General features: G+C 65.7%; 54 protein-coding genes and 1 tRNA gene (1 of these 55 running past the window's edge). 37 read left to right on the top strand and 18 right to left on the bottom strand.

The features are described 5' to 3' along the window. The 4 genes from Q9R30_RS15945 to Q9R30_RS15930 form a co-directional block, all read left to right on the top strand. Positions 1-511: the 3' portion of an SURF1 family protein gene (locus Q9R30_RS15945; protein WP_311218208.1), read on the top strand. It extends 326 nt beyond the left edge of the window; only the last 511 of its 837 coding nucleotides appear in the window; the start codon falls outside the window, past its left edge; it ends in the stop codon at positions 509-511. Next, complete coding sequence (locus Q9R30_RS15940) at positions 508-1050, top strand: DUF3817 domain-containing protein (protein ID WP_311218207.1); 543 nt, start codon at positions 508-510, stop codon at positions 1048-1050. Before Q9R30_RS15945 ends, Q9R30_RS15940 begins: the two co-directional genes overlap by 4 nt. Before the next feature lie 114 nt (positions 1051-1164). Then, positions 1165-2754 carry a glutamine-hydrolyzing GMP synthase gene (gene guaA, locus Q9R30_RS15935; RefSeq protein ID WP_311218206.1) on the top strand — a complete coding sequence of 530 codons (1590 nt, stop codon included), beginning with the start codon at positions 1165-1167 and terminating at the stop codon, positions 2752-2754. A gap of 130 nt (positions 2755-2884) precedes the next feature. Then, positions 2885-6973, top strand: a complete 4089-nt coding sequence (locus Q9R30_RS15930; protein ID WP_311218205.1) for a DUF4011 domain-containing protein — start codon at positions 2885-2887, stop codon at positions 6971-6973. An 86-nt stretch (positions 6974-7059) separates the two neighbouring features. On the opposite strand, the gene Q9R30_RS15925 is transcribed toward Q9R30_RS15930, so the two are convergent. The 3 genes from Q9R30_RS15925 to Q9R30_RS15915 all read right to left on the bottom strand — a co-directional run bounded on the left by Q9R30_RS15925 (position 7060) and on the right by Q9R30_RS15915 (position 8956). Then, the gene (locus Q9R30_RS15925; RefSeq protein WP_311218204.1) at positions 7060-7827 is read right to left on the bottom strand and encodes an RcpC/CpaB family pilus assembly protein; all 768 of its coding nucleotides are present in this window, start codon (positions 7825-7827) and stop codon (positions 7060-7062) included. A 105-nt stretch (positions 7828-7932) separates the two neighbouring features. Next, positions 7933-8205, bottom strand: coding sequence for an FmdB family zinc ribbon protein (locus Q9R30_RS15920; RefSeq protein WP_104998567.1), 273 nt, complete (start codon positions 8203-8205; stop codon positions 7933-7935). Positions 8206-8332: 127 nt separating this feature from the next. Then, a complete protein-coding gene (locus tag Q9R30_RS15915; protein WP_311218203.1) occupies positions 8333-8956 on the bottom strand; it encodes a 5-formyltetrahydrofolate cyclo-ligase in 624 nt (207 codons plus the stop codon). A gap of 136 nt (positions 8957-9092) precedes the next feature. On the opposite strand from Q9R30_RS15915, the gene galU reads away from it, so the two are divergent. The 9 genes from galU (at position 9093) to Q9R30_RS15870 (ending at position 15302) form a co-directional block, all read left to right on the top strand. Next, positions 9093-9998 (top strand): UTP--glucose-1-phosphate uridylyltransferase GalU, encoded by a 906-nt coding sequence (galU, locus tag Q9R30_RS15910; protein WP_104998565.1) that lies wholly within the window; start codon positions 9093-9095, stop codon positions 9996-9998. A gap of 4 nt (positions 9999-10002) precedes the next feature. Beyond that, entirely contained in the window at positions 10003-10623 is a 621-nt protein-coding gene (locus tag Q9R30_RS15905) for a GNAT family N-acetyltransferase (RefSeq protein WP_104998564.1), read from the top strand. A gap of 105 nt (positions 10624-10728) precedes the next feature. Continuing rightward, complete coding sequence (locus tag Q9R30_RS15900; RefSeq protein WP_311218211.1) at positions 10729-11649, top strand: hypothetical protein; 921 nt, start codon at positions 10729-10731, stop codon at positions 11647-11649. A gap of 127 nt (positions 11650-11776) precedes the next feature. Beyond that, positions 11777-11849, top strand: a tRNA-Ala gene (locus Q9R30_RS15895). A 354-nt stretch (positions 11850-12203) separates the two neighbouring features. Next, a complete protein-coding gene (locus Q9R30_RS15890) occupies positions 12204-12764 on the top strand; it encodes a hypothetical protein (RefSeq protein WP_311218202.1) in 561 nt (186 codons plus the stop codon). After that, positions 12764-12997: a helix-turn-helix transcriptional regulator gene (locus tag Q9R30_RS15885; protein ID WP_104998562.1), complete on the top strand. Its 234-nt coding sequence runs from the start codon at positions 12764-12766 to the stop codon at positions 12995-12997. Before Q9R30_RS15890 ends, Q9R30_RS15885 begins: the two co-directional genes overlap by 1 nt. Before the next feature lie 171 nt (positions 12998-13168). Beyond that, a complete protein-coding gene (locus tag Q9R30_RS15880) occupies positions 13169-13972 on the top strand; it encodes a hypothetical protein (RefSeq protein ID WP_311218201.1) in 804 nt (267 codons plus the stop codon). Continuing rightward, positions 13953-14873, top strand: a complete 921-nt coding sequence (locus Q9R30_RS15875) for a hypothetical protein (RefSeq protein WP_311218200.1) — start codon at positions 13953-13955, stop codon at positions 14871-14873. The genes Q9R30_RS15880 and Q9R30_RS15875 overlap by 20 nt, the downstream gene beginning before the upstream one ends. 30 nt (positions 14874-14903) lie before the next feature. Then, positions 14904-15302: a DUF4259 domain-containing protein gene (locus tag Q9R30_RS15870; RefSeq protein ID WP_104998559.1), complete on the top strand. Its 399-nt coding sequence runs from the start codon at positions 14904-14906 to the stop codon at positions 15300-15302. A 165-nt stretch (positions 15303-15467) separates the two neighbouring features. Here Q9R30_RS15870 and Q9R30_RS15865 read toward each other — a convergent pair whose 3' ends face one another. Genes Q9R30_RS15865 through Q9R30_RS15850 form a run of 4 tightly spaced genes read right to left on the bottom strand, consistent with a single transcriptional unit; the run spans position 15468 to position 17965 of the window. Continuing rightward, a complete protein-coding gene (locus Q9R30_RS15865; RefSeq protein ID WP_311218199.1) occupies positions 15468-15992 on the bottom strand; it encodes a hypothetical protein in 525 nt (174 codons plus the stop codon). Positions 15993-15995: 3 nt separating this feature from the next. Next, entirely contained in the window at positions 15996-16991 is a 996-nt protein-coding gene (gene corA, locus Q9R30_RS15860; RefSeq protein WP_104998557.1) for a magnesium/cobalt transporter CorA, read from the bottom strand. 37 nt (positions 16992-17028) lie between these two features. Beyond that, entirely contained in the window at positions 17029-17454 is a 426-nt protein-coding gene (locus tag Q9R30_RS15855; protein WP_311218198.1) for a DUF1761 domain-containing protein, read from the bottom strand. A gap of 31 nt (positions 17455-17485) precedes the next feature. Then, entirely contained in the window at positions 17486-17965 is a 480-nt protein-coding gene (locus Q9R30_RS15850) for an Lrp/AsnC family transcriptional regulator (RefSeq protein WP_104998555.1), read from the bottom strand. 173 nt (positions 17966-18138) lie between these two features. Here Q9R30_RS15850 and Q9R30_RS15845 point away from each other — a divergent pair, with 173 nt between their 5' ends. After that, positions 18139-19392: an MFS transporter gene (locus Q9R30_RS15845; protein ID WP_311218197.1), complete on the top strand. Its 1254-nt coding sequence runs from the start codon at positions 18139-18141 to the stop codon at positions 19390-19392. A 17-nt stretch (positions 19393-19409) separates the two neighbouring features. On the opposite strand, the gene Q9R30_RS15840 is transcribed toward Q9R30_RS15845, so the two are convergent. Continuing rightward, positions 19410-19913 carry an Lrp/AsnC family transcriptional regulator gene (locus tag Q9R30_RS15840; RefSeq protein ID WP_104998553.1) on the bottom strand — a complete coding sequence of 168 codons (504 nt, stop codon included), beginning with the start codon at positions 19911-19913 and terminating at the stop codon, positions 19410-19412. A 130-nt stretch (positions 19914-20043) separates the two neighbouring features. Continuing rightward, positions 20044-21282 (bottom strand): MFS transporter, encoded by a 1239-nt coding sequence (locus tag Q9R30_RS15835; protein WP_311218196.1) that lies wholly within the window; start codon positions 21280-21282, stop codon positions 20044-20046. A gap of 173 nt (positions 21283-21455) precedes the next feature. Here Q9R30_RS15835 and Q9R30_RS15830 point away from each other — a divergent pair, with 173 nt between their 5' ends. Then, a complete protein-coding gene (locus Q9R30_RS15830) occupies positions 21456-22430 on the top strand; it encodes a LysR family transcriptional regulator (RefSeq protein ID WP_311218195.1) in 975 nt (324 codons plus the stop codon). A gap of 65 nt (positions 22431-22495) precedes the next feature. Continuing rightward, positions 22496-23425, top strand: a complete 930-nt coding sequence (locus tag Q9R30_RS15825; RefSeq protein ID WP_311218194.1) for a BadF/BadG/BcrA/BcrD ATPase family protein — start codon at positions 22496-22498, stop codon at positions 23423-23425. Between the two features lie 5 nt (positions 23426-23430). On the opposite strand, the gene Q9R30_RS15820 is transcribed toward Q9R30_RS15825, so the two are convergent. Further along, on the bottom strand, positions 23431-24453 hold the full coding sequence (locus Q9R30_RS15820) for a pirin family protein (protein ID WP_311218193.1): 1023 nt from the start codon (positions 24451-24453) through the stop codon (positions 23431-23433). Positions 24454-24703: 250 nt separating this feature from the next. Here Q9R30_RS15820 and Q9R30_RS15815 point away from each other — a divergent pair, with 250 nt between their 5' ends. The 6 genes from Q9R30_RS15815 (at position 24704) to Q9R30_RS15790 (ending at position 30530) form a co-directional block, all read left to right on the top strand. Further along, complete coding sequence (locus Q9R30_RS15815) at positions 24704-25801, top strand: ATP-binding cassette domain-containing protein (RefSeq protein ID WP_311218192.1); 1098 nt, start codon at positions 24704-24706, stop codon at positions 25799-25801. After that, a complete protein-coding gene (locus Q9R30_RS15810) occupies positions 25801-26532 on the top strand; it encodes an ABC transporter permease (RefSeq protein ID WP_311218191.1) in 732 nt (243 codons plus the stop codon). Before Q9R30_RS15815 ends, Q9R30_RS15810 begins: the two co-directional genes overlap by 1 nt. Next, positions 26529-27275, top strand: a complete 747-nt coding sequence (locus Q9R30_RS15805; protein WP_104998548.1) for an ABC transporter permease — start codon at positions 26529-26531, stop codon at positions 27273-27275. The genes Q9R30_RS15810 and Q9R30_RS15805 overlap by 4 nt, the downstream gene beginning before the upstream one ends. Continuing rightward, a complete protein-coding gene (locus Q9R30_RS15800; protein ID WP_311218190.1) occupies positions 27272-28237 on the top strand; it encodes an ABC transporter substrate-binding protein in 966 nt (321 codons plus the stop codon). Before Q9R30_RS15805 ends, Q9R30_RS15800 begins: the two co-directional genes overlap by 4 nt. A gap of 166 nt (positions 28238-28403) precedes the next feature. Beyond that, complete coding sequence (locus Q9R30_RS15795) at positions 28404-29624, top strand: pyridoxal phosphate-dependent aminotransferase (RefSeq protein WP_104998546.1); 1221 nt, start codon at positions 28404-28406, stop codon at positions 29622-29624. A gap of 51 nt (positions 29625-29675) precedes the next feature. Beyond that, positions 29676-30530, top strand: a complete 855-nt coding sequence (locus Q9R30_RS15790; RefSeq protein WP_104999794.1) for a polyphosphate kinase 2 family protein — start codon at positions 29676-29678, stop codon at positions 30528-30530. Positions 30531-30540: 10 nt separating this feature from the next. On the opposite strand, the gene Q9R30_RS15785 is transcribed toward Q9R30_RS15790, so the two are convergent. Together Q9R30_RS15785 and xseA are read right to left on the bottom strand one after the other, a co-directional pair. Beyond that, a complete protein-coding gene (locus Q9R30_RS15785) occupies positions 30541-30759 on the bottom strand; it encodes an exodeoxyribonuclease VII small subunit (protein WP_104998545.1) in 219 nt (72 codons plus the stop codon). After that, complete coding sequence (xseA, locus tag Q9R30_RS15780; RefSeq protein WP_104998544.1) at positions 30756-32093, bottom strand: exodeoxyribonuclease VII large subunit; 1338 nt, start codon at positions 32091-32093, stop codon at positions 30756-30758. Before xseA ends, Q9R30_RS15785 begins: the two co-directional genes overlap by 4 nt. Before the next feature lie 234 nt (positions 32094-32327). Here xseA and Q9R30_RS15775 point away from each other — a divergent pair, with 234 nt between their 5' ends. Both Q9R30_RS15775 and Q9R30_RS15770 read left to right on the top strand, forming a co-directional pair. Next, the gene (locus Q9R30_RS15775; RefSeq protein ID WP_311218189.1) at positions 32328-33179 is read left to right on the top strand and encodes a hypothetical protein; all 852 of its coding nucleotides are present in this window, start codon (positions 32328-32330) and stop codon (positions 33177-33179) included. Between the two features lie 9 nt (positions 33180-33188). Further along, entirely contained in the window at positions 33189-34268 is a 1080-nt protein-coding gene (locus Q9R30_RS15770) for a 4-hydroxy-3-methylbut-2-enyl diphosphate reductase (RefSeq protein WP_104998542.1), read from the top strand. An 18-nt stretch (positions 34269-34286) separates the two neighbouring features. Here the strand turns inward: Q9R30_RS15770 and Q9R30_RS15765 are convergent, their stop codons facing one another. Next, on the bottom strand, positions 34287-35528 hold the full coding sequence (locus Q9R30_RS15765; protein WP_104998541.1) for a DNA recombination protein RmuC: 1242 nt from the start codon (positions 35526-35528) through the stop codon (positions 34287-34289). Between the two features lie 115 nt (positions 35529-35643). Here Q9R30_RS15765 and ychF point away from each other — a divergent pair, with 115 nt between their 5' ends. The 6 genes from ychF to Q9R30_RS15735 all read left to right on the top strand — a co-directional run bounded on the left by ychF (position 35644) and on the right by Q9R30_RS15735 (position 44245). Beyond that, the gene (ychF, locus tag Q9R30_RS15760) at positions 35644-36729 is read left to right on the top strand and encodes a redox-regulated ATPase YchF (RefSeq protein ID WP_104998540.1); all 1086 of its coding nucleotides are present in this window, start codon (positions 35644-35646) and stop codon (positions 36727-36729) included. A gap of 84 nt (positions 36730-36813) precedes the next feature. Next, the gene (locus tag Q9R30_RS15755) at positions 36814-38586 is read left to right on the top strand and encodes an ABC transporter family substrate-binding protein (protein ID WP_311218188.1); all 1773 of its coding nucleotides are present in this window, start codon (positions 36814-36816) and stop codon (positions 38584-38586) included. Between the two features lie 269 nt (positions 38587-38855). Beyond that, positions 38856-40541, top strand: a complete 1686-nt coding sequence (locus Q9R30_RS15750; RefSeq protein WP_104998538.1) for an ABC transporter substrate-binding protein — start codon at positions 38856-38858, stop codon at positions 40539-40541. A gap of 122 nt (positions 40542-40663) precedes the next feature. After that, positions 40664-41593 carry an ABC transporter permease gene (locus Q9R30_RS15745; protein ID WP_104998537.1) on the top strand — a complete coding sequence of 310 codons (930 nt, stop codon included), beginning with the start codon at positions 40664-40666 and terminating at the stop codon, positions 41591-41593. Then, positions 41583-42527 carry an ABC transporter permease gene (locus Q9R30_RS15740; protein WP_311218187.1) on the top strand — a complete coding sequence of 315 codons (945 nt, stop codon included), beginning with the start codon at positions 41583-41585 and terminating at the stop codon, positions 42525-42527. The genes Q9R30_RS15745 and Q9R30_RS15740 overlap by 11 nt, the downstream gene beginning before the upstream one ends. Positions 42528-42538: 11 nt before the next feature. Further along, on the top strand, positions 42539-44245 hold the full coding sequence (locus Q9R30_RS15735; protein WP_104998535.1) for an ABC transporter ATP-binding protein: 1707 nt from the start codon (positions 42539-42541) through the stop codon (positions 44243-44245). Between the two features lie 67 nt (positions 44246-44312). Here the strand turns inward: Q9R30_RS15735 and Q9R30_RS15730 are convergent, their stop codons facing one another. Beyond that, entirely contained in the window at positions 44313-45155 is an 843-nt protein-coding gene (locus Q9R30_RS15730) for an SGNH/GDSL hydrolase family protein (RefSeq protein WP_311218186.1), read from the bottom strand. 268 nt (positions 45156-45423) lie between these two features. Here Q9R30_RS15730 and typA point away from each other — a divergent pair, with 268 nt between their 5' ends. Next, complete coding sequence (typA, locus tag Q9R30_RS15725; protein WP_104998533.1) at positions 45424-47352, top strand: translational GTPase TypA; 1929 nt, start codon at positions 45424-45426, stop codon at positions 47350-47352. Between the two features lie 287 nt (positions 47353-47639). Here the strand turns inward: typA and Q9R30_RS15720 are convergent, their stop codons facing one another. Further along, positions 47640-47879 (bottom strand): hypothetical protein, encoded by a 240-nt coding sequence (locus tag Q9R30_RS15720; RefSeq protein WP_104998532.1) that lies wholly within the window; start codon positions 47877-47879, stop codon positions 47640-47642. Between the two features lie 136 nt (positions 47880-48015). Here Q9R30_RS15720 and fdxA point away from each other — a divergent pair, with 136 nt between their 5' ends. The 3 genes from fdxA (at position 48016) to Q9R30_RS15705 (ending at position 51036) form a co-directional block, all read left to right on the top strand. After that, on the top strand, positions 48016-48342 hold the full coding sequence (gene fdxA / locus Q9R30_RS15715; RefSeq protein WP_013601705.1) for a ferredoxin: 327 nt from the start codon (positions 48016-48018) through the stop codon (positions 48340-48342). A 14-nt stretch (positions 48343-48356) separates the two neighbouring features. Further along, positions 48357-49508 (top strand): succinyldiaminopimelate transaminase, encoded by a 1152-nt coding sequence (dapC, locus tag Q9R30_RS15710; RefSeq protein ID WP_311218185.1) that lies wholly within the window; start codon positions 48357-48359, stop codon positions 49506-49508. Between the two features lie 241 nt (positions 49509-49749). Continuing rightward, complete coding sequence (locus tag Q9R30_RS15705; protein ID WP_104998530.1) at positions 49750-51036, top strand: citrate synthase; 1287 nt, start codon at positions 49750-49752, stop codon at positions 51034-51036. A gap of 151 nt (positions 51037-51187) precedes the next feature. Here the strand turns inward: Q9R30_RS15705 and galE are convergent, their stop codons facing one another. Then, positions 51188-52201: a UDP-glucose 4-epimerase GalE gene (galE, locus tag Q9R30_RS15700; RefSeq protein WP_311218184.1), complete on the bottom strand. Its 1014-nt coding sequence runs from the start codon at positions 52199-52201 to the stop codon at positions 51188-51190. Positions 52202-52335: 134 nt separating this feature from the next. Between galE and Q9R30_RS15695 the strand changes: the two genes are divergently transcribed. Together Q9R30_RS15695 and Q9R30_RS15690 are read left to right on the top strand one after the other, a co-directional pair. Next, entirely contained in the window at positions 52336-52938 is a 603-nt protein-coding gene (locus tag Q9R30_RS15695; protein ID WP_311218183.1) for a TetR family transcriptional regulator C-terminal domain-containing protein, read from the top strand. A 101-nt stretch (positions 52939-53039) separates the two neighbouring features. Beyond that, positions 53040-53651 carry a hypothetical protein gene (locus Q9R30_RS15690; protein ID WP_104998527.1) on the top strand — a complete coding sequence of 204 codons (612 nt, stop codon included), beginning with the start codon at positions 53040-53042 and terminating at the stop codon, positions 53649-53651. Between the two features lie 37 nt (positions 53652-53688). Here the strand turns inward: Q9R30_RS15690 and Q9R30_RS15685 are convergent, their stop codons facing one another. Both Q9R30_RS15685 and dapD read right to left on the bottom strand, forming a co-directional pair. Further along, entirely contained in the window at positions 53689-54546 is an 858-nt protein-coding gene (locus tag Q9R30_RS15685) for a hypothetical protein (RefSeq protein WP_311218182.1), read from the bottom strand. Positions 54547-54553: 7 nt separating this feature from the next. Then, positions 54554-55576 carry a 2,3,4,5-tetrahydropyridine-2,6-dicarboxylate N-succinyltransferase gene (gene dapD, locus Q9R30_RS15680; protein WP_104998525.1) on the bottom strand — a complete coding sequence of 341 codons (1023 nt, stop codon included), beginning with the start codon at positions 55574-55576 and terminating at the stop codon, positions 54554-54556. A gap of 50 nt (positions 55577-55626) precedes the next feature. Between dapD and dapE the strand changes: the two genes are divergently transcribed. Continuing rightward, positions 55627-56763 carry a succinyl-diaminopimelate desuccinylase gene (dapE, locus tag Q9R30_RS15675; RefSeq protein ID WP_311218181.1) on the top strand — a complete coding sequence of 379 codons (1137 nt, stop codon included), beginning with the start codon at positions 55627-55629 and terminating at the stop codon, positions 56761-56763. The last annotated feature ends 26 nt before the right edge of the window (positions 56764-56789 follow it).

Raw genomic sequence — 56789 nt, 5'->3', positions numbered from 1 at the left:
GCTGAGCGGTGTTGCCGCTTCGCCCCAGACGTGGATCCCGGTGGCCCGCGGCTGGGTGGCGGACCGCGCAGATGCTCCACCGCCGCCGTCGGGCATTCTCGAACTGACCGGCCGGCTCCTGCCGTCCGAGGCGCCCGTGCCGGGAACGGCGCCCCAGCCGGGCGAAGCCACGGCGGTTTCCGTGGCTGAGCTGATCAACTACTGGGAAGTCAGCAGCTATCCCGGCTTCGTTGCCGCCACCGCGGAAATAGCCGGCGGCGAGGACGTCAGCCCGGCGGCCGTGCCCGGCGCGCTCCTTCCCCTGAACATCGGCCCGCAGCCGCCGGCCCAGCAGATCAACTGGCTCAACCTCTTCTATTCCCTCGAATGGGTGGTCTTCGCCGGCTTTGCCCTCTTCATCTGGTGGCGGCTCGTCAAGGACGACTACCACCGGGACCTTGAGGACAGCCTTGAGGAAGAACACGAAGACACCCTGCACCCCGAACACAACCAGCAAAAGGTACAGCCATGATCGACCCGAAACCGGCCAACCCCGCCACCGCCGCAGGCACAAATACAGGCACCAACACAGGCACCGGCCCGGCCGGGAAGTCCGCCGGCAGGAAGCGGCGCTTCGGTGGAACGGCAGCCCAGATCCGCTCGACCCTGACGTTCTACAAAGTGCTCGCTTACCTCACCGGCACCATGCTGCTGCTGCTGTGCGCCGAACTTGCCGCCCGGTACGGTTTCGGGCAGTACCTGTTTGCCGGCGGCACCAACGCCGTCACCGGCCAGCCATTCGGCTTCGGCTTTGCTGATGCGGAGCCCCCGGGTGTGCTGGGAGGCGTCAACCTGTCCGTGGCCGTCCTGATTGTGCACGGCTGGATGTACGTGGTGTACCTGATGTCGAACTTCCGGTTGTGGTCCCTGATGCGCTGGCCGTTCCTGAAGCTGGTCCTGCTGGCACTGGGCGGCGTGGTTCCCTTCCTCTCCTTCATCGTGGAGAAGAGGGTCCATGCGGAGGTTGAGGCCGAGCTGGCCGCGAACCCCCAGGCGCCCCTGCGCTACTGACCAGCAGCGCTACTGACCCGCAGTCGGCCGGTACTGCCCGCCGGGGGAGTCTGCTCCGTCACAGCGCGGCGTCTCAAGGTGCGCCGGCGCAACGGCGCAAAGTAGGCTATTACGGTGACTACTCCCACTGCATCCCAGACTTCCCAGAAGCCGGTGCTGGTTGTTGACTACGGTGCCCAGTACGCGCAGCTGATTGCCCGCCGCGTCCGGGAAGCAAACGTGTATTCGGAAGTGGTTCCGCATACTTACACCACCGAGCAGCTCCTGGCCAAGAACCCCGCCGCCATCATCCTGTCCGGCGGCCCCTCCAGCGTTTACGCTGACGGGGCCCCGAGCGTCGGTGCCGACCTCTTCGAAGCCGGGGTTCCGGTCTTCGGCATCTGCTACGGTTTCCAGGCCATGGCCAACGCCCTCGGCGGCAAGGTGGACAAGACCGGGCTGCGCGAGTACGGCTCCACCCGGACCACCATCATCGGCGAAGGCCGCTCGGTCCTGGAAGGCATGCCCCAGCACCAGAACACGTGGATGAGCCACGGCGACTCCGTCCACGAGGCCCCGGACGGGTTCGAAGTGCTGGCGACGACGGCGGGCGCTGAAGTGGCTGCGTTCGCCAATGAGGAAAAGGGCCTGTTCGGCGTGCAGTGGCACCCCGAGGTCAAGCACTCGGCCTACGGCCAGCAGGTCCTGGAAAACTTCCTCTTCAAGGGTGCCCGGATCGAGCCCAACTGGACCACGGGGAACATCCTCGAGGAACAGGTGGAGCGGATCCGGAAGCAGATCGGTGATGCGAGGGTCATCTGCGGCCTCTCCGGCGGCGTGGATTCCGCCGTCGCCGCAGCCCTGGTGCAGCGCGCCGTCGGTGACCAGCTGACCTGTGTATTCGTGGACCACGGCCTGCTGCGCGAAGGCGAAGCCGAGCAGGTGGAGCGCGACTTCGTTGCCGCCACCGGCGTGAAGCTGTATGTCGCGAACGAGCAGGAGCGCTTCCTGTCCGCGCTTTCCGGCGTCAGCGATCCCGAAACCAAGCGCAAGATCATCGGCCGGGAATTCATCCGTGCGTTCGAGGAAGCCGAACTGGCCATCATCGCCGAGGCAGCCGCCCACGGCGAGAAGATCAAGTTCCTGGTCCAGGGCACCCTCTACCCGGACGTCGTCGAATCCGGCGGCGGCGAGGGTGCTGCGAACATCAAGAGCCACCACAATGTGGGCGGCCTGCCTGAGGACCTGCAGTTCGAGCTCGTCGAACCGCTGCGGGCACTCTTCAAGGACGAGGTCCGCGCCGTGGGGGCACAGCTGGGCCTGCCGCAGGAAATCGTGGGTCGCCAGCCCTTCCCGGGCCCCGGCCTTGGAATCCGGATCGTCGGCGAGGTCACCAAGGAACGCCTTGACCTGCTGCGCAAGGCTGACGCCATCGCCCGCGCCGAGTTGACTGCCGCAGGCCTGGACAACGAGGTCTGGCAGATGCCGGTGGTGCTGCTCGCTGATGTGCGCAGCGTTGGAGTCATGGGTGACGGCCGCACCTACGGCCACCCCATTGTGCTCCGCCCTGTCTCCTCGGAGGATGCTATGACGGCTGACTGGTCCCGGCTTCCGTACGAACTGCTGGCGAGGATCTCCAACCGCATCACCAACGAAGTTGAGGGCGTCAACCGCGTGGTGCTCGACGTCACCAGCAAGCCGCCGGGAACCATCGAGTGGGAGTAGCATCCTGAGTGGCCGGCCTCCGTCAAGGGAGGCCGGCCACTGGTGTTCCGGGGTGAAATCCTCCGGAATTTCGGGGCTTGCAGTGTTGCGGTCTCTCAGTCGCGCCGCCTAAGCGACTACTCTCGAACCTATGCCCGTATGGTCCAGGACGTCACGTGCAAGCGCGGAAAAGAAGGCAGTAGTGTCAGTTGGTCAAGGCCACCCGGAGGGCTCCGAGGAGCTCCGCAAATGGCTGTCCGGGCTTAAACCCGTCACCGGGGCGGACACAATGCTGCGCTTCACCAAGACTCCCGAAGGTTCCATCGACCTGACTCATGCCCACCCGTCCGGGCTGGCCCAGCTCATGGCCGGACGCAAGACGCGGCTGTCCACCCTGATCCGGGACCGCCAGCAGTACGTCGTCGCCGCCAGGGCATCGCGGAACATCCGGTCAAAGATTTTCGAGCTTTCCAATGAGCGCGGCATTGACGCCGGCTATCTCTCCGCAGGCACCGTGGTGTGGACGTCCGCCGTCGGCGGCAAACCCCAGCGCATCTCGGCGCCGGTCATGCTCACCGCCATTTCCCTGACCGTCCGGCCGGGGGAGGACGACTACGAACTCCAGCTGACCGAGCAGGCGCACATCAACCCCGCCCTGGTGCGGCACCTGAAGAACATCCACGGCATTGTCTTTGACGTCAACGCCGTCACCCGGCTTGCGTACAGCACGGCCCGCTTCGATCCCCAGCCCGTTCTGGACCGGCTGGGCACGCTGATCAGGCCCATCCACGGCGCAGAAGCCCAGCACAACCTGCTGGTTTCCACCTTCGCGGACCTCTCGGGCAACCTGGATGACCCGTGGATCAACGAATCCAACCCGCTCATCTCCGCGCTGGCCACCGCGGGAGGAGGCGAAGTGGTGGACGTTATGGAGCCGGATCCCTCACGCTTCCCTCCCCTGGACAGCAGGCACCCCAAGGACGAACTGCTTCTGCTGGATGCGGACACCGACCAGCAGTACGTCATAGATGCTGCCCGTGCCGGCGATTCCCTGGTGGTCAGCACCCCGCCGGGCACTGGCCAGACCCAGACCGCCATCAACACCATCGGTGCGCTGGTTGATGCCGGAAAAACCGTCCTGGTGGTGGGGGACCGCCGCGCCAGCCTCAACGAAGTATCCGGCCAGCTGGAGGGCCTGGGCCTGGAGTCCATCCTCTTCCAGCTATCCGGGAATGTCACGGCCCAGCAGCTGAAGGCCCAGCTGGTCCGGGCCATCGTCCGCAACGAAAAGTCGCTTGAACCCCAGCTGGGCAACCTCCACAACACCCTCACGGAGCACCGCCACGCCCTGATGGACCATGTGGCCTCGCTCCACAACGTCCGGCAGCGGTGGGGCTGCTCGCCTTACCAGGCCATGCAGTCGCTGGCGGAGCTCACCTCCATCCACCCTGCCCCGGCCACCACTGTGCGGCTGAAACGGAGCGTCCTGGACAGCATCCGGGACCGTGACGAGCTTGCCGGCAGACTCCGCCGGGCAGCTGAGCTGGGCAGCTTCAGCAAGGCCTCCACCACCAGTCCGTGGCATGGCGCCCGGTTGCTGACGCGGAAAGAGACCGAGGAAGCGCAGGAACTGGTCCGCTCGGTGGAGAAGAGCCTGCCTGCGCTGCGCGACCGCATGGAGGCAGTTGCCGAGCACGCGGAAATCAGGCTGGGTGCCTCCTTTGCGGAGTGGGGCGAGCAGCTTGAGCTGCTTGTGGCGGTGCGGGGCAGCCTGGACAAGTTCACGCCGGACATCTTCGACCGCCCGGTCACGGACCTCATTTCCGCCACGGCGCCCTCGGCCTGGCGCAAGGAGCGCGGCATTGAGATGACCTCCATGCAGCGCTCAAGGCTGCGCAGGGTCGCGAAGGAGTACGTCAGGCCCGGGGTCCACATCGCGGACCTGCACACGTCCCTGCTGCTGGTCCAGGAGCAGCGTGCACTGTGGGCAGGCTATGCCACCACGCAGCGGCATCCCGCTGTTCCGTCCGGGCTCGCCGAGATGAACGCCATGTACCGTTCGCTGGACAGCGACCTGGCCCGCCTGGGTGATGCCCTGCGCCACACGGAGGCCGGCGGTTCCCTGGCTGCCGTCCGGTTTGAGGAGCTCATGGAGCGGCTTGAACGGCTGGTGGCTGATACCGAAACACTGAAGACACTGCCCGAGCGCACCCTGCTGGTTGAGAACATGCGCGAGCACGGGCTCGGTGAGCTCCTGGCCGATCTCGCGGAGCGCGAGGTTCCGGCGGGGTCCGTGGCCGCCGAACTTGAGCTGGCCTGGTGGCAGTCCGCCCTTGAAGCCATGATCAGCGGCGACGACTACCTGGCCATGTCCGACGGCGACGCGCTGCGGAAGCTGGAGGCCGAGTACCGCCTTGCGGACAACGCCCACATTGCCAGCGGCGCCGCCCGCCTCCGCTGGGACCTCGCCGAGCGGTGGCGCAGCGCCATCGCCGCCCACCCCCGCCAGGCGGACCTCCTGCGGAGCCTGCTCAAGGACGGCAGGGTGTCCCTGCCGTCGCTGACGGCGCAGGCGCCTGAACTGATCGGCACGCTGGTTCCGGTCTGGTCCGTCAGCCCCTATCTCATGACCGGCCTGCTGCCGGCGGAGCAGCGCTTTGACGCGGTGGTCATCCTGGATGCCGAAGCGACGTCGCTCCAGGCCGTGCTGCCGTCCATCGCCCGCGCCGGGCAGGTCATTGCCTTCGGCGACTCCCGCATCGCCAGCCCCCGCACGTTCACCGTCGGCGTCGAGCGCCTGGCGGCCGGCGAATCGGCGCACCAGCGGGTGGAGAGCGCCTTCGCTGCCTTGTCCAGGGTACTTCCGGTGTGGCGGCTCAACTTCGTCTACCGGGCGGTGGACGAGGACCTCGTGCTCCAGCTGAGCAAGAACTTTTACGAGGGCGGCCTCCGCCGGCTCCCCGAGGGGCAGTCCGCCACGGGACTGGACCGGTCGCTGCTGGTGGAGTACCTGCCGGACGGCACCGGGTTGCCCAGTGCGGGCCACGAGGGCGTGGAATCGGTGGTGGCGGAAGTCAACCGGGTGGTCCAGCTGGTCTTCGAGCACGCCCGGCTGCGCCCGCGTACCTCGCTGGCCGTGGTTACGGCAAGCCTCCGCCATGCGGCCAGGATCGGGGAATCCATCCGGCTCCAACTGCCCAACTACCCGGCCTTGGCGGGCTTCTTCGGAGCCGGTCCCGAGTCCTTCCGGGTTGTGGATCTTGAACGGGCCCAAGGGCTGGTGCGCGACCATGTCATCTTCTCGCCCGGCTTTGGCCGCACACCGCACGGGCGCGCACTGCACAACTTCGGGCCCCTCTCCGCCGAGGGCGGCCGGGAGAAGTTCGCCCTGGCCATGACCCGCGCCCGCAGGTCGATGCACGTTCTCACCTGCTTCCGGCCCGAGGACCTGGACCACACCAGGCTGACGCACGGCGCCGTGGACCTGTACGCGCTCCTTGACCGTGAAATTGCGGGAAACACGGACCTCGGAACTCCGGCCTCGCGGGCCGCGGCGAGCGAGCAGGCCCTTGGAGCCGATCCGCTGGTGGCCGACCTCGGAGACCGCCTGCGCGCCCGCGGCGCCCGGGTGTGGCACCAGTATGACGGCGCCATTGACGTGGTGGCCGCCGCGGATCCGCTGAACACCATGGGCCAGGAGGACGCTGACCTCCCCTGGCCGGTGGCGATTGAATCCGATGGCACCGAACAGTACCGCGCCCTGAGCGTTCGGGAGCGGAGCCGGTTGCGCCCGCAACTGCTGGAGCGCCTTGGCTGGCGCTACATGCCCCTGTGGACCATCGAGGTGTTCACGGATCCGTCCGCCTGCGCCGACCGCATCGCAGGCTACCTGGGCCTCGAAAAGAACGCACTCTCCGGGCGGACAGCCACATCCATCGCCTTCCTGGACGACGACGTGGACCAGGCGCTCAACGGAATCGACGCCGCGTCCCGGCACGCAGCATCGGACCATGAACCAGCAGAGGCCGAAGGCCTGGACAGCAAGGAGGCGGGTGCGATGGCCCCGGACCACGAGAAGAAAGACTCTTCGGACACCGGCCAGGCGGGCGCGGGCGCGCTGCCTGGCACTCCCGCCCTGCCAAACAAGGCAGCCGAAGACGAACCCCGGGGCTGGGGCGACCGCGAAGACGACGACCACGATTCGTGGCTGAAGGAACAGAAGCCTCCCCACTGGGGCTGAGGAGGCTAGCAGCGGGGCAAGAGCCCTGCCCCTGTGGAAGTGGCTGGCGCCGTGGCTCGGCGCCAGCCACGCTGTCGCCCCCAAGGCTACGGTCCGACCAGGACGAAGAACAGTTTCCCCCGGGTGGAGGATCCGGCGAGCCGGGCAGCCTGTTCTGCGTTGGCTGCCACCACCATGAGCCCGTCCGTCTCCGCCGTGCCCAGCCACTGGCCGCCTTGCCCGCCTTGACCCGAAGTCCACAGCACCGGAACCCCTGAAGCCAGGACCTCCGGCGGCCCCTGCTGGTCGTAGCCGATGGCTGCCGTCAGCACCACGTTCACGAGCTGGCCCGGCGAGACGAGCTGGATGGATGACGGATCCGCCATGCGAAGGGGAACAGCCGCTGACCCTGGGGGAGTTCCGGCAAGTAGCCCCGGACCGAGCAGTTGGGCATCCGTGAGCAGCTGCCCCCTGCGCAGCGGGGCCGCAAGTTGCTTCCCGGCCGCCTCGCCCGGTTGATTGAGGAACCCGTCGGACAGCATTCCGGGCGGTACCTGGACAGAGGCGAGGTCCGCGGCTGCCATTGCTGTGCCTGCGGGAAGGTCGCGGGCGGCGGCGAGCGCAGACACGGTGTAGACCGGCGCCGGCGTAAGTTGCTGGACCGTGATGGCGGCTGCGGCGCAAAGAAGCAGCGCGGCCGCCAGCCGCCTGTTGCGGCCCAGCCAGGAGGCAAAGCGGGCCAGCGGGCGGCGGCTTGCGTTGCGGCCGGCGCCGCGGCTCCTGCCGTGGGGGCCGCTGCGGTGTGAGGCCCCGGGGAGTCCAGGTCTGTACGAGGCGCTTGATATAACCTGGCGTTGCTGTCCGTGTGCGGGCATGTGCCTACGCTAGAGGCGCCAACGGCCGCCGCGGCAGGTGCGCCTGCCGCTATGTGGACAACGCGGCCCGGCTGACAGGCAACCGCCTGGTCGGAGGAACGTGGATCAGCTAGCGGCGGCAGCCGGAGCCGGAGCAGCAGGTGCGGCCGCAGGCGTTGCTGCCGGCGCCCCGGAAGCGGCAGAAACCGTGCTGCCCTTGGCGTCCCGTGAGTCGGTGCGGTAGAAGCCGGAACCCTTGAAGACGACGCCCACGCTGTTGAACTTTTTGCGCAGGGTACCCTGGCATTCGGGGCAGGACGTCAGAGAGCCGTCCGAGAACGACTGGACGATGTCAAAGGCATGGCCGCAATCCTTGCAGGCGTACGCATACGTTGGCACTGGTGCTCCTCCTCTTGGGCAAACGAGAGGTCCCGGACGGCCGCAGGATTATCCGGATGGATGTCCATTAGCAGTCGCAGGGCCTGAGTGCTAATTCTACCATCCTCGCGGGCGGGCACGTCCCCGGTCAGGGGGTGTCCCGCAGGCTCCGGAACCCGGAGGGAAGCACGACGCCGGGCACGGGCCGATCGAATGCCTCTACCGGAATCCTGCCCGCAGGCAGCAGTTCCCCGTCGTAGATCACCGCGGCCAGCGGAATATGCTTCCCGGCTGATTCGAGGTGGCCCAGGAACTTGTCGTAGTAACCGCCGCCCTGGCCTACCCTGCTGCCGGCGAGGTCAACTGCGGTGGCAGGAATAAAGAGCGCGGCAGCTTCCCCGGCCACCTCAATTTCATGCCGTGCCCCCACAGGCTCCAGGATAGGGGCAAACGTGCTCCTCACCAGGTCGACGCCCGGCGCCCAAAAGACCCACTTCAGCTCCCGCCCCGGCTCGCAGACGGGAAGCAGGACTTTGTGGCCGGCGTCGTGGAGGGCCGCGATCAGAGGCAGCGTGGGCGGTTCCGCCCCGACGCCGAGGTAGGCGCAGACCGTCGCTGCCTTCCCCTGGGTTACCGAATCGGCCCACGCTGCCCCGTGCTTCGCCAAGGCTTCCCCGGCATCCTGCCGCTCCTGGAGCGTCAGCAAAGCCCGACGGCGGCGATGGGCAGCGCGTATATCGTCCTTGGCTGCCTTTGTATCCTCGAACGTCATTCTTCCTCCGTAGCTGCCGCACGGCGCCGGCCGGTGACCGGGCCGGCGCGTTGTTGCCTGTTCCGTCTGTCAGTAATGGGCGTTGCCCGCCATCCCCTGATTACTGAATGCTTGACGCTGACGTTAGATTAGTCCGGTGACTACCAGTAATCCGAGAGTGCGCAAAGCCGTCATTCCTGCCGCCGGACTTGGCACCCGGTTCCTGCCGGCAACCAAGGCGATGCCCAAGGAAATGCTTCCCGTCGTGGACAAGCCTGCCATCCAGTACGTGGTTGAGGAAGCCGTGCACGTCGGCCTCAACGATGTCCTGATGATCACCGGGCGGAACAAGCGGGCGCTGGAAGACCACTTCGACCGTGTGCCGTCACTTGAGTCCACCCTTGAAGGCAAGGGGGATACCGAGAAGCTCGCTTCCATCCAGGCGGCAAGCAACCTGGGCGACATCCACTACGTCCGGCAGGGGGACCCGCACGGACTGGGCCATGCCGTACTTCGGGCGAAGCAGCACGTTGGCGATGAAGCCTTCGCCGTGCTGCTGGGCGATGACCTCATCGATGCCCGGGACGAACTGCTCGGCACCATGATTGATGTTCAGGCCAAAACCGGCGGGTCCGTCGTGGCACTCATCGAAGTGGAACCGTCGCAGATCAGCGCCTACGGCTGCGCTGATATCGAACCGATCGACGGCGAGTCATACGTGCGGGTCAACCGCCTCGTGGAGAAGCCGACTCCGGAGGAAGCGCCCTCCAACCTGGCGCTGATTGGCCGTTACGTACTCCACCCGGCCGTTTTTGGCGTCCTCGAGCGCACCGGTCCTGGACGGGGCGGCGAAATCCAACTGACAGACGCTCTCCAGGAACTGGCAACCGGTGACGGCGAAGGGCACGGTGTCTACGGCGTCGTGTTCCGGGGGCGGCGGTACGACACCGGGGACAAGCTCAGCTACCTCAAGGCCTGCGTCCAGCTGGCCATTGACAGCGAGGACCTCGGCCCCGGCCTGCGGGAGTGGCTGCCCGGCTTCACCGCCAGCCTTTCCAAGTAGCGCCATGCGCCCTGGTCCCATCTGGCCCGTGACCCTGGAGTGCGGGGATCTGGTCCTGCGGCCCATCCGGTACCGGGACAAGAAGGAATGGACCGAAGTCAGGTCCCGCAACAGCCAGTGGCTGGCGCCGTGGGAAGCGTCCAACCCGGATCCTTCCGGCGGCCTGCCGGACTACCGGCATATGGTCCGGTCATTGAAGGCGCAGGCGTCCCAGGCAACCGCTTTGCCCTTCCTCATCACCGAGCGGCGGCCCGGCAGCGTCAGGCCACCCATTATTGGCCAGCTGACCGTTTCGTCGATCGTCTGGGGCTCGGCCATGATGGCGACCCTCGGCTACTGGGTGGACCAGGCCTGCGCGGGCCGCGGCATCGCGCCCACCGCCGTCGCCATGGTGACGGACCATTGCTTCAAAACCTTGGGCCTGCACAGGATGGAAATCAACATCCGGCCAGAGAACGGACCCAGCCTCCGTGTGGTGGAGAAACTCGGGTTCCGGGACGAAGGCTATAGGCCGCGGTACCTCCACATCAACGGTGAATGGGCCGACCACCGCTCGTTTGCCTTGACGTCGGAAGAGGTCCCGGAGGGTCTCCTCCGGCCGTGGCTGGCCTCACAGCGGTCATAAATCCAGTGAATTGGCGGTTGCGCCACGACACACCGCAGCCAATGCTGCCGCAGCGGGCCGGATGCTCATACGGTTTTGAATGTGGACTTCCCCCTTAGCAGCTCAGTGATCCTTGTGGTTGCCGTTGTGCTCTGGATTGTGTGGGTTGCGCCCTACGTCCTCCGGAACCGCAGGCACCAGTTCCAGCCCGCCGGCGATTTCCTGGCAGACACCGCAGCCGATGAAGCACCGGAACCGCCAGCCGCTTTGGTTATGAACGTCGCCGCCCAGCAGGAGAACGCCATGGACACCAGGAAGAGCGCCGGACCCGGGACCGCTGCTGCCGGCTCACCGGCCGGGGCCAAGTTCCGCATACGCTACGGCCGGACGGCAATCGCCCTCATCGGGCTGCTGTCGTTGGCCACCGCATTCGTTTCCGGAGCGCTCCTCCTTTTCGGGCTGGCCGCTCCGTTCCTTCCGCTGACGTGCGTCGGACTTACCACCGGATCCGTGGTCCTGCTGCGCTGGCTGGCTGTCCGGGACAGGAGGGCCAAGGTTAACGCAGCCTTCCGGTCCGCGATGACAGCACCGCCCCGGCAGTCCAAGGCCGCCGGCAAGGTTCCGCCGAAGCCGGAAGCAGCGCCGGCAAAGCCGGACAACCCGCTTTTCGACGCCGAGGCGCACCAGCCAAGGGTAAAGCCGCTGACGGCAATGGAACTGCGCGAGGCTGCACTTGCCGTCGCGGTGGCCGCGGGCGATCCGAGTGCCGCAACAGCCGGCGCAGCGGCCGCTGCGCCGGCGTCCGCCACGTGGGAGCCCGTAGAGGTTCCCAAGCCCGTCTATGTTGAGGCAGCCAAGGCCGAGCGCCCTGCCCCCGAGCCTCTGGAGCTCCCCGAGTTGCCGAAGGCTGTTGGCAAGCCGTCCCTAAAGCAAGGTGCTGCCGCCGCGCCGCCTTCGGGTGCTGCCGCCGCTGACGGCCCCCAGCTTTCCAAGGCGCAGAGCGCCCTCAGTAATCTCGACGACGTCCTGCAGCGCCGCCGCGCCTGACCCGACAAGTGCTCACCAGGGCAGACAGTTTCCCGTGAACCGGGTTCGGCATGGCGGTTTGGCATTCTGCCCGGAAAATTTGTAGCCTAGGGTCACCGGTGCCGCACCTGCAGGGGCGGAGGGTTCCGGGGCTATAGCTCAGTTGGTAGAGCGCTTCGTTCGCATCGAAGAGGTCAGGAGTTCGAATCTCCTTAGCTCCACAAAGTACGGGCCTCCACGAGGGTTCGATAGCCCGGAATAAGCACATTCGTAACACTTTGGGGCCTGACGTTAGGCCAACGGTGCAGACCCGATCCTGGGCTCGATCCGTGAGGAAGCGAAGGCCATCGGTTATGGCTCCCCGACCCTTGGTGCGGCAGCTTTGACGTGAGAAAACGCGGGCCGCTGTGAGAAAACGCGTTGACGAGATGCTCAACTCCGGTTACGTTATCGCCTGTCGTTATTAACGGCAGTCGATAACTATTTGGGGGGAACCAGTGGGGATAAAACAAAACACGGACAGTCGGCGCAAAGGTGGCAAGCCGATCGTTTCCAGACTCGACGCTCTCTTCATTATGGTTGCGTCGGCCGTTGCTGCAGTAGCCACCACGGCAGGAACTGTTGCCGGGACCGCCGGGTACTTCACCGGTCCGACGACCTTGGAGCTTCCCATTGCGACCGACAGTCTGACCGCCAGTGGGCTTGAGGCGGGGGTCACCGGCCATTACACGGCGCTGCAGGCCACCCTCCAGGCTCTTCCTCCCGGGGAGGCGGCGCTGCTGTCCTGGGCTGCCGCCCTGAACCAGCTTGGTATTCTCACTGTCCTGGCGCTCCTGTTTCTGCTGGGCTACCGGCTTCGCAGTTCTATCCTGTTCACCGCAGCTTCGGTGCGGATCATCGGCGCCTGTGGAGCGGTGCTGGCCGCGGCCTCCATTATCGGGCAAATTCTTGACCAGGTCGCCCGCTGCCGTCTGGCGGAGCTGATAGGTGCCAGCCGGCGGAGCGCGGAGGAAGGTCTCATCTTCGTCGGCCATTTCGACTTGGCGGCGCTGATGGCAGGACTGGTCCTCGTCCTTGTCGCCGGCGTCTTCGAGTACGGCCGCCGGCTCCAGAAGGACACGGAAGGCCTGGTCTGATGCCTGCCGACGCTTCCTCCGACATCCACTGCCTGCTCGATGAGCTCCTGGAAGCGCGCGGGATGACCCTGACCGAGCTCAGCAGGCAGGTCGGCGTGAGCCTGGTGAACCTGTCGGTGCTCAAGAACGACCGGGCCAAGGCCATCCGGTTCTCCACTTTGACCGCGATCTGCGACGTCCTGGACTGCCAGGTCGGCGATCTGCTGGTGACCACGCGTGGCGGACCGCGGTAAAGGGGCTGGAAGCTGGCGGCGGGCCGGGCGACCCTGGAGGTAATGGGCAACCCCGGGTCGTGCTGGACCGCGGCCGCTCCCAGTACGCGCACGGACTGGCCGCTAGCTGCCCGAATTGATGACATGGGGCACACGCTGCTGACCTATCCTTGACTCCATGGGGGTAGGGTTTTGCTGAAGAGAATTGGCCGATGGAATGTACGGGTCGTCCATGCCGCATTGATCGCGCTGTTGATAGCCGTGTTTGTATGGTTCTTCCACAACTGGCTATTTGAGGCTTCATTCTTTTTCACCTTGTCGGTGGTCTGCGCGGTTCTCGCGTACCGGGTCGTCTCGCAGTCAGAGCGCGCTTTCACTGTGACGCTCTGGGCAATGTTCCTGAACTTCCTTGCGTTGACCTCCATCGAGAACGGCCTGGCTGTTCCTGCAGCGGGACCGTGGTTCCTCGGGTTCATCGTCGGGTCAATTGGTGGCGGATATGTGTGGCGCGGCCCGCGGGCCGGGACGGAATTCAAACAGCCGAAACGCATCCGTCAAGCCGACGGCAGCTTCACCGGCGGGCGGCGTCTCGCGGTGATCAACGGCGTGTGTGGCCTGGTGCTGGCCGCAATCGGTACAGCAGGGCTCGTATTGCTGTCACCGACAATGACTGCTGTCGCCGTCCTTGCCGTCTCGGTCCTGGGAGGCTGGGCCTTGTTCCGCTTCGCGCCACCGTTGCAGGTCAGGAACGGCCTCCTCCTGGTTGTACCTGTCGGCTGGATTGCCTTGGCGTTGGTCGGCGGTGCCACAGACCAGACGGCCCTTCCATTCGCGTGGGCCTATGGAGTCCTGGCCGGCATTCTTATCGGCGGCAGGTACTGGACCGGCCCACGGCTCGGCCAGCCCCGGCCGCCGTTCAATGGTCCGGGCAGGCGCCGGCGGAAGCGCCGGACGGGGCAGAAGACCGTCAATACCTTTGCTATGCGCGGCCGGTAGGAAGAAGGGACGCCATGACCAAGTACGTCAACTACATCGACATGACCAAGGCACAGGCCGAAGCTGCCTTCCGGGAATATACCTGGCGGAGCGCGGGCCGGCGCTGGACCGGCTGCGGGAAGCGCTGGTCGCCGACGGCCAGGACCCGGACGCGCTGCTGGATGGCTCTATCGAGAGCCTGGTTCCGCTGTGGCGGTGGATCCTCGCCCACCTCACGGTGTTCGACGCGCCCGGCGGCGCAACTGATCCGAACAGCGCGCCGCGGGAACAATGGCCCTCCTGGACGCGGCATGAGTATGAGGTAATGCACGCCCTGTCGCTGGAGTCGCTGTTCCTGATCGACGGGCTGGTGTCCTACCTGGGTGAGGTCGTGCAGCAGCACGCCCCGGAGGCGCGGTGGGAGATCGCCCACCACCGCATCAGGCGATACCACCTCAACAAGCATCCCGTCCTGGCCAGCGGCACGGGGGAGGACCACAACTACCTCCCCGGACTGCCAAGGGTCCACGCCTACAGCAGCCTCACCGGTTTTCGCGAGTCCCCGGATGACACCATGGCTAATTACGCGCGCAGACTCATCGAGCAGTTGAACCAGGGTGATCGCCCGGACGATGATGAGATGGCCGAGGACGAGCCGCTCGTCGAGGTGGAAGACCTGGGCGATGACGAGCTCCGCGGCCGGGAGCTTGAGGTGGCGCTGCGGGAGGACATCGTCTTTGAGCACAACAGGGTGGTGGGCCGCATGATCAAAGCCCTCAAGGAGGAAGACGGCATCACCGGCGTCGTCCGTGAGGACCGTGAGATCCTCCTGGTTGCCACGCCGACCTGGAGCACTGGCCGGCTTCAGGAGTGGGTGGCACGCTATCTTCAGGCCAACGTCCGCGACCTGCGGTCGGCCTAGAATATTCGGACTAATGAGAAGGAGCAAGACATGGGTGCATGGGGATTCCAGGCCTTCGAGAACGACGATGCCCTGGACTGGCTCGAAGAGCTCGAAGCCGGCGGCGCGGAGGTCGTCCGCCAGGGCCTGAACGCTGTGGCCGACGGCTACATCGACGCGCCGGACGGGAGCGTCGCCGTTGCGGCCGCCGAGATCACCGCAGCTGCGCAGGGAAACCCGCACGGCGACCTGCCCGAGGACGTCGCAACGTGGGTGACCGCCCACGGGGCCGAGCTCACAGCTGAAGACGCGCAGCTGGCCCTCGAAGCGGTTGAACGGGTTGTCGGCGAGGAATCCGAGCTTGCCGAACTCTGGGACGAGGCGGACGAGCCGGAGTGGAAGGAATCCCTCGACAACCTCTCCGAGCGACTGAGGGCAGCACTGGCGTGAGTGACGACCCACAGGCTGTGGCGCAGCGGCTTCTCACTGTTCCGGGCGACGATGTTGTTGAAAATATGCCGCCGCTTCATCTCGTGCCATCAATTCTGACGGCATCCCCAATGGTCGAAGAGGTCTGGGGTCCCAATCCCCTTTAGCTCCGGGGAGGTCCCCCGCCTAACTCCCCGAAACGCCCTCAACGGCTACGGTCTCGTCCGATTCGACCCTTTCAAGGCCCGCCAGGAGCCTGTCGATGCCGGCAAGGGAGGCACGCAGCCGTGGGTCCTTGGCGCCGGCCGAGGCGGCTGCCCAGTCCATGGGCCTGGTGCCCACAACAAAAAGCGTCGCATTCCTCGCCGCGAGGACGGCAAGAACGGCGGCGAACTGCTCCCAGGCCTCTGCCCGGAACCCTGCATCCGCAGGGTCCGGAGCGGGCACGCCGTCAATAACGCACAGCTCCGGGCCGGCCACCAGGACGGAGTAGTCCTCCACTGAGGTGCCCGGCGCGCACAGTTCATCGAAGCTGAGCCACAGCAGGTCATGCTCCAGGGCCTTGGCATCGAATGTACGGGAGCCGGATGGGAGAGCCCTGCGCCGGTCGGGCTGCGGATGGAAAAGGCCGTAGGCAGCCAACTGGCGGCTGCTGCCGGGAACAATAATGCGGCCTTCCCGGAGAACTGGAGGCTGCGGCCCCGTTTCCATCTCTTACAGCCAGCCCTTCTTCTTGAAGATGCCGTACATGAGGGCCGCCGTCGCGATCATCAGCCCGATCGCAATCGGGTACCCCAGCTCCCAGTGGAGCTCGGGCATGTGGTCGAAATTCATCCCGTAGATCCCGGCCACGAAGGACGGTGCAAAGAGGATCGCAGCCCAGGAGGATATTTTCTTCACCTGTTCGTTCTGCTTGGCGCTAGCCTCGTTCTGCCGGTTGGCGGTGAGGGTGCCGTCCAGGGTCAGAGCATTCTGCAGCAGGTCGCGAAAGGAATCGGCCCGGGAGATCACGCGTTCCACGTGGTCCTCAACGTCACGGAGGCTGTGCCGGAGGTCGGTCTCCACATCATACTTTTCAAAGCCCTGCTTAAGCTGGCGCATGATGTCCGGCAGGGGATGGATGGCCCGCTGGAACTGGATGACCTCCCGGGCGAGCTCGTAGATGCGCCGGGATACGGCAGTGTCACCGCTAAAGAGCTGGTCCTCAATTTCATCGATGTCGTTTTCAAGGCCGGCCACCACGGGCCCGTAGTCATCCACAACCCGGTCGAGCAGAGCGTAGAGCACGGCTTCGGGGCCGTGCCGCAGCAGGTCCGGCCGGCTTTCGAGGCGCTGCCTTACCTTGGCAACTCCGGCCGTCTCGGCGTGCCGTACGGTGACCACGAAGTTCTTCCCCGTGAAGATGTGCAGCTCGCCGAATTCAACGGTTTCGGTCGCGTCCAGGTACCGTGCAGGCCGGAGGACCGTGAAGAGGTTGTCCTCGTAACGCTCGATTTTGGGGCGCTGGTGGGCCGAGATGGCGTCCTCCACTGCGAGCGCGTGCAGGCCGAATTCAGCGGCAACGGCGGCCATTTCCTGCTCGGTGGGCCGGTAGAGGCCGATCCAGGCCATTCCTCCGTGCCGGGCCAGCGTTTCGAAGGTCTGTTCCAGGTTTTCGGGCTCGACATGGCGGACCCCGTTGACGTAGACGGCGTTGTCAATGATGGTCATGGGCGCCGGCCTCCCGCCGGGAGGGCAATGGCCACCATCAGGACATTCCTCCGATGATGGCACCGGCTATCGTCATGGCCACAAGGTCATGGCCGGAGTCGATCAGCGTGACGGCTGCCGGGCGCCCGGCAAAGCCGTTGTGGATGACGTGGCCGCCTGCCCTGAACACCAGTCCCGCAACCAGGGCAAACCAGCCGCCCGCCACGGCACTGTCCAGCCCGAGCTTGGTGATCAGGACGGCCAGCAGGATCGCGGTCAGGGCTGCGGCTGCCATCATCGGGACCCAGATGGCTGCCCCGCCGCTGATGTTCTTGAGATCCTCCTCCGTCTTGCCGATGGCAGCCATCCACCGGTTGCCCAGGACTGCGGGCATGTACCAGACAAAGCCGATGGCCATGGTTGCGACGAAGGCCAGCAGCACGGCCAGCCAGTTGATCTGTGAAACGTACGAGAGCCAATCCATTCTGGAAATCCTAGCCGCCCGGGCGCGGACGTCAGGTGTTCGACGCCTTGGCCAGGCCGCTGATCAGCGGCTCGGTGCGGTAGGGGATATGGGTATGGAGGGCCAGCACGGTTTCGGTCCGGATCACGCCCTTGATCCTCAGGACCTGCCTTAGGGAGGACTGGAGGTTGTGGGTGTCCGTCGCTGCCACCCGGCACCAGACATCGCCGCGTCCGGAGATTTCGTGAACTTCCAGGACCTGGGGGATCAGTCGCAGTGCGGCCACCACGCCGTCCAGCTCCCGGTGCGAGACCTCAATCGTCACGAAGGCCACCACGTCATAGCCCACGGCCTCCAGGTCCACTTCGCGGCCGCCCGGCCTCAGCACTCCTGCCCGGATGAGGCGGCGCAGCCGCGTCTGGGCCGTGTTCCGGGCGATGCCCAGGGACTCGCCGAGTTCACCGACCTGGATCCTGGGATCCCGGATAAGGGCCAGCAGGATATTCAGGTCGGTGGCATCCAGATTGTTCATATGGTCATTCTGCATCACATGGACGGCAGGATTTTGACGTTTTTGCGCAATAGACCACGAGAATGTCGCGCAATGGAGCAGAAGTGCCGCATTCTTGTGCCATCGGATATCCACCCCGCGCCAGGCTCCCACAAGGACCACCTGCCGCGGTCAGAACCAAAAGGCGGCGCCACATGACGGTCTTCAGCGAGCTCCGGATGCGCCCTGCCCCGGCTGCTGCCCGGGCGGGCTGGGATGCATCCACCACGGCGCGGCTGGTGATGTCCGGCGCTGTCATTTTCGTTCTGCTGGTGGGTGCCAACCTCGCGACGCCGCTGTATCCGCTCCTGCAGGCGGAGCTCGGGCTGTCCACGCTGGGCGTGACCGCGGCATTTGCCAGTTATGTCCTGTCGCTGGTGGCCACGCTTATGCTGGCCGGGCACTGGTCGGACCACATCGGGCGCCGGGCTGCGCTCATCCTCGCTGTGGTCATCGGGCTGGGAGGCGGCTGGCTCTTTGCCGAGGCACAGACGCTCGCTGCCCTATGCGCCGGGCGGGCGCTGCAGGGCGCTGCCGTTGCGCTGGCCACCGGGGCCAGTGCCGCAGCCCTGCGCGAGCTCCTCCCGTCCCGTCCTGAGTGGGCATCCCGGTTCACCTTGCTGGCGTCGTCCGGGGGAGTGGCGGCCGGACCCGTTATTGGGGGACTGCTGTCCCTCCTCCCCGGCCCGACCACCGCACCCTACTACGTCCATTCGCTGGTTCTGGCCGGCCTCCTGGTGCCGCTGTACCTGCTCCATGCCCGCCCGGCGATCAATCCTCCGGCCCCGGCCAGGGCGCTGCGGGCACTGGCGCCCCGCCGTCCGTCCGTGTCGCGGGAGGCGAGGGGCGCATTCTGGCTCGCTGCCGGCGTCGGCTTCCTCAGCTTCGCGGTTTTCGGCTTCTGCCTATCCCTTGCACCCGGCTACTTTGCGCAGGTCCTGGAGACAGACTCGCGCCCCTTGGTTGGCGTGCTGGCCGGCCTGGCCCTGGGATCCTCGGCGCTGAGCCAGCTCCTGACCTTCCGGGGCCGCTACGTGGTTCCGGCCGGTCTTGCAGTCCTGGGCGTGTCCGTGCTTCTCCTGGGCGCCGCGGGAGCCTGGCAAAGCCCGCTTCTGCTGGTGGCAGCCACCGTGGCGGCCGGGGCCGGGCAGGGCATCGCCTTCCGCACCGTTTTCAACGAGGTGGCGGCCAAGGTGGAGGCATCACTGCATGCCCAGATTGTCAGCACTGTCTATGTCATCACGTACCTGGGAAGCGCTGTGCCGGTCCTTGGGCTGGGCTGGGCCTCCGGCGTGGTGGGCGTGCCGGCCGCCGTAGCGGGTTTCGTCCTGTTGTGCGGTGCGGCTGCTCTGAGTCTCGCAGCCGTGACTTTCCGCCTCGCGGTCATCGGCCGCAGGGCCGCCGCCTAGTCCGTTCCGCCGGGCATTTACTCAGGGAGCGGACCGTGATTGCCCTGGATGTGTTCGAAGACCAGCGTGGTTTCCGTGTGCCCCACCACCGGATCAGTTGCCAGATTGTCCAGCACCCAGTCCCGCAGGTCCTCGGTAGTGGCGACGGCGATGTGCAGCAGGTAGTCCACGGAGCCTGAGGTGTGGAACGTGGACAGCACCGCGGGCAGGTGGGGCACCCGGGAGGTGAAGCGGTCAATTTGGTCGCGGTCGTGGGCGCGGAGGCGCACGGCAACCAGCGCCTGCACGGACCGCCCGATGGCAGAAAGGCTGAGCTTGGCCTCGTAGCCCTGAACGATCCCGCGTTCGGACAGGGCACGTGTCCGCATCAGGGCCGTGGAAGGGGCAATCCCGACAAGTTCCGCAAGCTGCTTGTTGGAGATCCGGGCATCAGCCACCAGCGCCGCCAGGAGCCGTTCGTCAATCGCATCCAGCGGCTCAAGGTGCGCTCCCGGCCTGGGATTCCTGGCGTTCGTGCTCACTGCAACTCCTCTATGGTCCTTTGTTCATCCTAGACCTGCGGATATGCGCTTTCGGGTTCGCACGGGCTCTGCAGCCGAATTTTTGTGCGGCGGCTGCCTTCAGAGGGGCACATAATTCGTGCAGCTGCCTTTAGGCGCGGGGTTCTCGCCGGGGATGGACGACGGCGACAGCTGCCGCGGTGAGGCAGGCAAGGACCATGACTGCCGCGGCCAGTGCGTTCCAGCCCAGGGACTGGAAGGCCAGGCCGCCCGCCCAGCCGATGATGCTGGACCCCAGGTAGTAGGCCAGGTTGTAGAGTGAGGCGGCCTGCGCCCGGCCCGTACCGGCGAGGGCGCCGGTCCAGCCTGACCCGATGCTGTGGGCGGCGAAAAAGCCGCCGGTAAACACCACAAGGCCGGCGAGTATCAGGGGAAGGGACTGCGTCAGCGTCAGCGCAAGTCCCGCCATTGAAAGCGCCAGGCCGGCGAGGAGGACGCTGCGGCGCCCGAAGCGCAGGGTCAGCCCGGCGGACCAGCGTGAGGTGACGGTCCCGGACAGGTAGGCCAGGAAGATCAGGCTGATCAACGTTCCCGGCAGGCCGAACGGTTCGCCTGAAAGCCGGAACCCGAGGTAGTTGTAGACCGCCACGAACCCGCCCATCATCAGGAAGGCCTGGCCGTAGAGGACCAGCAAGCGGACGTTCCGCAGGTGGCCGCCCAAGGTCCGGAAGGCGCCGCGCAGGCCGGATGCCGGGGCGGAGACGAAGCCCCGGGCCCGCGGCACCAGGACCAGGAACGCGACCGCGGCGAGCGTGGCAAGGATTGAGACAGCCAGTGCGGCTGCCCGCCAGCCCCACAGTTCACCGGCCGGCCCGGCCACCAGCCTGCCGGCAAGGCCGCCCAGCGTGGTGCCGGCAACATAGCTTCCCGCTGCCAGGGCCGCATGCGCTTTGGTGACCTCTTCGTTGAGGTAGGCGATGGCAATGGCAGGGATGCCGCCCAGTGCCATGCCTTCCATCAGCCGGAGGGTGAGGAGCATGCCAAAGCTGGTGGACAGGGGAACCAGCAGCCCCAGGACGGTGGCCACCGAGATGCCCCACGTCATCGCCCGGACCCGCCCTATGCGGTCCGCCAGGAAGGACCAGGGGATCACCGTCGCCGCGAGTCCCACGGTGGCCAGGGAGATGGTCAGGGCCGCCTCGGCTGCCGTGACCTTAAGGTCCGAGGCCACGATCGGCAGGACGGCCTGGGTGGAATAGAGCTGCGCGAAGGTCGCCACACCCGCAAAGGAAAGGCCAGCGAGAATTCTGGCGTACGCCGTCGATCCTTTGGCATGCCCTTCCCAGCGTGGGGAAGGACTGTTGCCGGCGGAACGGACGATGTGGGCCATCCGGTCAGCCTAGCTTTCACCCAACACATGCCTCCAATGCATGCTTTGTGTAAAACTGATAGCCGTTTTGCATGCTTTCCCAACTAGGTAGCGCTAAGTGTCGTTTTGAACGCCCAAAACGACACTTAGCGCTACCTAGTTGGGCTCGCGCGGAGCAGGAAGGGGGCAGGCCCGTGGAACCGGATCAGAAACAGCTGGTGCAGCTGCTTCCGCTGCTGCCCGTGCTGGCCGAGTTGGGGCGGACCGAGCACGTCACGGAAACCGCGGAACTCCTTGGGGTACCCCAGTCCACGGTGAGCCGGGCGCTGGCCCGGGCGAGCGCCGTCGTCGGTATAGAACTCCTTGTCAAGGACGGCAGGGGAGTCCGGCTGACGCCCGCGGCACGGACCCTGCTGCCCTACATTGAGCAGGCACTGACGGCGTTCCAGGCGGGACTGGACGTTGTCCGGGACGAGTCGGACGTGGCCCGGGGGAGGGTCTCCCTTTCGTTTCAGCACACTTTTGGTGAGGCGACGTTGCCGCTCCTGATCAGTGCTTTCCGGAGCAGGCATCCCGGCACTGTTTTCACCCTCAGCCAGGGCGCCCGCAACGCGTGCCTTGACGAACTCGCGTCGGGCGAGTCCGACCTCGCCCTGACCGCGCCTGTGGCGCCGCCGGGCCGGAACGTGTCCTCGGCGCCGCTGTACCGGGAGCCGCTCCGCCTGGTTGTGCACCATAGCCATCCCCTCGCCGCACGGCCGGCGGCCCGGCTTGCCGACATACGGGGAGAGCCTTTTGTGGCCCTCGGCGCCGGATACGGAATGCGGTCGCTTACCGATGCCCTGTTCCGCGAGGCCGGCTACCGGCCCCGTATCGCTTTCGAAAGCCAGGATTCACACACGGCCCGCGGCCTTGTCTCTGCGGGGCTCGGTGTCAGTATCCTGCCACCAGGCGGCGATGCCCCCGGACGGACTGTCAGCCCCGAAACCGGGAACCTCGGCTGGGTTGAGGTCCCTCTTGAGTCCGCCCTGGCCTTCCGCGAAGCGGGCTTGTCCTGGCGGCGGCGCAAGCCTGGGTCCGAACCCGTGCCCGTCCGGCTGTTCCGGGACATGGTGGTGACGGAAGGGCCGGGGCTCCTGGCCGGGCTGGTCAGGCAGCGCTCCCGCTGAAGCGCGTGCGCCGGGAAGTGCGGCGCCTGGGCGTACCGCCGCTCCAGCACCATTACCCTTGTGACGTGACCAACGCTGAAAGCTCCTCCGCACTTCCGGCCGCCAGTCCACTCCGCGGCGCCATCATCGGACTGGATATCGGCGGGACGAAGACCCACGGGGTCCGTTTTGAGGACGGGGTTCCGGTTGCGGATGAGTCGGCCGGCAGTTCCAACGTGCAGAACGTCAGCCGCGACGAGGCAGCCGCCAACCTTGCCGAGCTCTTTGCACGCATCGGCGGGGGCCAGGTGTCGCAGGTGTACGCGGGTTCGGGCGGCATTGATACCGACGACGACGCCGCCGCCCTGGCGTCCCTGATCCAGCCGCATGTCCCCGGCGCCCGGGTCACCGTGGTCCATGATTCGCGCCTGCTGCTGGCGGCAGGCTACGCGAGCACCGGTGTTGCGGTGATTGCCGGCACCGGCTCTGCGGCCTGGGGCAGGAATGCCGACGGCGGCGAAGCCCGGGCAGGCGGCTGGGGCTACCTTCTGGGCGATGAAGGCAGCGGATACTGGCTGGGCCGCGAAGCGGTGCGGCACAGCCTCCGGCGGATGAACCAGGGCCTGCCGGTGGACGCCCTGACCAAATCCCTTTTGCAGTCCTGCGGGGTTGACGATCCCAACCGGCTGATTGCGCTGTTCCATTCGCCGAAAACCGGCCGGCGCTTCTGGGCGCAGCAGGCCCGGCTGGTAGTGGAGGCGGCAGCCGGCGGCCACCCGGAGAGCCAGGCCCTGCTGGACCAAGCCGGTGAAGACCTTTCAGCGCTTGCCCTGCAGGTACTGGGCCTGCTGGGCATCACCGGTCCCGTGATCCTGGGCGGGGGCCTGGGCATGAACGTTGCCCCGCTGCAGCACTCCTTCCGCCGCCACCTTAGCAACGCGGGCGTGACCGACATCCGGGTGCTGGACCAGGAACCGGTGTTCGGTGTGCTGCAGTTGGTGGCCGAGCAGACCTAGGCGGATCAGTTCCCCTGGAGCCGTTTCCGGGGCGTAAGCCGCACACCCGGCAGCGGAGGAGCAGGAATGCGGCCGGCCTCCGGCCCCGCGCCAGGACCGTGGCCGCGGACCACGCCGTACCGGGCTGCTGCCTCCTCCGTTTCGGGCAGTCCGGCCTGGGCTTCCCAGTCACTCCGTGCCTGCTCCACTTCGTCGTGGGTACGGCCAACGAAGTTCCACCACATCAACAGTTCCTCCTGGAACGGCTCGCCGCCAATGAGGAGGAAGCGTGTCCCTGGAAGCGCCCGGACCAGCAGTTCCGTACGCCCGGTGCCCAGGTAGCCCAGCGGGCCAGGCGGAACCTCCTGGCCGTCCACCGCCAGCCCGCCGTCGAGTACCAGGACTCCGTGCTCAAATTCGGCGTTGAGCGGCAACACGGCGGACCCGCTGCACGAAACGTCCGCGCCCACGATCGGTGAGTACATGGTTGCCGGAGAGGCCACGCCGGCGAGCTCGCCCACCATCACGGTGGCGGTGAAGCCCTGGCCGCTGGCCCGGGGAAGCCGGCGGTGCTGCTCGAATGCCGGCTGCCGGTGCCGTTCACCCTCCGGCAGGGCAACCCAGAGCTGCAGGCCACGTTGAACCGGCAGCGCCTCCCCGGCAGGCGGCAGCACGGCGAACTCCGAGTGGGAGACGCCGTGGCCAGCCGTCATGATGTTCAGCTCGCCCGGCCGGACCACCACGTCGCTGCCCACGCTGTCGCGGTGCCGGATATGGCCGGCGAGGGGCCAGGTCACGGTCTGAAGGCCAATATGGGGATGCGGGAGCACGGACATCGCCGTCCGGTCAGGTCCGAAGCTGTCCAGGAAACACCATGCCCCGATGGTGGGGAGGCCGCGCTGCGGCAGCGTCCGCTGGACGTTCATGGCCCGGACGCCGCCGAGCGGTACTTCGCGCTGCGGCCACAGCTGCAGGCAAGGCCCGGACGTACCGTCCGTGCCTGCCGGCGGGCACACTTCCTGCTGGGGCGCTATTTCCAAGTTGGTCACGAATCCACTGTAGGCCGGACGGCGCACGTCAGGCACGGTTCCAGGCCCTCCGATTGTTCAAGCCTGCATAGGAGATCCCATCCCGGCCGCTCCCGGCTCCGAATGGTTACAGTAGGGATTCCTTTGCCCGGATTCGGGACGCTGCAGGGTGTTGCCGGCCCCGGATTGGGTTACCGTAACTATCAGCGTGCTGATGACAATGTCGCGGTGCTTCCAGGAGCCCGTCCCAGAGAACAGGTGAGTCCGCACCATGGACCAGGCGATGATCGAGTTTCAGAGCGTTACCAAGCAGTACCAGGGCGGGCAGCCGGCCGTGGACAACCTCTCGATGTCCATCAGCAAAGGCTCCATCACCGTCCTGGTCGGTCCGTCCGGCTGCGGCAAGACAACCACGCTGCGCATGATCAACAGGATGGTGGAACCCACTTCCGGGACCATCACGGTGGGCGGCAGGGACGTTACCGCCGTCCCGGCAGCTGAACTGCGCCGCTCGATGGGCTACGTGATGCAGTCGGCAGGGCTGTTGCCGCACCGCTCGGTGCTGGACAACATCGCCACCGTGCCCCGGCTGAACGGTGTCTCCAAGTCCGAAGCCCGGCGGCGCGCCGAGGAACTCCTGGACGTTGTGGGCCTGGCCCGCCCGCTCGGCAGGCGCTACCCTTCCCAGCTTTCCGGCGGCCAGCAGCAGCGCGTGGGGGTAGCGCGTGCGCTCGCCGCCGATCCTCCCGTCCTGCTCATGGACGAACCCTTCAGCGCCGTGGACCCCGTGGTCCGCGATGAGCTCCAGCAGGAACTGCTGCGCCTCCAGAAGGACCTGGCCAAGACCATCGTGTTCGTCACCCACGACATCGATGAGGCCACCGTCCTGGGGGACAAAGTGGCCGTCTTCGCAGTGGGCGGGAAGCTCGCCCAATACGCCACCCCTGAGGAAATCCTCCGTGCCCCGTCAAACGACTTCGTGGCCTCGTTCGTGGGACGGGACCGCGGTTTCCGGCACCTTGGCTTCACCCCGTCCGACGGCGTCACCCTCCATCCGGTGCCAACGCTCGTCCGCGGACGCGGCGGTAACACCGGTCCGGACGCCGAGGGCGGCTGGCAGCTGGTGGTGGACGAGGAGATGCGCCCGCTCGGCTGGTCCACTCCCGGCACTAACGAAGGCCTGATCCCGGGCGGCTCCCTGTTCCGCCCAGGGGAGAGCCTGCGCCGGGCGCTGGACGCCGCGCTTTCCTCGCCATCGGGCCTGGGCGTGGCAGTGGATGGAGAGGGCAGGGTGAAGGGCGTGATCCGCGGCGGAGAAGTGCTGGCCCTCATTGAAGAGGCGCGCCAGCTCCGGCAGGCTGCACTCTGATGGAGTGGTTCCTCGCCAACAGCGGCATGGTCCTGGAGCGCGCCGGCCAGCACTTGGTGCTGGCCCTCGTCCCGATGGTCCTGGGGCTGGTCATCTCCATCCCCCTCGCGCAGCTGGCGCGGCAAAACCGGGTGCTCCGCTCGGTGGTGCTCACAGCCTCCTCGCTCCTTTACACCATTCCTTCGCTGGCGCTGTTCATCATCCTGCCCACCATCCTTGGCACCAGGATCCTGGATCCCCTCAACGTGGTGGTGGCCCTGACCATCTATGCCGTTGCCCTGCTGGTCCGGGCCGCCCTGGACGCCTTCGATTCGGTCAGCCGGGACGTGAGCCAGGCCGCCGTGGCCATGGGATTCAAGCCGCTGGCGCGGTTCCTCCGCGTGGACCTGCCGCTGTCCCTCCCGGTCCTGTTCGCAGGGCTCCGGGTGGTGTCGGTCAGCAACATCTCCCTGGTCAGCGTGGCAGCCCTGCTGGGTATCGGAAACCTGGGGATGCTCTTCACCTCCGGGCTCCAGCGGGACTTCGTCACCGAAGTGGTGGTGGGGATCATCGCCATCCTCATCCTTGCGCTGCTGATGGATGCGGTCCTGGTCCTGCTGGAACGGCTCCTCACGCCCTGGGAGCGCGCGGGCAAGCGGCCGGACCGGCAGCGGGAAACCGGGACCGCCGGCGAGGCACTTGACCCGGCCCTCAGGCTGGCCGCGCCCAAGACAGGAGGCGGAAACGCATGAGCAACGTCTTTACGGATACTTTCGCCTGGCTGGCCGACCCCCTGCACTGGACGGGAAGCGCCGGCATCCCCGCCCGGTTGGCCGAACACCTCCAGTACACCGGCCTGGTGATGCTGATCGCGGTCGCCATCGCCGTCCCCATAGGCATGTATGTAGGCCACACCGGCAGGGGAAGGGTTGCGGTGGTTGCGCTCGCCGGCGCGCTGCGTGCACTGCCCACGCTGGGCCTGCTGACGCTCTTTGTGCTGCTTGCCGGGATCGGGCTGATGCCCCCCATCTGGGCGCTGGTCATCCTCACTGTCCCGCCCCTGCTCGCGGGCACCTATGCCGGCATCTCCAGCGTGGACCGCAACGTGGTGGACGCGGCCCGTGCCATGGGCATGACCGAACTGCAGGTCCTCTTCCGGGCAGAACTGCCCAACGCGCTCACCGTGATGTTCGGCGGCTTCCGCACCGGCGTGCTGCAGGTGATCGCCACGGTCTCCGTGGTGGCCTACATCAACCTGGGCGGCCTGGGCCGGTACCTTTTCGACGGCCTGGTCCTCAGCGACTTCCCCCAGATGTTCGGCGGTTCCCTGCTCATCGCGGCACTGGCGATCGCCGTCGACCTTGTCCTTTCCCTTTTCCAGAGGCTGTTCCTGGCAACAGGCGCCTCGAGGCAGTCCCGCCGCAGCCAGCAGGCTACGGCCGATCTCACAGACCCCGTCCTCACGGAGGCTGTGGTACAAGGAGGTAAATCATGAAAGAAAGCCGTCCACACCATCTTGGCAGGCGGGCATTCGGCGGCTTCGCCGCAGGGCTCGGGCTGGCCATGGCGCTCTCTGCCTGCGGCGGATCCCCGGATCCGCTGAGCAAGGCGCCGGCCACCAGCGGGGCAGCCTCCGGGGGAGCAACGTCCCTGGTGGTTGGTTCAGCCGACTTCACGGAAAGCCAGATCATCGGTGAACTGTACGCCGGGGCGCTGAATGCAGCCGGCGTCACAGCCACCACCAAACCCAACATCGGCTCCCGCGAGGTGTACTTCAAGGCAGTCAAGGACGGATCCATTGACGTGATCCCGGAATACACCGGAAACCTCCTCACAGTGGCACTTGATCCGCAAGCCAAAGAAGTCGCAGCAGACGAGGTGTACAAAGCCGTCGTGGAGAAGCTGCCGGAGGGCCTGGGGGTGCCGGAACCGTCCAAGGCGGAAAACAAGGACGCCATGGTGGTCACCAAGGCAACCGCCGAAAAGTACCAGCTGAAGTCCATCGAGGACCTGGCCAAGGTCTGCAGCGAGATCGTGGTGGGGGCTCCGGCCACCTTCGCCGAGCGCGCCTACGGCCTGCCGGGCCTGAAGAAGAACTACAACTGCGAGCCCAAGAAACTGGAGCCTTTCAGTGATGGAGGGGGGCCGGTGACCCTTAAGGCACTCCTGGAGGACAAGGTGCAGGTGGCTGACATCTACACCACCACCCCGTCCATTGCTGACAACGATCTTGTGGTGCTCGAGGACCCCAAGAACAACTTCATTGCCCAGCAGGTGGTTCCGCTGTACAACGAGGCGAAGATGACGGACAAGGCAAAGGAAGCCCTGAACTCGGTATCCCGCGTGCTGACCACCGAGGACCTGATCAACCTGAACAGGGCCGTCAGCGGCAGCCAGAAGCAGGGCGCCAAGGAAGCCGCGCAGGCGTGGCTGAAGGAAAAGGGCATCGTGAAGTAGTAGCTGCCTGGCGCCGCCAGCAGCGCGATGGCGTAGCAGACGACGGCGGCTGCCGGACCTTTGGAGGCCCGGCAGCCGCCGTCGTCCGTCCTGCCTGCCTGAAGCCGCCGCACCGTGTGGCTGACGTCTCAACGGCAGTCCATCCTTCCTGTGGCATATTTGAGGGATGGCAGAATTCAGGCAGTCCACGAAACTCAACAACGTGCTTTACGACATCCGTGGACCGATCCTCCAGGCCGCCCAGCAGATGGAGGCGGAGGGTCACCGGATCCTCAAACTGAACATCGGAAACCCCGCGCCGTTTGGATTTGAAGCGCCGGACGCCATCCTGGTGGACATCATCCGCCACCTGCCGCACGCCCAGGGCTACAGTGACTCCCGCGGCATCTTCTCCGCCCGGACAGCAGTGTCGCAGTACTACCAGACCCGCGGTATCCAGAACATCCATGTGGACGACATCTACCTGGGCAACGGCGTCAGCGAGCTCATCACCATGTCCCTGATGGCCCTGCTTGATGACGGCGACGAGGTCCTGATCCCCACGCCGGACTACCCGCTCTGGACCGCCTCGGTGGCGCTGGCCGGCGGCAAACCCGTCCACTACCTCTGCGACGAGGAGTCCGGGTGGCAGCCTGACCTGGAGGACATGGAAGCCAAGATCACGCCCCGCACCAAGGGCATCGTGGTGATCAACCCGAACAATCCCACCGGCGCCGTGTACCCGGAAGAGACGCTGAAGAAGATCGTGGCCCTTGCCGAGAAACATGGCCTGGTCCTTTTTGCCGACGAAATCTACGAGAAAATCCTCTATGAGGACGCCGTCCACATCAACCTGGCGGGGCTTACCGGCGACGATGTCCTGTGCCTCACCTTCAGCGGCCTGTCCAAGGCCTACCGGGTGTGCGGGTACCGGGCCGGGTGGATGGCCATTTCGGGGCCGAAGAAGGATGCCGCCGACTACCTTGAGGGCATCAGCCTCCTTGCCAACATGCGCCTCTGCGCCAACGTGCCGGCCCAGCACGCCATCCAGACCGCACTGGGCGGCTACCAGAGCATCAACGACCTGATCCTGCCGGGCGGGCGGCTGCTGGAGCAGCGCAACAAGGCGTACGACATGCTCAACGCCATCCCGGGCGTGAGTACCCAGCAGGCCCGCGGCGCCCTGTACCTCTTTCCGAAGCTCGACCCGGAGGTTTACCACATCCGTGACGACGAGAAGTTCGTCCTGGACCTCCTCAGGGAGCAAAAAATCCTGGTCTCCCACGGCCGGGCGTTCAACTGGGTGCGCCCGGACCACTTCCGCATGGTGACCCTGCCCAACGTCAAGGACATCGAGGAAGCCGTGGGCCGGATGGGGGACTTCCTAAGCAGGTACCAGGGGAACTAGCCTGTGTCCACGGGCACCTCGGACCCGTGGAACTTCGCGGAAAGGATTCCCATGCCCGACGCCGTTGGCTTCGACAAGCACCCCTCTGAAACGCTGCGGGCGGGGAAAGGGTTCCTGTTGAGCAATGTCGATCCTGACGCCACCCCCGGTTACAGCGGCACCAAGGAGGACGGCCAGGCCCTGCTCGCCGAAATGGACAACGAACTGACGGAACTGCAGGAAAAGCTGTTCGCCGAGTCGCGGTTCGGCGGACGGAAGCGGATCCTGCTGATCCTCCAGGCCATGGACACCGCGGGCAAGGGCGGGATCGTCAGCCACGTGATGGCCGCGATGAACCCCCAGGGCGTCCAGTTCAAAGCCTTCAAGGCGCCCACGGAGGAGGAAAAGTCCTACGACTTCCTGTGGCGCATCGAAAAGGAGGTGCCGGCCGCCGGGATGGTGGGTGTTTTTGACCGCTCACACTACGAGGACGTCCTGATCCACCGGGTGCGTGCCTGGGCGACCCCCGCGGAAATCAAACGGCGGTACGTGGCCATCAACGAGTTCGAGGCGCGGCTGACCGACTCCGGGACGAAGGTGGTCAAAGTCATGCTGCACATCAGCGGGGAGGAGCAGAAGGAGCGGCTGCTGGCCCGGCTGGACAACCCCGCCAAGCACTGGAAATACAGCCGGGGAGACCTGGAGGAACGCGCCTTTTGGGATGACTACATGAGCGCCTACCAAGCGGCGATCGAGGAAACCAGCACGGCGGCCGCTCCCTGGCACGTTGTCCCGGCCAACAAGAAATGGTTCGCCAGGATTGCAGTCCAGCAACTGTTGCTGGGGGTGCTCACTGACCTTAACCTTGAATGGCCCAAAGCGGAGTTCGACGTCGCGATGGAAAGGGAACTCGCGGCCCGGTCCTGAGCCTTGGCGGTTAGAGCGGCTGGTCGCGGGCGGCTGCGAGCCGCTTCCTGGCACCTTCCAGCCACTCCTCGCACCGGGCCGCCAGGGCTTCGCCCCGTTCCCACAGCGCCAGGGATTCCTCGAGGCTGGCCCCGCCGGCTTCGAGCTTCCCCACCACGGCGATGAGCTGCTCGCGGGCCTCTTCGTAGCTCAGGGCCGCGATCCCGGTCCCTGCCGTCTGCTCCGTCATTTTGATACTCCGGTTTCCGTTGTGGTCTCTTCAGGTGTTCCGGTGGAGGTTGCGCCGAACCGGCCCTCCGCCACGCGAATGGACAGCGGGGCGCCGGCGGGAGCCTCAGCCGGGCGGCGGACCACCGCGTGGCCCGCGGCGCCTGATTGCGCCGCAAGCTTCCCGGCGAGTTCGACGACGGCGTACCCCCGGTCCAGGGTTTTCTGCGGCGACAGTGCCCGCACCTGGGCCTTCAGGTGGTCCAGTTGGTCAGCCGCGCGGACCACGGTGGAACTGACTGCGGCCGAGGACCTCCTCAGCAGCCGCTCGATTTCTTCCGAGCGGATGGTCACCAGTCCTTCCGGCGCAGCCAGCACGGGCCGTGAATGAAGGGAGGCCAGCCGGTCCGATTCCCGGTCCACCAGCCGCTCAATGCACCGGCGCAGCTGCTCCCGGGCCTGGCGGACCCCCGCCAGTTCCTCGGAAACTTCCGGGACAATCCTTTTGGCGGCATCCGTGGGGGTAGAGGCACGCAGGTCCGCGACGTCGTCGAGCAGTGGCCTGTCCGCCTCGTGGCCGATGGCACTCACCACAGGGGTAACGGCTGCTGCGACGGCGCGGATCAGTTCTTCACTGTTGAACGGCAGGAGGTCCTCCAGGGCGCCGCCGCCGCGGGCGATAACAATGACGTCCACCTCCGGCAGGGCGTCCAGGTCGCGGAGCGCGCGGACCACCTGGGCGACGGCGGTGTTCCCCTGGACGGCCACCTCCCTGATCTCAAACTCAACCGCGGGCCAGCGCAGGGCGGCGTTGCGCAGGATGTCCTTCTTGGCATCCGAATCGCGCCCCGTGATGAGGCCAATGCGGTGCGGCAGCAGGGGAAGGGGTTTCTTGCGGGAGTCAGCGAAAAGGCCCTCGGCCGAGAGCGCCTGGCGCAGCCGTTCAATCCGGGCAAGGAGATCGCCCAGGCCCACCGGCCTGATGTCGCGGACCAGCATGTTCAGCCGGCCGGTCTTGATCCAGAACTCCGGTTTCAACAGGGCAACCACACGGGACCCGCGCTCCAGCGGCAGGTCCTGGCGTTCCAGTACCTTGGTCCAGACCGAGGCGGGCAGCGAAACTTCCGCGTCCACGTCCCGCAACGTGAGGTACGCGTTGGTGCCCCGGCGGTTCAGCTCGATGACCTGGCCCTCAACCCAGGCAGAGGGCGTGCGGTCGATGTGGGCTTTGAGCTTCTGCGACAGCAGCTGGAGCGGCCACGGATTGTCAGGAGTTGTTTCGGCGGCCGTGGCGGGCAGCGTGGTGGGCGCGGTGAGTTGCTGGCCGGTGCCCGGAAGTGACGCCTGTTCAGACATGCGAACGCCCTCGCGGGGCTGGAGCTGCGGGCATGGGGTCCTTCGTCCGGTGTTTGGCTGCCTGGTGTCGGGCTGTACGGTCTTTTGCGGGCTGTGGGCTATGGGCTGTGGGCTATGGGCTGAGGTCGGCGGTCATTCAACCTTATCCATAAGCTGTACCACCCGGGGCTGACAAGAACCGGCCGCCAGGCCTGCCTAGGATGGATTGACCCCACCAACGACTTAGGAACCGCCGTGCGAACTTTTGTTTCTGCTGCCGCCACCGTGCTGGCAGTCCTGCTGGCAGCCGTGGCAGTGCCGGCCATCTGGCTGGACCGCAACATCGTCCAGGAACAGGGCTTCGTGGAGTTGGCAGCCCCGCTGGCAACAAATTCAGGGTTCCAGCAGGAGCTGGCGGTAGCGGCGGTGGGCACCATCGACACGAGCGCCGTTCCCGGTTTCCTTTCCGACCTCGTCAAGCCGGTGCTTGAAGACGCGGCTTCCTCACTGACAGGCCTGCCGGGCTATCCAGCCGCATGGGAGGAAACGCTGCGCAGGAGCCACCGTCTCAGCTTCGCCGGCCCTGCAACGGACGACGCCGGAGCAGCCTCAGCTTCGTCCCTCACCCTGGACGTCGCTCCCTTGGTGGCGCTGGGCGCGGAGGAGATTTCGCGCACCACCAGGCTGCCCCTGGACCCGCCTGAACAGACCCTCATCAACGTAGGGCAGCCTGTGCATAAGGAGTGGACTGAACGGCTCGCCACCTACGCGCCTGCAGGCTACCTGCTGGCTGGTGGGTCTGCCGTAGCGCTGCTCCTTGCCCTGGTGGCTGCACGCCGCCGCTGGACAGTGCTGGCCGGGGCGGGAGCCGGCGCGCTGCTCCTCGCCGCTGTCTGGGCGGCGGGCTTACAGGCTGCGTCAGCCGCCATCGTGTCCGCGGACAGCGGAAATGACGTTGCCAACATGTTCCGGGACGAATTTGTGGCCGCCTCCGCGGCGGATTTCCAGGCCTGGACCGTGGCTGCGGCGGTCACCGGCGGCGTGCTGCTGGTGCTGGGCGTCGCGGCCGGGTTCACCTCGCGGAAGCGGTCGCGGGCAACCCGGTAGCATGGAGGAATGACCCCCTCAGCTGTTTCCCTTTCGATGCCCACAATCCCGCGTCGGCGCCGTTCACCTGAGGAAGTAGCTGCCGCGGCCCCGGTACCGGGAACCAAGAAGGTTCTGCTCGCTGCTCCCCGCGGTTACTGCGCCGGCGTTGACCGCGCCGTCATCGCCGTGGAGAAGGCCCTGGAGCACTACGGTCCGCCCGTCTATGTGCGGAAGCAGATCGTCCATAACGTCCACGTGGTCAGCTCCCTGGAGGAACAGGGAGCCATCTTCGTCGACGAAACAGATGAAGTGCCCGAGGGTGCCCTGGTCATCTTCTCCGCCCACGGCGTCTCCCCGGCCGTGGTCCAGTCCGCCGAGGACCGCGGCCTGCGCACGATCGATGCCACCTGCCCGCTCGTGACCAAGGTGCACAAGGAGGCCGTCCGGTTTGCCAAGGATGATTTCGACATCCTGCTGATCGGCCATGACGGCCATGAGGAAGTTGAAGGCACGGCCGGCGAAGCGCCGGAACACATCCAGATCATCAATGGTCCGCACGAGGTGGACAAGGTGACGGTCCGGGACCCGGAAAAGGTTATCTGGCTCTCACAGACCACACTGAGCGTTGACGAAACCATGGAGACGGTCCGGTTGCTCAAGCAGCGGTTTCCGACGCTCCAGGACCCGCCCAGCGACGACATCTGCTATGCCACCACCAACCGGCAGGTGGCCATCAAGAAGATCTCGCCGCAGGCAGACCTGGTCATTGTGGTGGGCTCGGCCAACTCTTCAAACTCCGTCCGCCTGGTGGAGGTGGCCCTCGAGTACGGTGCGAAGGCGTCCTATCGGGTCGATTTCGCCAACGAGGTCGACGAAACCTGGTTTGAAGGGGTTGCCACCGTTGGCGTGACGTCCGGAGCGTCCGTCCCGGAAGTGCTGGTGCAGGACGTGCTGCGCCTGTTGGCCGATTACGGCTACGGCACCGTGGAGGAAGTTGTCACGGCGGAGGAGGACCTGCTCTTCTCGCTGCCCAAGGAACTCCGTGCCACCCTCAAGCAGGCCGGCGATGTCAGCCGCGCCCTTGGCGGGCGCCGGGCGCGCAGCTGATCACAGGGCAGCCCCTGCTCACGCGGCTTCATCGTCGCTTTGGAGTTCCGGCGCGGCAAGGGCCCGCGGGGTGGCTTCGACCACCGGCGGCGCGGCAAGTCCGGACTCTTCCAGTGAGTTCAGTTTCCGGGCTGTAGGAAGGATACGCGCCTCCAGTGTTCCCACCATGGCGTTGTAGCGGTCCACGGATGACTTCAGCGACGACCCCAGTTTGGTGACGTTCTCGCCCAGCGTTCCCATCCGGTCGTAGAGCTGCCGCGCCAGTTCGAACAGTTCCCGGGCGCTGTCTGTCAGGACATCCTGACGCCACGTAAATGCCACCGACTTCAAGACGGCCAGGAGCGTGCTGGGTGAGGCCAGGACAACGTTCTTCGACAGTGCGTGGTCAAGGAGCCCGGCATCGGCCATGAGGGCCGCCGCGAGAATGGACTCAGCCGGGATGAAACAGATCACCAGCTCGGGGGAGTTGCCGGGAATGTCCCAGTACTTCTTACTTCCCAGTGAATCCACGTGTGCCCGCAGTGCCTTGGCATGGGCCGCCAGCAGCGCCTGCTGGCTTCGGTGGCCGTTGCTTGGCGCAGGACCGGCGGGGAGGGTGCCGGAACCACCTGCGGTGCGGACGTCCGCTCCCAGCTCCTGGGCTTCCAGGTAGGAGGACAGCGGAACCTTGGCGTCAACCACCAACTGTTTTTCACCGGGCAGCTGGACCACCAGGTCCGGCCGCACGCTGGAATCGCTCCCGGCAGTGTGGACCTGCTCGATGAAGTCCACGTGGCGCAGCATGCCGGACGCTTCCACAACGCGCCGGAGCTGGACTTCACCCCACTGCCCCCGCGCGCTGTTGGACCGGAGTGCGGACTCAAGCGCGTGGGTGGAGCGGATCAGCTGTTCATCCGAGAGCCTGGCTTCCTGAAGCTGCTGCGCCAGCTGGCCGTACTGTTCCACCCGGTCACGCTCCAGCAGCGCCACCTGCTGCTGGACAGCCGTGAGCTTTTCGGCCACCGGCGCCAGAGCCCGCAGTACGCTGCCGTCCTGGGACCTGGCTTCGCCCAGCTCCCTGTTCTGTGCCGCCAAAAGGCGCCGCTCGGCGTCGGCCGCGGCGAACTGCGCACTGACCTCTGAAAGCCGCGACGAAACGGCGTCGAAATCCTCCTCCAGGCCCCTGGCGCTTTTCCGAAGCACAAAGAACGCAGCCGCCGCACCCGCGAAGGCACCCAGCAGCAGCATGAATAAGGCAAGAATCAAGGCGAAAGCATCCATGCCCTCACTGTTGCACGGGGCTGTGACATTTTGCCGAAGCGACATTTTCCCCGGCATGCACGGGACTCCCTGCCCGTTACGGTGGGCGGACGCCCTGCGGGTAGAATCAATACTCGTGGCTCTTACTATTGGCATCGTCGGACTGCCCAACGTCGGCAAATCAACTCTCTTCAACGCACTCACCCGCAACCAGGTCCTGGCCGCGAACTACCCGTTCGCCACCATCGAACCCAACGTCGGCGTCGTGAACCTGCCCGACCCCCGCCTCCAGAAGCTGGCCGATATCTTCGGCTCGCAGCGGCTGCTGCCCGCGCCGGTGTCGTTCGTGGATATTGCCGGCATCGTCAAGGGCGCGTCCGAGGGTGAGGGCCTCGGCAACAAGTTCCTGGCCAACATCCGCGAGGCGGAAGCCATTGCCCAGGTGGTGCGGGTGTTCGATGACCCGGATGTCATCCACGTGGACGGCAAGGTGGACCCCCGCTCCGACATGGAAACCATCAACACCGAACTGATCCTCGCCGATCTGCAGACCATCGAGAACGCCATTCCGCGGATCGAAAAGGAAGTCAAGATCAAGAAGCGGGAAGCCGCCGAGCTTGCCGCCATCAAGGCAGCCCAGGTAGTCCTGGAGCGCGGCGACACCATCTTCTCTTCCATTAAGAGCGACAAGCTGGAAATGGAACACCTCAAGGAGCTCGGCCTCCTGACGGCCAAGCCGTTCATTTACGTCTTCAACGCCGACGAAGCCATCCTGGGCAGCCCGGAAAAGCAGGAAGAACTGCGGGCCATGGTTGCCCCGGCGGACGCCGTCTTCCTTGATGCCAAGCTCGAAGCCGACCTCGTGGAACTCGATGAGGAAGAGGCCCGCGAAATGCTGGAGATGAATGGCCAGGACGAATCCGGCCTGGACCAGTTGGCGCGCGTCGGCTTCCACACCCTGGGATTGCAGACGTACCTCACGGCAGGCCCCAAGGAAACCAGGGCCTGGACCATCCGCCAGGGGGACACTGCACCGCAGGCAGCAGGGGTAATCCACTCAGACTTCCAGCGCGGATTTATCAAGGCCGAGGTGGTGTCCTTCAACGACCTCATTGAAGCCGGATCCATGGCGGAGGCCAAGTCCCGCGGTAAGGTCAGGATTGAGGGCAAGGAATACGTCATGGCCGACGGCGACGTTGTGGAGTTCCGCTTCAACGTCTGATCCGGCGGACGCCTTATCCTGAATAAAGGGCGTGATCCTGGCGATTCCAGGAGCCCCTCCCGCAGAAACAAACAAGGAGGCGGCATGCCGGTCAGGCGCCTGATGCAGTACATCACCGCGGCGGTAGCGTCTGCCCTGGTCCTGTCAGGCTGCTCCGGCAATGGAGACACTGCACCCGTGGTGGTGGGGGAGGCCAAACGCGGCGGCAGCGCCACCGTCGCGGAGGTTAACGCCTTCTCGTCCTTCAACCCGTACAGTGCCGATGGGAACACCGATATCAATACAAAAATCGGCTACATCACCCATTCGGGCTTCTACTACCTGGACGATGCCGCCAAGGTGGTGCGGAACGAAAAGTTCGGGCGCTTCGAGAAGGTTTCAGACCAGCCGCTGAAGGTGCGGTATACCGTCAACGAGGGCGTCACGTGGTCCGACGGTGAAGCGATCGACGCCGGCGACCTCCTGCTCAGTTGGGCCGCGGGCTCGGGGTACTTTGACGATGCCGACCCCCTGGCGGGGACTGGCACCAAGTACTTTTCCGTTGCCTCCGACACCAGCGGCCTCGCCGGCACCGTACTTCCCGAAGTCGGGGCGGACGGCCGCTCCATCACCCTCGAGTACACCGTTCCGTACGCCGACTGGGAAGTGGCGTTCGATGTCGGGCTGCCGGCCCACGTGGTTGCAGCCAAAGGTGGGCTCAACGACGAAGAGGACCTGATCGACCTGATCAGGAACTCACCCCGCGGGGACGCGGAGAAGCCGGCTTTGAACGCACCCCTGAAGCAGGTCAGCGACTTCTGGAACTCCGGATTCGACTCCAAGGGCCTTCCCGAGGATCCTGCCGTGTTCCTCTCCAGCGGCCCGTACATCGTCCGGGAGATCATCCCGGAAGTTTCCATGAAACTCGTCCGGAACCGTGACTACGTCTGGGGACAGGAACCTTGGCTGGATGAAATCAACGTGCGATTCACCGGCGCCGTGCCCGCGGCAGTCGATGCGCTCCGGAACAGCCAGGCCGACATCATTTCCCCGCAGCCATCGGCCGAAACGGAGGAGCTCCTGGCGGGGCTGGCCGGCCAGGGCATCACAGTTGAGCGGTACAACCAGTCCGGCTACGACCACCTGGACCTCAACTTCTCCGGGCCTTTCCTGGACGAAAGCGTCCGCCGGGCGTTCCTCAAGGCGGTTCCCCGGCAGGCCATCGTTGACGCCGTGGTGGGGGACCTTCTGCCGGACGCGAAGCCCCTGGATTCCCACGTTTTCCTGCCCGCCCAGCCCAAGTACAACGACACCGTGAAGAACAACGGCTCAGCCGACTATGCGGAAGTGGACATTGAGGGGGCGAAGGCCCTCCTGGACGGCAAAACCCCCACGGTCCGGATCCTCTACAACCGCGACAACCCCAACAGGGCCAAAGCCTTTGCCCTCATCCGCGACTCGGCAGCGCGCGCAGGCTTCCAAGTGGTTGACGGCGGGCAGGCAAGCGCGGACTGGGCGCGGTCGCTCGGGGGTGGGGGCTACGAAGCCGCGCTGCTCGGATGGATCGGCACGGGTGCCGGCGTCAGCCGGGTCCCCCAAATCTTCCGCACCGGCGCGGGAAGCAACTTCAACGGCTTCTCCGACGGCGATGCAGACAAGGCGATGGAACAGTTGGCCGGCACCACCGACCTGGGCAAGCAGGACGAGCTCCTGGCCGAGATCGACAGGCAGATCTGGGAGAGCGCCTATGGGCTCCCGCTGTACCAGACGATCGGTACCACTGCCTTCAACGCCCGGGTCGCCGGCGTCAAAACGAGCTCGGGTCCCTTGGGTGTCTGGTGGAACGTGTGGGACTGGCGGCTTGCCACCCCGTCGTGAGGCCAGCAGACCTGAGTGGCAGCTTCCCTCCTTCCCCGATTGGCCGCCGCAGCTACCGGCGAGTAGCATGTGACCTGCACAACTTCTGTTGACCGACCAAGCGTTCAGAAACCCGCCGGTCACGGTTTAGCAACGGGGTCCCAGTATTCGGACTTCGTGCGGTTAGGCTACTCGTATATGTAGGCTGCGTCACAGCGGACAGCTGGGTCTCGCCTGCGGGGGAGCACAAGATTCCCCCTCTTTATCTCCCACAACTCATAGGAGGCGGAATGCGTTTTACGCGCACTTCCAAAGCACTGGGCATCCTGGCAATAGCAGCACTTGCCCTGACCGGCTGCGGCGCTGGAGGCGGCAGCACTGATGGAGCCAGCAACGCCGCCGGCGACCCGAACAAGGTCATCACTGCCTACAGCAACGAACCACAAAATCCGCTGCTGCCGGCCAACACCAACGAAGTCTACGGCGGCCGCGTCGTCGAGCTTCTGTTCGAGGGCCTGCGGACCTACGGCGCTGATGGCAAGCCGGTAAACGCGCTTGCAGAATCCATCGAGTCGCCGGACGCCCAGAACTGGACTATCAAGATCAAGCAGGGCCAGAAGTTCACCAACGGTGAAGAGATCACTGCCAAGACGTTCGTGGATTCCTGGAACTTCGCGGCGAACTCGAAGAACCTGCAGAACAACGGGTTCTTCTTTGAATCCATCGCCGGCTATGAGGAAGTCTCGGCGGTAACCACCGAAAAGTCTGCAGACGGTAAGACCACCACCACTCCCGCGCCCACCGCGGAAACCATGTCCGGCCTCGAGGCCAAGGACGACTCCACCCTTACGGTCAAGCTGGCCCAGCCCGAAGCTGACTGGTCCCTGCGGCTCGGCTACTCGGCTTTCTTCCCGCTCCCCTCCGCGGCGCTGGCAGACCCGAAGGCATTCGGTGAGAACCCGGTAGGCAACGGCCCGTACAAGATGGAGAAGGAGGGCGCCTGGGTTCACGACCAGTCCATCTCCCTCGTGAAGAACCCGGACTACAGCGGCCCCCGCGAGTCGAAGAACGGCGGCGTGACGTTCAAGTTCTACACCGATCCGGGCCCCGCGTACACCGACCTGCAGTCGGACAACCTGGACGTAACCGACGTCCTCCCCTCGAACGCGCTTAAGACGTACGTTTCGGACTTCCCGGACCGTAACGCCACCAAGCCCGTTGCCACCAACTCCACCCTGAACATCCCGGGTTACAACCCGAACTTCCAGGGTGAAGCCGGCAAGCTCCGCCGCCAGGCACTTTCCCACGCCATCAACCGCGAGGAAATCGCCAAGGTCGTCTTCAACGGCACCCGTACCCCGGCCAAGGCTTACGCCCCGCCGGTCATCGACGGCTTCAAGGAAGGACTCAAGGGCAGCGAGGTCCTGAAGTTCGACGCCGCAAAGGCCAAGGACCTGTGGGCGCAGGCCGAGAAGATCCAGCCGTACGACAATTCCAAGCCGCTGCAGATCGCTTCCAACACCGATGGCGGCAACAAGGAATGGATCGACGCCGTCGCCAACGGCTTCAAGAACAACCTGGGAATCCAGGCTGAAATCCAGCCCTTCGCCAAGTTTGCCGAGGTGCTGAACCTGCGCAAGTCCCAGTCCCTCCCGGGCCTGAGCCGCGCAGGCTGGCAGGGCGACTACCCGTCGCTCTACAACTTCCTGGGGCCGGTCTGGGCCACGGGCGCATCCTCCAACTACGAGAAGTACTCGAACCCCGAGTTCGACAAGCTCCTCAAGGAGGGCCTGGCGGCCAAGACCACGGATGAGGCTAACGCCAAGTTCAACGCGGCACAGGAGATCCTCTTCGAGGACCTTCCGGGCCTGCCGCTCTGGGACCAGGCACGGCCGATCGTGTGGAGCAACAACGTCGTCAAGGCTGAAACCGGCTGGAACGGCAGCATCCTCTACTACGGCATCACCGCAAAGTAGTCCCAGAACTAACTTGTCGGTAAGCACATGGGGGCCCGGCTACCGCCGGGCCCCCATTGGCTTGCACGGCAGGAAGGCACCAATGAACCTGTTTTCTTCCCAACCGGAAGGCTGGTGATCCGGTGGTCCGCTTTATTCTGCGCCGACTCCTGCAAGTGATCCCTGTCTTCATCGGCACTACCCTTTTGGTCTATTACATGGTGTTCGCCCTCCCGGGTGACCCTATCGCTGCGCTTTTCGGGGACCGTCAGCCCCCGCAGGCCGTCATCGACACCCTCCGCAGCCAGTACCACCTTGATGAACCGTTCTGGGTCCAGTACGGACTGTTCCTGAAGAACCTCTTTACGTTCAACCTGGGCAACGACTTCACGGGCCAGCCCATTGCGGCCAGCCTGGCCCGCGTCTTCCCGGTCACCGCGATGCTGGCCGTCGAGGCCTTGGCCATACAAGCGATCTTCGGCGTGGCATTCGGTGTTTTCGCAGGCCTGCGCCGCGGCGGATGGTTCGACTCCACCGTCCTGGTGGCCTCGCTCGTGGTCATCGCCGTGCCCACATTCGTGCTGGGCTTCGTCTTCCAGCTCGTCTTCGGCGTCCAGCTCGGCTGGGCGAAACCTACCGTCGGCGCCAACGCCGACTGGGGGAGCCTGCTGCTGCCCGCCGTTGTCCTGGGTCTGGTGTCCTTCGCCTATGTCCTCCGCCTCACCCGCGCCTCGGTCAGCGAAAACATGAACGCCGACTACGTGCGCACAGCCACCGCCAAGGGCCTGTCGCGGCCCCGGGTGGTCGTGGCCCATATCCTGCGCAACTCGCTGATTCCCGTGGTGACCTACCTTGGAGCCAACCTCGGCGGCCTGATGGGCGGCGCGATCGTGACGGAGGGTATCTTCAACGTGCCCGGCGTCGGCAACAAGCTCTACCAGGCGGTCCTCCGCAGCGAGGGTCCCACCATCGTTTCCATCGTCAGCGTGCTGGTGCTGGTCTTCGTAGTGGCCAACCTGCTTGTCGATCTCCTTTACGCCTGGCTTGACCCGAGGATCCGCTATGACCAGTAATAACAGCCACTTTGTGGCGCCCATCGACGAAACTCCTCTGCTGGCAACGGATGCCGTAAAGACTGACCAGGCCCCGCTCAGCCTGTGGTCCGACGCCTGGCGCAAGCTCCGCCGTCGTCCGCTGTTCATCATTTCGGCGCTGCTCATCGTGGCGCTGACCGTGATTGCGCTGTTCCCCGGACTCTTTACTTCCGTGCCTCCCAACGAGGGCTGCGAGCTGGCCAATTCCGAGGGCGGGCCCACGTTGGGCCACCCCTTCGGCTTCACTTTCCAGGGCTGTGACGTGTACTCCCGCGTCATCCACGGGACCCAGGCCTCGCTGTCAGTAGGCCTGCTCTCCGTGCTGTGCGTCCTGGTCATCGGTGTCACCGTGGGTGCCCTGGCCGGTTACTACGGCGGCTGGATTGACGCCGTGCTCGCACGCCTGGGTGATATCTTCTTCGCCCTGCCACTGATCCTCGGCGCGCTGGTCATCACCCAGCTTCCCCTCTTCCGCGAGAACAAGGGCGTCTGGACGGTGGTCTTTGTGATTTCGCTGCTGGCGTGGCCGCAGATGGCACGCATCACCCGCGGCGCCGTCATTGAGGTACGCAACGCTGACTTCGTCACCGCGGCGCGTGCCCTGGGCGTCTCCAAGTTCGGGGCCCTGGTGCGGCACGTACTGCCGAATGCACTGGCCCCGATTATCGTCCTTGCCACACTGGAACTCGGCGTGTTCATCGTGGCCGAAGCCACCCTGTCCTTCCTGGGCATAGGCCTGCCGCAGAGCATCATGTCCTGGGGCAATGACATCGCCGGCGCCCAGGCGTCCATTCGAACCAGGCCCGAAATCATGCTCTATCCGGCCGCGGCCCTGTCCATTACGGTCCTGAGCTTCATCATGCTGGGCGATGCTGTACGTGACGCCCTCGACCCCAAGAGCCGTCAGCGATGAGAGATAACGAGATGACCACTCCAAAAATCCGCATCGATGAGGCCGGCACCACCGGAGTGAGGCCGCTGCTGGAAATCCGCGACCTCGCCATAACGTTCAAGACCAGCGGCGGGGACGTCCAGGCAGTCCGCAATGCGCACCTGACTATCATGCCCGGTGAGACGGTGGCCATCGTTGGGGAGTCGGGTTCAGGCAAATCCACGACGGCGCTGGCAGCCATTGGGTTGCTGCCCAACAATGGCCGGGTGTCCGGCGGCCAGATCCTGCTCGACGGCGAGGACATCGCCCACGCCACAGAGCAGCGGATGATCGAACTGCGCGGCAATACCATCGGCATGGTGCCGCAGGACCCCATGTCCAACCTCAACCCTGTTTGGAAAATCGGATACCAGGTCAAGGAGACCCTGCGCGCCAACGGCAGGCCGAGCGGGCCGGAGGACATTGCCAAGGTACTGTCCCAAGCCGGGCTTCCGGATGCGCGCAGGCGTGCCAACCAGTATCCGCACGAGTTCTCCGGCGGCATGCGGCAGCGCGCGCTTATTGCCATTGGACTGTCCTGCCAGCCGCGGCTGCTCATTGCCGATGAGCCGACGTCCGCCCTGGATGTGACCGTGCAGCGGCAGATCCTCGACCACCTGGACACCATGACCACGGAACTGGGCACCTCGGTGCTGCTCATTACCCACGACCTGGGCCTGGCTGCAGAACGGGCGGACAAGGTGGTGGTGATGTACCAGGGGCAGGTTGTGGAAGCGGGGCCTTCGCTGGAACTGCTGCGCAACCCGCAGCACCCTTACACGAAGAGGCTCGTCGAGTCCGCTCCTTCGCTGGCCAGCCGGCGTATCCAGGCCGCCAAGGAACAGGGCGTGGAAACGGCGGACCTCCTGGCCCCGGCTGCGGAAGCGGCAGCGGCGGACAACGTCCTGCAGATCCAGGACCTGCGCAAGGTCTACAGGCTCCGGCAGGGTTTCGGGAAAGCTTCAGACTTTGCCGCCGTTGACGGCGTAAGTTTCGACGTCAAGCGGGGAACCACGACGGCGATCGTGGGGGAGTCGGGTTCCGGCAAGTCCACCGTGGCCAAGATGGTGCTCCAGCTGGAGAAGCCGACCGAGGGCAGGATCCTGTTTGATGGCTTGGACACGTCTGCCCTGAAGCCTGCGGAACTCTTCAGGTTCCGCCGCCGGGTCCAGCCCATTTTCCAGGACCCATACGGTTCCCTTGACCCGATGTACAACATCTTCCGCACCATTGAAGAGCCGTTGCGGGTCCACAAGATCGGCGACAACGCGACCCGCGAGAAAAAGGTCCGGGAACTGCTGGACCAGGTGGCCCTTCCGCAGTCCGCCATGCAGCGGTACCCGAACGAGCTCTCAGGCGGGCAGCGGCAGCGCGTGGCCATTGCCCGTGCGCTGGCGCTGGATCCCGAAGTGATCATCTGTGATGAAGCGGTGTCCGCCCTGGACGTCCTGGTCCAGGCGCAGGTGCTGAACCTCCTGGCGGACCTGCAGTCGAACCTCGGCCTGACGTACCTCTTCATCACGCACGACCTTGCGGTGGTGCGCCAGATCGCGGACCACGTCTGCGTTATGGAAAAGGGGCGCCTGGTTGAGACCGGATCCACGGACGACGTCTTCGAATCGCCGCAGCAGGACTACACCAAGGCCCTGCTCAATGCCATTCCCGGCGCCAAGCTGATGCTGCCGCCGGAAGTGGCGTAGCCAGGCGGCAGCAACGCGGAACGGCCGGCGCCGGGGTATCAGACTCCGGCGCCGGCCGTTGCCGTTTTCAGTCCTGGCCCAGACCCGCGTCTCCGGTGCGCGCATCCAGCAGCGGGTCAGCGTCCGCCGTCGGCTTTCGCTCCAGGCCCAGCTCGCGGAGGTGGCCCTCAAGGAGCGTGCCCAGCGCCCGGCGGCCCCCCGGGTTCATATGCACGGAATCCGCGAGGTCCTTAACAAGGCCGTATTTGGTTAGCCAGTCACCCACGGATACAAAGGGCAGGCCGTGGGCCGCCGCCACGGAGCCGAGCAGGGCGTCGACTTCGCTTCGCCGGCCTCCGCCATGGCCTTCGCCGCGGGCCAGTGTTCCGATCATCGCCAGGCGCGTGCCCGGGTACCGCCTTTGGAGCTCCCCGATCAGGCGCTCAGCATTGGCAACGATGGCGCTGTCACTGGCCCCGCTGGTGGCATCATTGCCGCCGCCCTGCACCACGATCAACGCGGGCGTGCCGGCCGGGAGCAGCCAGTCACCGCGCAGGAGCGCATCGATGTAGTTGCCGGTGGCACCTTTCGACGTGACAAAGCCGGTGCCGCCCCTGCCGCAGAAGTACACCCGGTATCCCGCAGCGGCCAGGCCCAGGCGCGGCCAGCCGTCGGCCGGCTCGGATTGTGAATCGCCGATCAGGAGGACGGTCCTGCCGATCTCCGGGACCACCGCCTCAAGCCGGCCGTTGCCAGGGTTGAGGACGCCGGAAGCGGCAGCCCCCGCGGACACGAACGCTGGGCCCTCGACGGACGGGGCGGGCAGGGCGCAGCCGGAGAGGAAAATGGCGCCGGTCACGGCGATAACCGCAACGGCGCCGGCCGCGGTACGGCGGCGGTTCCAGGCCACGGCGGCCAAGGCATTTCGCATCTGGTGTCTTTCAGGCTCGCGCGGTATGTCAGAGCAATCATGTGGCATCGCCGCAGGATCCGCCAGTGATCTTGCCCACAAATATGCGCCGTGGCGGGGCGGTTGGCGGGCCGCCGGATCCGCGGACAGCGGAAAAATTTAGGCCAATAAATGCCTGTGCGGCTAGACTTGGGGAAGGTGCCCTGTGCTAAGGGCCGGATCCGTCGTGCGTTCCAGTTGGAAATGTCGCGATGCCTCAAAGCTGACCCACTGAATCGAGCCATTACGCATGTCTGAAACCACCACCAACACCGCGGTAGCCACTGCATCACGCAGTGACCTCCGCAACGTCGCGATTGTGGCCCACGTTGACCACGGCAAGACCACGCTGGTCGACGCCATGCTCAAGCAGACCAACTCCTTTGCCGAGCACAACCACCTCGAAGACCGCGTGATGGACTCCGGTGACCTGGAGCGCGAAAAGGGCATCACCATCCTGGCCAAGAACACCACGGTGGCCTACAACGGTCCGTCCTCCAACGGCCAGACCATCACGATCAACGTCATTGACACCCCCGGCCACGCCGACTTCGGTGGCGAGGTGGAACGCGGCCTGTCCATGGTTGACGGCGTTGTCCTCCTCGTTGATGCCTCTGAGGGCCCGCTGCCCCAGACCCGCTTCGTGCTGCGCAAGGCCCTGGCTGCGCACCTTCCCGTGATCCTGCTGGTCAACAAGACCGACCGTCCCGACGCCCGCATCGACGAAGTTGTCCACGAGTCCATGGACCTGCTCCTGGGCCTGGCCTCCGACCTTGCCGATGAGGTGCCGGACCTGGACTTGGACAAGGTCCTTGAGGTTCCGGTTGTCTACGCCGCCGCCAAGGTTGGCCGCGCGTCGCTGGAGCAGCCCGCCAATGGTGCCGCCCCGGACAACGAGGACCTTGAGCCGCTGTTCAAGACCATCATCGAGCACATCCCGGCTCCCACCTACAACCCCGAAGGTGTCCTGCAGGCGCACGTCACGAACCTGGACGCTTCCCCGTTCCTGGGCCGCCTGGCGCTGCTGCGCATCTACAACGGCACCCTGCGCAAGGGCCAGACAGTTGCCTGGGCCCGCGCCAACGGTGAACTCAAGAACGTCAAAATCACCGAGCTCCTGGCCACCAAGGCGCTGGACCGCGTTCCGGCAGAATCCGCCGGGCCGGGCGAGATTGTCGCCGTCGCCGGCATCGAGGAAATCACCATCGGTGAGACCCTGACCGATGCCGAGAACCCGCAGCCGCTGCCGCTGATCACCGTGGACGATCCCGCGATCTCCATGACCATCGGTATCAACACCTCGCCGCTGGCCGGCAAGGTCAAGGGTGCCAAGGTCACGGCCCGCCAGGTGAAGGACCGCCTGGACAAGGAACTGATCGGTAACGTCTCCATCAAGGTTCTGCCCACCGAGCGTCCCGACGCCTGGGAAGTCCAGGGCCGTGGCGAGCTCGCGCTGGCCATCCTGGTTGAGCAGATGCGCCGCGAAGGCTTCGAGCTGACCGTGGGCAAGCCGCAGGTTGTCACAAAGACCATCGACGGCAAGGTCCACGAGCCGATGGAGCACATGACCATCGACGTGCCGGAAGAGTACCTCGGCGCCGTCACGCAGCTGATGGCAGCCCGCAAGGGCCGCATGACCAACATGGCCAACCACGGCACCGGCTGGTGCCGGATGGAGTTCATCGTCCCGGCCCGCGGCTTGATCGGTTTCCGCACCAAGTTCCTCACGGACACCCGCGGCGCAGGCATCGCAGCCTCAATTTCCGAGGGCTACGAGCCGTGGGCCGGCCCCATCGAGTACCGCACCAACGGCTCGATGATCGCTGACCGCGCCGGCGTTGTGACCCCGTTCGCCATGATCAACCTGCAGGAACGCGGCTCCTTCTTCGTGAAGCCCACGTCCGAGGTCTACGAGGGCATGATCGTGGGCGAGAACTCCCGCGCCGACGATATGGACGTCAACATCACCAAGGAAAAGAAGCTCACCAACATGCGTGCAGCCTCCTCCGACACCTTCGAGAACCTGACGCCGCCGCGCGACCTGACCCTCGAAGAGTCCCTTGAGTTCGCCCGCGAGGACGAGTGCGTGGAGGTTACCCCGGAAGCAATCCGCATCCGCAAGGTCATCCTGGACACCAACGAGCGTGCCAAGGCCAACCGCGCCCGCGCCAAGGTCTAGCAACCCCGCGTTCCCCAGAATGCCACCGGCCCTGTGCCGGTGGCATTCTGCGTTCCGCCCTGAGCAGTAAGGCCCGGGTTTGGTGCGCGGGCGCAGTCCCCGCGCAATGAATTGCCCTCGGAGTAGCGGGCGCCCGCGTCCTGCGGCAGGCGGGCGTCTCCCGCCGGACCATTGATGCGGGCGTGCTTGACGGCACGGTGCGCAGGGTGGCGCGGGGCATGTATCCATCCGCCCAGCATCGAGACGATGGCGCGCTGCAGAGGCAGTCCCTGCGCAGCGTGGGCCGCCTAGGCGCGCGGCCGGCGGCGCTCCGGTGCCGGCGGCACTTCCTTGGCAGCCACCACACGGTCCAGGGGAATGACGACGTCGGCCTGCCGCGTGCGGATGGTGCACGCACCGGCGTCGCAGGCCAGGAGGTGCCCGAGGGCATCCGTGAGCCCGTCCTCGATGCGGTAGCGCACCACAACCCTCGTTCCAGGCGTTGCGGATGAGAGGAACCCGGAAGGAGTGGGTATAGGCTGACTCACCAGTTCATACTAGGTGCCCCGGCTAGGTTCGCGGGAACGGGCTGGGAGATAATAGGCTCAGATGTCAAGAGTCCGGCCGCAGTTGCCGGATGCAAGAACCGGCGGTCGCCGGAACCAACGTGGAGAGGCCAGGGACGTGACGTACGTAATCGCGCAGCCGTGTGTAGATGTCAAGGACAAGGCATGTATTGAGGAGTGCCCCGTCGACTGCATCTACGAAGGTGAGCGTTCGCTGTACATCCATCCGGACGAGTGCGTGGACTGCGGTGCCTGTGAACCGGTATGCCCGGTTGAAGCCATTTACTACGAGGATGACACCCCGGAGGAATGGGCGGACTACTACAAGGCCAACGTGGAGTTCTTTGATGACCTCGGTTCCCCTGGAGGCGCGGCGAAGATCGGCAACACGGGCAAGGACCACCCGATGATCGCCGCGCTGCCGCCGCAGAACCAAGACCACTGACCCGGGCAGGGACCGTGACCGCAGCAGAAAGAACCTTTGGCCTGGACCTGCCTGATTACCCGTGGGAGGCCATGGCGCCGTATGCCGCCAAGGCCGCGCAGCACCCGGACGGGGCGGTCAATCTGTCCATTGGCACCCCCGTTGACCCCACCCCCGCCCTGATCCAGGATGCGCTGAAGGCGGCCGCCGACGCCCCGGGATACCCCACCGTCCATGGCACCCCGGCCCTCCGCGAAGCGATTGCCGGGTGGTTTGAGCGGCGCCGCGGGGTTGCCGGCCTCGATCCCCGCAACATCATGCCCACCGTGGGCTCCAAGGAACTGGTGGCATGGCTGCCGCTCCTGTTGGGGCTTAAGCCCGGAGACGTCGTCGTGCGCCCCAAGGTGGCCTACCCCACCTATGACATCGGGGCCACCCTCGCCGGTGCCGCGTCCGTGGCGACGGACAACCTGGACGAACTCGACGACGCCACGCGGGCGCGGGTAAGGCTCATCTGGGTCAACTCGCCCGGAAACCCCACAGGCAGTGTCCGGGGCGTGGAATCCTTGAAAACGCTCGTGGACCACGCCCGTGGGCTGGGCGCCGTGGTGGCTTCGGACGAGTGCTACGCAGAGCTGGGCTGGGGCGATTGGGACGTCCAGCGCGGCGGCCAGGCCGTTCCCAGTATCCTGGACCCCCGGGTAGCAGGAGGCTCCCATCGGGGGCTCCTCGCCGTCTACTCCCTCAGCAAGCAGTCCAACGTGGCAGGCTACCGCGCGGCATTTGTGGCCGGAGATCCTGACTTGATGCCCAACCTGGTCAACAGCCGCAAGCACGCAGGCATGATTGTCCCCTACCCGGTCCAGGAGGCCATGCGGGTGGCGCTCGGCGACGACGCCCACGTAGAGGCGCAGAAGGACCTGTACCGCGGGCGCCGCGAACGGCTGGTCCCGGCCCTGCTGGACTTCGGCCTGGAGATCAAGGATTCCGACGCCGGACTGTACCTTTGGTCCACCGCGGGGGAGAGCACGTGGGACACAGTGGGGCGGCTGGCAGAGCGCGGCATCGTTGTGGGCCCCGGGGTTTTCTACGGCGAGGCGGGCAACGGCTACATCCGCGTGGCCTTGACGGGTTCGGATGAGCGCATCGATGCCGCAGTGTCCCGGCTGGCACCGGCGCGGCAGTAGAGCAGCACCGTAACAATGGTGTGACTCGCGCCACAAGGGCCCTATTTTAGGGGCTTCGGCCGCGTCTTGGATTAGTGACACCCGCCAAGGAGCGGGTACTTTTTAAGTGACTATCAATGGTGGCCCTCTACAAGAAGGCAGCCCGGGTGTTGGAACCTGTGTTCTCAGGGTCAGTGCGCGGCTCACCTGATGTTGGATCAAGCTTTCGACAGAGGCCCAGAAGCCTCATGAAGGGGACTCCATGACTGAGACCAACAACGCAGCGACCCTGCTCCACGCAGGAGGCGAGCTTAAGCTCCCGCGCATCCAGGTTATTGAAGGGAACGAAGGCTACGACGTTTCCAAGCTGCTGAAGCAGACGGGCGCAGTCACCTTTGACCCTGGCTTCATGAACACCGCAGCCACCACCTCGGCCATCACCTACATCGATGGCGATGCGGGCATCCTGCGGTACCGCGGATACCCCATCGAGCAGCTGGCGCAGCACTCCAGCTTCCTCGAGGTGTCCTACCTGCTGATCTACGGCAACCTGCCCACGCCCACGGAACTGGACGCGTTCGACCAGAAGATCCGGCGGCACACCCTGCTGCATGAGGAGCTCAAGGGCTTCTTCGGCGGCTTCCCCCGTGACGCGCACCCCATGCCCGTCCTCTCCTCGGCCGTTTCCGCGCTGTCCACCTTCTACCAGGACTCGCTGGACCCGTTCAACGCAGAACAGGTGGAAGTTTCCACGATCCGCCTGATGGCCAAGCTCCCGGTCATCGCGGCGTACGCGCACAAGAAGTCCATCGGCCAGCCCATGCTGTACCCGGACAACTCCCACAACCTGGTGGAGAACTTCCTGCGCCTCAGCTTCGGGCTTCCGGCCGAACAGTACGAAGTGGACCCCGTCGTCGCGAAGGCACTGGACCTGCTGCTCATCCTGCACGCGGACCACGAACAGAACTGCTCCACCTCCACGGTGCGGCTGGTGGGCTCCTCCAACGCCAATCTCTTCGCCTCAGTATCCGCAGGGATCAACGCGCTCTTCGGCCCGGCCCACGGCGGCGCCAACGAGGCCGTGCTCAAGATGCTCCGCCAGATCCAGGCCGACGGCACCAAGCCCGAGGACTACATGGAGAAGGTCAAGAACAAGGAAGACGGCGTCCGCCTCATGGGCTTCGGGCACCGCGTCTACAAGAACTACGATCCCCGCGCCAAGATCGTCAAGGCCACGGCCCACGAGATCCTCAGCAAGCTCGGCGGCAACGACGAACTGCTGGACATCGCCTTGCGCCTGGAAGAGAAGGCGTTGAACGACGACTACTTCATCCAGCGCAAGCTCTACCCGAACGTGGACTTCTACACCGGCCTGATCTACAAGGCCATGGGCTTCCCGGAGAAGATGTTCACGGTGTTGTTCGCCATCGGCCGCCTCCCGGGCTGGATTGCCCAGTGGCGCGAGATGATCAGCGACCCCAACACCAAGATCGGCCGCCCCCGCCAGCTGTACATCGGCGAGCCGGAGCGGGACTACCCGGTCCGCTAGCCTCCGGACCAATAACTGCAATTACGACGGCGGCTGCCCACCTTGCGAGGTGGGCAGCCGCCGTCGTTCATCACCACTTAAAGCAACGCGGGGTCACTCCACGCCCGATAAAGCGTCCTGGAAGGACGTTAAGTGACCCCGCGTTGCGGTTTTAAGCCAAGTAGCCATTCGGGTTGTTCTTTTGCCAGCGCCAGTGGTCCTCGCACATCTGGTCCACTGTCTTGGTGGTGGCCCAGCTGAGGTCGGCCAGGGCGGAGGTGGCGTCGGCCCAGAAGGCCGGGAGGTCGCCCGCGCGGCGGCCGGTGATCTCGTAGGGGATAGGCCTGCCCACCGCCTTCTCGAACGAGCGGAGGACCTCCAGGACGGAGGAGCCCTTGCCGGAGCCAAGGTTCCAGCGGAACACACCGGCACGGTCCGCAACGTGGTTCAGCGCGGCCACGTGGCCCTCGGCAAGGTCGACGACGTGGATGTAGTCGCGCAGGCACGTGCCGTCGGGAGTGTCATAGTCGCCGCCGAACACCATCAGTTTTTCCCGGCGGCCCACGGCCACCTGCGCGATGAACGGAACCAGGTTGTTGGGAATGCCCTGGGGGTCCTCGCCGATCCGGCCGGAGGGGTGGGCGCCAACCGGGTTGAAGTAGCGCAGCAGGGCAATGTGCCAGCGGGTGTCGGCTGACCCGAGGTCCGAGAGGATGTCCTCGATCTGCTCCTTGGTGCGGCCGTAAGGGTTGTTGGCCCCGATCTCCATCTTTTCGACGTAGGGGATGGGGTTGTGTTCGCCGTAGACGGTGGCTGAGGAGCTGAACACGATGGACCGGACACCGTGGCGGTCCATCACCCGGATGAGGTTCAGGGTCCCCACCAGGTTGTTGTAGTAGTACTTGAGCGGCTCGCGGACGGACTCGCCCACGGCTTTCAGCCCTGCAAAGTGGATCACGGCGTCAATGGCTCCGGCGGCGAAGACCCGCTCTACGGCAGCCTCGTCCACGAGGTCGACATTATGGAATTCGGCCGTCTTCCCGCTGAGTTCGGCTACCCGGCGGAGGGACTCTTCACTGGAGTTGACCAGGTTGTCGATGACCACGACGTCATGGCCGGCTTCCTGCAGGGACAAAACAGTGTGGGAACCAATGTAGCCGGTGCCTCCGGTGACCAGAATTTTCATGCCTCAACGCTATCCCAACTTCCCCGGCCGCTGCCGCCTCGTCCCGGATGCCGGGCAGCAGGTGCCATGTCCGATGCATGCATGCACGGCATGCCGGGGCCCGCAATAGAGCACATCCATGCTAAATAGAAGTAGTGCCCAAAATAGTAGATGCCGAAGCCCGGCGCCAGGACGTGGTTGAAGCAGTTCTCCGGATCATTGCAGGTGACGGGCTGGAACGGGCCTCGCTGCGGGAAGTGGCCGATGAAGCCGGGTTGGCTGTCGGCTCCGTACGGCACTATTTCTCCGGGAGCGAGGAATTGCTCTCCTTCTCCTTCACTGCGGTGGTGGACCGCATCGTAGGCCGCCTTGGAGCATCGCTGCCCGCTGTGCACGATGCAGTATCCGGCTCCGCCGGGCACCGCGGGGCAGTTTTAACCCTGCTGTGCGGAATCCTGCCCCTGGATGAGCAGCGGGCGCTGGAGGCGTGCGCCTGGATGGCGTTCAAGAATGCTGCCAGGGTCCGGCCGTTCCTCGCCGCTGAGGCAGACCGGAGCCACCGGGAGGTTGCGGTCATTGTGGGAAGCGTGGTCAGCGCCTTGATGCCGGAGGGCGAGCCGCAGGAAAGCCTTGTGCTGGAGGCGGAGCGGCTTCTGGCAACGCTCGACGGGCTGTGCATGCATGCACTGCTGCAACCCGGATGGATGACGCGCGAAATGTGCGTTGACGTCCTGGAAAGGCACCTCGACGGGATGTGATGACAGCCACTAACGTGGGCATTGGGGGGAATACACTGATTAGCAGGGGGCGCTGCCCGATCACCCAACCCCGGTAAGAGCACGCCACGGAAGGACATCGGATGCACCAGACAAGCGGTACCAGGTGGCAAATCACCACGGACACGTCAGGGCCCATGATGATAGCCCTGTACGTCCGGGATACGGCAGGGCTTGACGGGGCAGGCCAGCCATCCTTGTCCCATGCAGCGCCCAAGGTCCGCCGCGCCGACCATTCGCACCTGACCGCGGATGTTGGTGGTTTGAGTGCCCTGAAGACAGAGTGGGAAGCCTGGTGGGAACAGCTGCTCAAAGCCCATCCCCAGACGTCCCCGGAACTGTCCCCGCCCAACTTCGAGGCCTTCGGCAATTCACCCGCGCTGCAGCGGGTGCTGCAGGCACACTTCGGGGCTGCCCTTACCTGGGCGCGGGAGCGCAGGAGTGAGTACGCCGAGATTGAGGCGGAGCGGGCTGCAACCGGCGCTGACCAGCTTCTTGAGGACATGGTGGATGACAGGCTCATGGAGGTGGGCCGTGATTCCCGTGACTTCAAGCTGACCATCATCGAGCTGCCGTTGAACGAACAACGGGCCTGGTACATGGAGCCGGACAAAATCCTCATGAGCAACAAGCTGATGGGCGAGCCGGAGCTTTTCCGCAGCTACGTGCAGCCAGTGGTGGAGATCCTGGTTTAGGGAGTCTCCACCTCCCGCCTGGCCGAGCCGCCGGTCCTCAGCTGCGGGCGTCTCCCGCAGCCACCGTGATCCGCACCCCGCCCTCCGAATCCGCAGCTTCCTGCCAGCCGTCCCGCGCTGCACGGTTCCAGCTTCTGCCCGCCACCTCGACCTGCGTGACCTCAAAGCCTTTGGCGTTGGCGACCGCCCATTGGGCCACGGACCACGCCTGGCTTCCCGCGGCCTCGACCACCAGGGTCTCACCGTCAACAGTTGTTTCCAGCGGACCATATGCCTGGTCCAGCTCGGCGGACACTGCTGCGGCATCGCCGCCGGTGCCGGCCGCCCGAAGGGTGCATTGGACGGCCTCGGGCGTCTGGCCGGTCAGGCCGGAGGCAAAAGTCCGTCCCATTTCCTCGTGCTGCGCGTAGGCCGCGGGATAGGCGGAGCGCTGCACACGCTGGGCTGCCTCGGTAATTTCCAGTGACTCATACCCGGGGATTTTTACCAGGGCGTCGTAAAAGGCGTTCGCCGCATAGTACGGATCCATGATCTGCGCCTCGGTTCCCCACCCTTGGGAAGGACGCTGCTGGAACAGCCCGCGGGAATCCGGGCCGGCCTGGTCTCCATGCTCAATGTTGCGCAGCTTGGACTCCTGCATGGCGGTGGCCAGCGCAATGCTCGCGGCCCGCGGCGGAAGTCCGCGCTGCACCGCAACGGCGGTGATCAGCGCGGCATAGACGGCCTGGTCCGGGGCCAGCTCGGATGTCCGTTCGCCGATGACGGCCCTGCAGCGTTCCGAAACGAGGGTTTCGGAACGCTGCAGGAAAAACACGGCCGAGTAGGTGCCGCCGGCTACCAGTGCCAGGGTGAGCACCAGTACCGCGAGGGTGCGCAGGCTGCGTCTTCGTGCCATGGATGGATCAGTTGGCGTGCAGGGCGTCGTTCAGCTCCACGGTCTGGCCCTGGCGGGGGAGGACCTCCACCGCGCCCGTGGTGGAGTTGCGGCGGAACAGCAGGTTGGGCACGCCGGACAGTTCCGCGGCCTTGACGATCTTGGTGGTGTCTTCCCCCACCTCATCCTTTGGTCCCGGGATGCGGACGCGGGTTCCCGCCGTCACGTAGAGCCCGGCCTCAACCACGGAGTCGTCACCGATGCTGATGCCGACGCCTGAGTTGGCGCCCAGCAGGACCCGCTCGCCGATGGTGATTTTTTCCTTGCCCCCGCCGGAGAGGGTGCCCATGATGGACGCGCCGCCGCCGACGTCGCTGCCGTTGCCGGTCACGACGCCGGCAGAGATACGGCCCTCCACCATGGAGGTGCCCAGGGTTCCCGCGTTGAAGTTGACGAATCCTTCGTGCATCACGGTGGTGCCTTCGGCCAGGTGGGCACCCAGGCGCACGCGGTCGGCGTCGGCAATCCTTACACCGGTGGGCACCACGTAGTCCACCATGCGCGGGAACTTGTCGATGCCGTAAACAGTGACGGCGCCACGGCGCCGCAGCCGCGCGCGGGTGAGCTCGAACCCCTCCACCGGGGCGGGGCCGTAGTTGGTCCACACGACGTTGGGCAGGTTGCCGAAGATGCCGTCCAGGTTGATGGTGTTGGGCTGGACCAGGCGGTGCGAGAGGAGGTGCAGGCGCAGGTACGCATCGGCGGTATCGGCCGGCGCCTCATCGAGGTTGATCTGGACAAAGACCACTTTCTGTTCCGTGCCGCGGTCCTCGTCGGCGCCGTTCCCGGCGATCAGGGCGAGGGACTCATCTGCGTTTTCAACGGAACGCAGGTTCTCGGCCGCAACACCCAGGGCCGGTGCCGGAAACCACACGTCCAATACGGTGCCGTCACCGGTGGAAATGGTGGCCACGCCGAACCCGTAGGCAGAGCGTTCGTCGGTGGTTGCGTTCGAGGTTTCGGGCACGGCGGAAGAAGCAGTCTCAGTCATGGCCCCAGTCTATCGAGGGGCAGCGGCAGGGTCCGAACTAGACTGGCTTCGTGACTGCCGAAACCACTCCGGACCCTTCCACCCTGACGCTCGACCTCCGCCAGGACGTTGCGCTCCTTACAGCCGCCATCATGGACATCAACAGTGTGTCCGGGAATGAAACGGAACTGGCGGACGCCATAGAAGCGGCGCTGCTGGGCATCCCCCAATTGAGCGTGCTCCGGGACGGGGATTCGATGATCGCCCGTACTGAGTTGGGCTGTCCGGAACGGGTCATCCTGGCGGGGCATCTGGACACCGTTCCGCTGCCCCTGGCGGACGGTGCCAGAGGGACCGTACCCTCCACCTGGGCATCGGGTGTTCCCGGCAAAGGGATACTGTACGGCCGCGGCGCGACGGACATGAAGGGCGGCGTCGCGGTGCAGCTTGCGCTGGCCGCCGCAATGTTCGACGACGGCGCCTCGCCGAAGCGGGACGTCACCTTTGTCTTCTACGACCACGAGGAAGTCGAGGCCGTCAAGAGCGGCCTTGGGCGGCTGGTGCGGAACCACGGCCACCTGTTGGACGGAGACTTCGCGATCTTGCTGGAACCAACCCACGGGACGGTGGAAGGCGGCTGCAACGGCACCAGCCGGTTTGAGGTAACGACGGTGGGGGAAGCTGCCCATTCAGCTCGCGCGTGGATGGGCAGCAATGCCATCCACGCGGCAGCGCCCGTCCTGGAGAGGCTTGCGGCCTACCAGCCGGCAACCGTCAACGTGGACGGACTGGAGTACCGGGAAAGCCTCAACGCCGTAAAGATCAACGGCGGCACTGCCGGAAACGTCATTCCGGACCGCTGCGTTGTGGAGATCAACTACCGCTTCGCCCCGGACAAGACGCCGGACCAGGCCGAAGCCGTGGTGCGGGAACTCCTTGAGGGATTCGACGTGGTCCGTACCGATGCCGCCGCCGGGGCGCGGCCCGGCCTCCACCACCCCGCCGCGGCATCCTTCGTTGCGGCGGTTGGGGCCGAGCCTAAGCCCAAGTACGGCTGGACCGACGTCGCTCGCTTCAGCGAACTGGGGATCCCGGCAGTGAACTTCGGCCCCGGCGACCCGCTGCTGGCGCATAAGGACAACGAGCACGTGGACGCTGAAGCCATTCGGACCTGCCTGCGGGCACTGCAGGACTGGTTGTCCGACTAATCTCAAACGGCGATGGCCCGGACCAC

The organism is Arthrobacter sp. AB6, from assembly GCF_031844545.1.
In the GTDB taxonomy this organism is placed as follows: Bacteria; Actinomycetota; Actinomycetes; order Actinomycetales; family Micrococcaceae; genus Arthrobacter.
Note: the sequence above shows the minus strand (reverse complement) of the source record. Positions and strands in the feature narration are given on the sequence as shown.

Excerpts from the sequence above, each read along its gene's own strand:
- Q9R30_RS15885 (WP_104998562.1), top strand. The coding sequence starts at position 12,764 with ATGCCTGCCGACGCTTCCTCCGACATCCACTGCCTGCTCGATGAGCTC.
- corA (WP_104998557.1), bottom strand. The coding sequence starts at position 16,991 with ATGACCATCATTGACAACGCCGTCTACGTCAACGGGGTCCGCCATGTC.
- Q9R30_RS15705 (WP_104998530.1), top strand. The coding sequence starts at position 49,750 with ATGACTGAGACCAACAACGCAGCGACCCTGCTCCACGCAGGAGGCGAG.
- Q9R30_RS15940 (WP_311218207.1), top strand. The coding sequence starts at position 508 with ATGATCGACCCGAAACCGGCCAACCCCGCCACCGCCGCAGGCACAAAT.
- Q9R30_RS15850 (WP_104998555.1), bottom strand. The coding sequence starts at position 17,965 with ATGAACAATCTGGATGCCACCGACCTGAATATCCTGCTGGCCCTTATC.
- Q9R30_RS15855 (WP_311218198.1), bottom strand. The coding sequence starts at position 17,454 with ATGGATTGGCTCTCGTACGTTTCACAGATCAACTGGCTGGCCGTGCTG.
- Q9R30_RS15805 (WP_104998548.1), top strand. The coding sequence starts at position 26,529 with ATGAGCAACGTCTTTACGGATACTTTCGCCTGGCTGGCCGACCCCCTG.
- galE (WP_311218184.1), bottom strand. The coding sequence starts at position 52,201 with ATGAAAATTCTGGTCACCGGAGGCACCGGCTACATTGGTTCCCACACT.
- Q9R30_RS15795 (WP_104998546.1), top strand. The coding sequence starts at position 28,404 with ATGGCAGAATTCAGGCAGTCCACGAAACTCAACAACGTGCTTTACGAC.
- Q9R30_RS15750 (WP_104998538.1), top strand. The coding sequence starts at position 38,856 with ATGCGTTTTACGCGCACTTCCAAAGCACTGGGCATCCTGGCAATAGCA.
- dapD (WP_104998525.1), bottom strand. The coding sequence starts at position 55,576 with ATGACTGAGACTGCTTCTTCCGCCGTGCCCGAAACCTCGAACGCAACC.
- Q9R30_RS15865 (WP_311218199.1), bottom strand. The coding sequence starts at position 15,992 with ATGGAAACGGGGCCGCAGCCTCCAGTTCTCCGGGAAGGCCGCATTATT.
- Q9R30_RS15740 (WP_311218187.1), top strand. The coding sequence starts at position 41,583 with ATGACCAGTAATAACAGCCACTTTGTGGCGCCCATCGACGAAACTCCT.
- Q9R30_RS15870 (WP_104998559.1), top strand. The coding sequence starts at position 14,904 with ATGGGTGCATGGGGATTCCAGGCCTTCGAGAACGACGATGCCCTGGAC.
- Q9R30_RS15845 (WP_311218197.1), top strand. The coding sequence starts at position 18,139 with ATGACGGTCTTCAGCGAGCTCCGGATGCGCCCTGCCCCGGCTGCTGCC.
- Q9R30_RS15730 (WP_311218186.1), bottom strand. The coding sequence starts at position 45,155 with ATGCGAAATGCCTTGGCCGCCGTGGCCTGGAACCGCCGCCGTACCGCG.
- Q9R30_RS15890 (WP_311218202.1), top strand. The coding sequence starts at position 12,204 with ATGGTTGCGTCGGCCGTTGCTGCAGTAGCCACCACGGCAGGAACTGTT.
- Q9R30_RS15690 (WP_104998527.1), top strand. The coding sequence starts at position 53,040 with ATGCACCAGACAAGCGGTACCAGGTGGCAAATCACCACGGACACGTCA.
- Q9R30_RS15785 (WP_104998545.1), bottom strand. The coding sequence starts at position 30,759 with ATGACGGAGCAGACGGCAGGGACCGGGATCGCGGCCCTGAGCTACGAA.
- Q9R30_RS15930 (WP_311218205.1), top strand. The coding sequence starts at position 2,885 with ATGCCCGTATGGTCCAGGACGTCACGTGCAAGCGCGGAAAAGAAGGCA.
- Q9R30_RS15735 (WP_104998535.1), top strand. The coding sequence starts at position 42,539 with ATGACCACTCCAAAAATCCGCATCGATGAGGCCGGCACCACCGGAGTG.
- Q9R30_RS15905 (WP_104998564.1), top strand. The coding sequence starts at position 10,003 with ATGCGCCCTGGTCCCATCTGGCCCGTGACCCTGGAGTGCGGGGATCTG.
- Q9R30_RS15770 (WP_104998542.1), top strand. The coding sequence starts at position 33,189 with ATGACCCCCTCAGCTGTTTCCCTTTCGATGCCCACAATCCCGCGTCGG.
- xseA (WP_104998544.1), bottom strand. The coding sequence starts at position 32,093 with ATGTCTGAACAGGCGTCACTTCCGGGCACCGGCCAGCAACTCACCGCG.
- Q9R30_RS15925 (WP_311218204.1), bottom strand. The coding sequence starts at position 7,827 with ATGCCCGCACACGGACAGCAACGCCAGGTTATATCAAGCGCCTCGTAC.
- Q9R30_RS15815 (WP_311218192.1), top strand. The coding sequence starts at position 24,704 with ATGGACCAGGCGATGATCGAGTTTCAGAGCGTTACCAAGCAGTACCAG.
- Q9R30_RS15915 (WP_311218203.1), bottom strand. The coding sequence starts at position 8,956 with ATGACGTTCGAGGATACAAAGGCAGCCAAGGACGATATACGCGCTGCC.
- Q9R30_RS15685 (WP_311218182.1), bottom strand. The coding sequence starts at position 54,546 with ATGGCACGAAGACGCAGCCTGCGCACCCTCGCGGTACTGGTGCTCACC.
- Q9R30_RS15800 (WP_311218190.1), top strand. The coding sequence starts at position 27,272 with ATGAAAGAAAGCCGTCCACACCATCTTGGCAGGCGGGCATTCGGCGGC.
- Q9R30_RS15755 (WP_311218188.1), top strand. The coding sequence starts at position 36,814 with ATGCCGGTCAGGCGCCTGATGCAGTACATCACCGCGGCGGTAGCGTCT.
- typA (WP_104998533.1), top strand. The coding sequence starts at position 45,424 with ATGTCTGAAACCACCACCAACACCGCGGTAGCCACTGCATCACGCAGT.
- Q9R30_RS15790 (WP_104999794.1), top strand. The coding sequence starts at position 29,676 with ATGCCCGACGCCGTTGGCTTCGACAAGCACCCCTCTGAAACGCTGCGG.
- Q9R30_RS15835 (WP_311218196.1), bottom strand. The coding sequence starts at position 21,282 with ATGGCCCACATCGTCCGTTCCGCCGGCAACAGTCCTTCCCCACGCTGG.
- Q9R30_RS15765 (WP_104998541.1), bottom strand. The coding sequence starts at position 35,528 with ATGGATGCTTTCGCCTTGATTCTTGCCTTATTCATGCTGCTGCTGGGT.
- Q9R30_RS15810 (WP_311218191.1), top strand. The coding sequence starts at position 25,801 with ATGGAGTGGTTCCTCGCCAACAGCGGCATGGTCCTGGAGCGCGCCGGC.